Source organism: Chryseolinea sp. H1M3-3, assembly GCF_029360725.1.
Taxonomy (GTDB): Bacteria; Bacteroidota; Bacteroidia; order Cytophagales; family Cyclobacteriaceae; genus Chryseolinea.
This window is the reverse complement of record NZ_JARKMY010000009.1, coordinates 346,029-403,699: the sequence shown is the minus strand read 5'-3', so window position 1 is coordinate 403,699 and position 57,671 is coordinate 346,029. Positions and strand designations below refer to the sequence as shown.

The following is a 57,671-nucleotide window of genomic DNA, read 5'->3' as shown; positions in this document are numbered from 1 at the left end:
CTTTTTCATTTATTAAAAAAGTGGTTCGCGCAGTGCCCATGTATTTTCTGCCATACATAGATTTCTCAACCCATGTACCATACGCATCGTGAAGTTTTCGATCGGGATCAGAAAGCAAGTGAAAAGGAAGTTTTTCTTTCGCGATAAATTTTTGATGCGATTTTTCTGAATCGGTACTCACACCCAGCACCTCATAACCCTGCTTTTGTAATACTTTATAATTATCGCGAAGATTACACGATTCTGCTGTACAACCAGGTGTCATGTCTTTTGGATAAAAATAAAGCACCAGCTTTTTACCTTTAAAATCTTTTAAGCTCACCACATTTCCGTTTTCATCATTGACAGAAAAGTCTGGCGCTTTATCTCCCGGCTGTAGTTTCATGGCTAGGGTATTTTTTGTTTAAAAGTACTTGTGTTTCCGGCATTATCGGTCACTTTTAATTCAAACACTCCTCTCATTGGAATTTTTTTGTTCAAAGTTTCCGACCAGATAACCGCGTTTTTATTGTCATAATGCATTAACACCCATTCTTCATTAAGCGTAGCTTCAAAGCGATCGATACCCGAAAGGTTGTCTTTGATTTTAAATCTGGCCGACGAACTATTTACAAAAACCGGCCTGATTGTAGGGGGAGTAGAGTCCTGTAAGATCATGAAATCTCCAAATTCACGAGTATGAAAATTAATGCGATCGTTCTCCCATTCCCCTCCAAGGTAAGTATAACCTCTACCGGCGACGCGATATACACTTAGGTTACGTTCTCTAGGATATTCTTTTCGTGTCTTAAGTGAGACAAGTATGCTTTTATTTAGTGGCACAGTGCGTGTTCCGATGGTGTATATTTCATTGCCGCCAGGCGTTAATGTGTAATTGGTATGCAGATATAAGGTATCGTATATCGCATCGCCCGGGAACGTAATGTCCATAATGTTGCCGTAAAACTTGTATTCGGTTCCCGACGGAACCGTTGCGTTTATCTTCGGCAAAAATGATTTGTCACAGAGGGTAACTGAATCCGGAATCGTTGATCGCAGATCAATCAGGTACACTGCTTGATTTTGGTTGTAATAATCAGGTTCTATCTCTTTTACAATTCCGTCGCGATGTATTTTAGCTTTGTTGCCAGCAGCACAAGGTTTAGCAGTTATCATCAGAATGTTTTCAACAACATCCGAACTTACTTCTTCCTTAAGATTCTCTAATGTTGGTACTTCCTTTGCCAACTCCTCTGGCTTCAGATGAAAAGAAACGTAGCTGGCATTTCCATTGCTATCATTCATTTTTATTTCGACCGTGGATTGTTTTGCCGGATTGACTTTGATTTTGCCAGATCCAGGTGATTCATTGTAGAACTTTAAACTATTACCATCGTCAATGTAAAGTTTATAGAAGCGAGTGCCTTTATTTCGCATGGTTTTAAAATCCATGAGCGTATAGATCGCCCGTGTTTCAGCAATGTTTACCTTATCAATAGCTTGTTTGAAAATCAACTGACTGTCTACCTTCAGTTCAATGTAATTCACACCTCCAAAAAACTGACTGTTGTAGGCAAGTTTATCCTTAGCAATTATCTCGACGCCAATGTTACCGGTTACGGATATTGGGTTGGCGATGATAAAATCATTACCCACACGTTGTGCATAGAATTCAAACCTTCCGAATCGGTCATTTACCCGGGAGTGGATGTCAAGCGTCCGCAGTGCAATTTTTTCAGCGGCTGGTGGATATTTGTCTACTAATTCTGAAAACCCTGCAACTTTGATTGGATCGAGGGCATTGTTTTCAGCGTCGCGAATATCATAGTGTAAATGGGGCCCACCGGACGATCCGGAATTGCCGGATAGCCCAATCGTGTCACCGCGATTTACGGTAAACTGATGGGGTTTGAAATAAAGATCAATTTCTCCTGATTTCAACCGATATTGCTCTTCAAGAATGTGCTGGGCGATAGCGCCCTTGAATTTATCGAGATGCGCATACAATGTAGTGTTGCCATCGGGGTGGGTGATATAGATTACGTTTCCATAACCTACACCGCTTGAAGTGATTCTCGAAATATATCCACTCTTTGATGCCCGCACGGGCATGCCGATCATATTGTTCGTGCGTATATCGATACCGGAGTGAAAGTGTGTTGTTCGAAGTTCGCCCATGGTCCCCGCGAGCGAACCGGGTTGTCCCGGATAAATCGGATATAGATACGTTTCTTCTGCAGGAAACTTTTCTTCCGGTTTACTGAATTGTGCTTGTGCTAAGCATGGCGTGGCCGTAAAAAATAAAAATAAGAATACGAACTCACCTGACCTCAAATTCCAATAGTTTCTCATGCTCGATACTTCCTGATAACACGTCGCCAACCTTGACCGGACCAACACCTTTTGGCGTTCCCGTAAAAATATAATCACCGGTGCGCAGCGTAAAAAATTTTGATAAGTACGAAATTATATAATCAAAACTAAAAAGCATAAGACTTGTATTGCCTTGTTGTTTGATTTCTCCGTTTACGCTCAAACTAAAGTTGATATTCTTCAAATCTTTAAATTCGTTTATAAGAATAAATTTGTCTGAAACGGGCGCAGAGCCATTAAAACCCTTTGCAATATCCCATGGCAATCCTTTCTCTTTTGCTTTCTGTTGCAAGTCTCGCGCCGTAAAATCGACACCGAAACCGATGGCATCGTAATACTTTCCGGCAAATCTTTCTTCTATGTTCTTTCCTTCTTTGCAGATTCTCAACACAAGCTCACCTTCATAGTGGACGTCCTTCGAAAAAGATGGATAGTAAAATGGCGCATTATTTCGAATCAGGGCAGTATCTGGTTTCGTAAAAATAACAGGCTCATCAGGTTTTTCATTACTCAATTCTTTAATGTGCTCGGCATAGTTTCTTCCGACGGCAAAAATCCTCATAGATGAAAATAAATTTATACTTTAACTTCTTCTCGTAAACAATTGAAAACCAAATATTAATTTTTCCTAAATAATGTAAAATTACAATTTATTCTAAATCTGATTTTCATTTGGTTGCGCCTGTGCTGTTCCGACGGTTGGCGGTTCAGCGTCTTCCGTAAAAGTAGGGCATTTTAAGATCACCGCATGTATTCCGTTATCATCAATTAGTTTAATGATCCCATTGGATTGTTCAACGCCGTCTACCATCGCTGTTTGATTATGGTCTGTGCTCGAAATCACGTCTATGTAATAATGGGTGTTCTTAAACCGGTACTTTACTTTGAATGAGTTCCATTCTGCAGGAATACATGGCTCAAACCAGAGCTCATCGCCTTCACGTTTTAGTCCTAGAAATGATTCGAGAATCAATTGATACATCCAACCAGCAGATCCGGTATACCATGTCCAGCCACCCCGACCTGTATGCGGATGAACGCCATACACATCCGCCGCCATCACATAAGGCTCTGCCTTGTAGACAGATACATCTTCCGCTGTTTTCCCATGGTTAATTGGATTGATCATATTGAGTAGTTCCCACGTATGCTTATGATCTTTTATTTTAGCAAAGGCCATGACCATCCAAATAGCGGCATGGGTGTATTGGCCACCATTCTCTCTGACCCCCGGTACATAACCTTTGATGTATCCCGGATCCATGTCAGCTGTATTGAACGGAGGTTCCAAAAGTTGAATCAGTCCTTTTTCCCGATTGATCAGATACTGCTGCACCGACTTCATCGCCATTTCGGTTTTCTCTTTGTCACCGGCATTGGAAAGTATAGACCAGCTTTGGGCGATTGAATCAATCATGCATTCTTCGTTTTGAGATGAGCCAAGGGGAGTACCATCATCAAAATAGGCGCGGCGATACCACTGTCCATCCCAGGCATGTTTGTCGATATTGTTTTTCAAATCGGCCGATGCTTTTTGAAGTTGCTCAACAAACGAGGCGTCATTGTTTAGTTCAGCGATTGGAATGAAGCGTTGCAGTACATCGTAAAGAAAAAAACCTAACCACACACTTTCTCCTTTTCCATGAATCCCGACCATGTTCATTCCGTCATTCCAGTCACCTGAACCCATCAGCGGCAGTCCATGCTCGCCAAAACGAAGCCCATGCTGAATTGCCCGTTTGCAATGGTCATATAATGAAGCACGCACTTCTGAAATGATCGGCAGGTCGTAGTAAGATTCCTCCATAGCATTCAGAAAGCGTCCGTCAAGAAACGGAGTTGATTCCTCCAGAATTTTAGTGTCACCGGTGTTCGTAACGTATCGGCTAGTGACATACGGTAGCCACATAAAATCATCGGAGCATAACGTGCGGACACCACGGCCTACCGGGGGATGCCACCAGTGCTGTACATCACCTTCTTTAAACTGTCTGGATGCTGCCATCAGAATTTGATCCCTTGTTAACTGTGCATCGGCATGCATCAGTGCCAGCACATCCTGAAGCTGATCGCGGAAGCCAAAGGCACCTCCTGATTGATAGAACCCGCTTCGTCCCCAAAGCCGGCACGATAATACTTGATATACCAGCCAACCATTCGACAGAATATTTAATGACGGATCAGGTGTTTCAATTTGAACAGCGCTTAAGGCATGTTGCCAATAGGCGTGTACCTTCTCGAGGGCTTGGGCAGCGACCTTTACTCCTCTGAATTGTTTTATAGTGCGCTCAGCTTCGAATCGATCTTTTCCGGCTCCCATTCTGAATACAACTTCGCGCGTACCTCCGTCTTCAAGGTCAAACGCGACTTGCAGGGCAGCACAGGGATCAAGTCCCGCGCCCCATTTTCCTGAAAGTTTCGTTCGTTTGAGAGCTTCGGGATTACGCAAAGTTCCATTCCGCCCGATGAATTCCGTTCGATCCGCAGTAAAGCTTGAGCGAAGTTCGTCGACATCAAAGAAAGCCACACGATTAGAAAACTCAGTGTTATAAGCATTCCTGGCAATGAGGGCACCTGTCATGGTATCCATTTCAGTCACGACATGCATGGATTCCTTCCCACGGATACTTCCAAGTACCCACTCCATGTATCCCGTGGCGGAAAGTTTGCGTGCCCTGCCTGACACATTCCTGATTTTTAATACTATAAATTTTACAGGTGCTTCTATGTCTACATAAATGCGTGCCTCCGATTGGATACCATCATTCGCATGTTCGAACCAGCTGTATCCAAATCCATGGTGCGAGCGATAGAGGGATTTACTCCTGTGCGGATAGGGCATGGGTGACCAATACATTCCATTCTCTTCATCACGGATATAAAAGGCTTCGCCACATCCATCCGTAACCGGATCGTTGTGCCAAGGAGTAATTCTGAAACCATGCGCATTTTCTGACCAAGTATAAGATGAACCACTTTCGCTGACAATCGTACCAAAATTTCGGTTAGCGATGACGTTGATCCATGGTAATGGCGTAGTGTGTTCCCGCTTCGTGGTAATGATGTATTCCTTTCCATCTTCGGTAAAGCCACCGGTTCCATTCGCAAAAAGAAGATTCTTAATGGCGGGCAGTTTGCTGGAAATGGGTGCATAGGTCTGAATTCCCGCAAGATAAGGTATCGTTGTCTTCGTGGATATTTTCCGGTTAACCTGGTCCACCAATGAACCGCGGCTATCGGTAATAATTACACGTGCCACGGCCTGAAGCAAAATACGATCCTCCGTCGTTACCTGATCCACCGGCCGAACATAAATTCTTCCTTGTTTTTCTGCGCTACTAATTCCCATACCGGCAGCAATGAGCCCCTGTATCTGTTCTTGCAGCACCTGTCTGTATCCGCTGGGATCTTCGTTTAGGATAACAAGGTCTACAGCCAGTCCTTTCAATTGCCAGTAAGCTTGGGCTTGTACCAGTTGCTTAATAAGGGTAATGTTATTGCTGTCGGAAACCTGGAGGAGCACAATCGGCAGGTCACCTGAAATGGAGTAACTCCACAAGGCAGACTGACCACGCTGATTTTTGATCAGGATGTTAGAACTTGCGCGTAATGCAGGATTCATATAGATCACTGAACTTGCCAATCTCCCGTACAACTCCGCGTCTTCTTCTGTAGCATTGATTTGCCGTAATACGACCTGGCTATGCGTCCATGATAATTCAAATGCACGATCGCGCATGTTTCTATCCTGGTATTTGTCGATCAGATATTTGCTCGTCTCACGTGTCTCGGATATGCCCGTTACAATGTCGATAACGATCGTGTCATCTGCGTCGATTACTAACCGATGCTGTATCGATACGATAGGGTCCAGTACCGACCCCTGTGATCCTGATAAAGGTTCTTTAACGGTAAGTGCTTTCGGTTGCAACAAACTTTGGCCTCTTCCGATAAACTTGTGTCGATCTGTTTCGTATGAAATCATATTCTGATCACCCTCATGCATTTTCATGAGGTGGAACATCCAAGGTGGACGCTCATCTTTTGACCGCGCGCGACGGGTACATAGAATCGCATGTTGGTGCTGGATAATTTCTGTCTGAACAAACAGATTGCTAAAAGCAGGGTGGGAGGCATCTGCTACGGGAACAGCCATCACCGCCTCCGCATAACTCGTTAATTCCAGGTTGACTTTCTTTCTGGACCGGTTCGATATATGTATTCTTCTTATCTCAATATCATCCTCCGGTGATACGATAATTTCAGTATAGGTTTCAATATCATGGTCACGTCTGCGATACTCCACGCGTCCTTGTGAAAATACTGCAGAATATTGGTCAGCCTCCTTTAAGGTCGGCTGATATGTGTTAGACCATAGTTCATTGGTATCCAAGTTTCGGATGTAACAGAAAGATCCCCAGTTGTCAAGCGTGCTGTCTTCGCGCCACCGGGTTACCGCCAATTCTTTCCAGCGGCTATAACCACCTCCCGCATTGGTCATCATCACATGATACCTGCCATTGGATAAGAATTGTACTTCAGGTGTTGGCGTATCCGGCGTATGGATGATACGGATCTGTCCATGGGATGAAATCGGCGTAATGTCTTCCATTTCAGCAGATGCCGTATAGAAGCCAGTGGTCTTTGGAACTTGCTCTTGAAGTAACAACAAGGCTGTTTGAAATTGAGGATCTGCCTCAAATCTTTTTTGCATGGGCTTATCCAATAACAAGTGTGCCAATGCAAGCAGACTCATACCCTGATGGTGGGCCATGAATGTTTGTATCACGACGTGGGACTGACCGCGTGGCAATCGGGCAGGCGTGTAATCAATGGCTTCAAAAAAACCAAACTTACCCTCAAAACCCAATTCGCGCATAGTCTCCAGGTTGGTGCATGCCGCCTGAGGATCCACCATTAAAGCCAGCACTGTTGCATAGGGCGCAATAACCAAATCCATTCCAAGCCCGCGTTTGAATCCGAGTCCCGGTACGCCAAAAGCTTTGTATTGATAGATTAAACTTGAATCGACAATATTATAGCAGGATTCAGAAATTCCCCATGGCACATTTTGTTGTTTTCCGTATTCGATATGCCGTTGTACTGTGCCTTTGCATGTTTCATCGAGCAACGTATTTTCATAAGATGGCATGACTAACGCAGGCATGAGGTATTCGAACATGGACGCACTCCAGGAGAGCAGCACAGGGATATTATCAGCGGTGGTTAGCCGACGGCCCAGGGCAAACCAATTTTCCTGCGGAAGTTTCCCCTGCGCTATGGCGACAAAGGAACTTAAACGAGCTTCAGACGCAAGCAGATCATAATAGCTGGAATCGCGATGGTGATCGTCCACGTTATAACCGATGGCCAGCAAGTGTTGAGCACTGTCATACAAGAAGCTGTATTCCATGTCAGCAAATTCAGTACACTGAATGGCCAGTGATTCAATATGATTAATTCGTTCGCGGGCACGAGAACTTCCAAGTTCGAGGGCGTCTGTAAATGCGTCAAGCCAATCAGCTTCCTCCGGGCTAGCGGAGCTGCGTAAGTTTTCAAGATCTGCCTGCAAGACATTATCAGCTTCTGCCAGTTCGCCTAGCGTGGGTATCTGTCGAAATATGCTTAGTGATTTATATTTATCAGGAATTGGCGCCGAGGATATCCACGGTGCCAGGAGAATTATTTCGTCAAGAACTTTTCTTATTTCTTCGCCGAGGGAAGACAACCAGCGGTAAAGTTCTGACCTGCTATTAATAGCCAGGCTTTCCATTAAATGATTGTGCTGGTCTGCTACGCTTTCTAGAAAACTTTTAACGTTTTTCAAATTGACAAAAGGGGTATTCTTATTCTCCTCGAACGCTTTTTTAAACTGCAGAAGTGTTGAATGCTTCTGAGGATCAGACGTTATGGCAACCCGTAAGGTGTCGTGCAACGCATCCATCAATCGGGGATGTACGATCTTTTTATTTTTGAGACCCAGCAATCCTTGCCTTAAAGTGAGTAGATGACCGGCCAGGTTTCCACTGTCGACAGAAGATATATACCGTGGGTGCAATATGTTTAATGACTGTGTATCGTACCAGTTATAAAAATGGCCAAAGTAGCGATCCATCTTTTCCATTGTTGCGAACGTGTTACCAGTACGTTGGAGCAGTTGTCCCGTGGTTGCATAACCAAAGTCGTAGGCAGCCAAATTTGAGAGGAGGGAAAGCCCAATATTAGTCGGAGAGGTCCGGTGCGCAACGACCTGTATTGGATATTCCTGAAGATTGTCCGGAGGAAGCCAATTATCCGCTGGGCCAACGAGATTTTCAAAAAACGCCCACGTTTTGCGAGCAAGTTCATGCAGATAGTATTGTTGTTCGTCCGTGATTTTAGTTCTCTTTGCTGGCAACGGTAGGCCTAGCCACCATTCAATAGCTGGTGAAACGGCCCACACAATCAATACAGGTATCGCTATAAACAAAACCCCAGGGTTATTGATGACGAGGTATATAAAAATGATACCTGAAACAATGGGCGCTACGGCCATCGACCCGAACGTGTCCAAAAGACTTTTATCCCTGATTTGTATAAGTCCCGAGGGATTCCATTCCAAAAGTCTTTTACGCGAAATTATCATCCTCCATAACGTGCGGCCAATGGCATCAATGCTTATGTATGCTTCGTATGGTAAGCACACCAGTGTAAATAGCGCTTGCAATAAACTTTTGTAAGTAGACTCAAATGCACTTGTCAGATGTTGAGTTCGTTCTACTTCAGGAGGTTTTCGCATAATCGCATTCCAAGCTGAAATAAGTACGGGTGGTACTATCACAATACCGGTCAGGCACAAAAACCAAAATAACGCATTAGGCAATACAGTCCATGACAAAACAATCAAAGCAAAAAGCGCTATGGGTACAAGACTTCGACGCAGGTTGTCGGCGATCTTCCAACGCGCCAGCGCATTAATGGGATTTTTTCTAAACGACTTATTTTTTTCCGGAACAAACGGCAAAAACCAATTGCCAATTTGCCAATCGCCCCGGATCCAACGATGACGCCGCGAAATGTCGATCAGATATTTGGAAGGGTAGTCTTCATAGAACTGGACGTCACTGGCGAACCCACAGCGTGTGTAAGAGCCTTCAAGCAGGTCATGACTAAGAATCCGGTTTTCGGGAAAGCGGTCGCACAATGCTTTTTCGAAGATATCAACATCGTAAATACCTTTTCCTATAAAAGATCCTTCAGCAAAAACATCCTGGTATACATCCGACACTACACGGGTATAAGGATCGATGCCTGTATCATTTTCATTGAGGCGACTGTATCTGGATCTCACCGCATTATGCAGGCTTATCGCTATCCGAGGTTGTATGATGCCATACCCCTCATCCACTCTTTTCTTTTTCTCATTATAGACAGGCTGATTCAATGGGTGAGCCATGATGCCGACTAACGTACTGGCTGAGTCCCGTGGTAATTGCGTGTCACTGTCCAGCGTAATTACATACTTCACTGTGGAATAGACCTGTGCATCACCCACGACAACTGAAAAACGGTCTTCACCTTCGCCTCTCAGTAAACGATTCAAGTCACCCAGTTTGCCGCGTTTACGTTCGTAGCCCATCCACATGTTTTGCTTCGCGTTCCACTGTCGCGGACGGTGAAACAAGAAAAACGTGTCGTTGCTTAGCCTACCATATTTTTGATTAAGCTTTTCAATTCCATTTTGGACGTGCGCAATTAAAGCATCGTCTTCGAACAACGCTTGTTCCTCACTGTCAGTAAAATCTGTTAATAAAGCAAACAACAGGTTACTGTCACGGTTAGCCAGGAATCTCACCTCGAGATCCTCTAATAATTTTTCTGCCTGCCGATGGTCAACAATCATTGAAGGGACAACCACCAGCGTACGAAATGGAGCTGGTATGCCCTTGAAGAAATTCATTTTTGGAAGGTGCTTCGGCTTTATCCAAAGGGTTGCCCACCAATTTACGAGTATCAGTGCGAATTGACTTGAAACGAGGGCAGCGAGTACAGCAACGACCACCAGTAAATTTTCATTTACGCCATCATTGTAAGCTTTATATACAAGCGCACCGCTTATGCCAAGCGTTATCAAAAAAGTTACGACGAAGTATAACGCCGGTGCCGACCGAACCAACGCTTTGTTTATAACTTCCCAGGGTGTTAGCGAAGTGCGAGCAATGTACTCCGTCAACGGTAGTCCTTTGTCTATAAGGTAGTAACCTACGTGTGCTTTACGCTTATTGTTTACTTCTTTGGCAGCACTTTTTTTAGCCAGATTAATGGCGGCACGGGCGACTTCGTATTCGGAAAGGTTACTATTTTTGGCGATTTTTTCTACCGCATGCCTATAACTGTCACGCGTGCGAAAATCCATCAGTGCATACAAGCCGCCAATATCTTCACGCAATGTCTGCTCCACAATACTCATGGATTCTACAAAGTCACGCCAGTCCATTTTCGCAAGGAAGCGGAGACTGTTGATGCTGTTACTCATGGAAAGTTGATCAGCAGCCTGCTTTTGATTTTCGGCTAACACCATGATGTTGATGCTGCTTCCCATCTCCGACAGATGTTGTTCAATCCAGGTTAAAGGTAACGTGAGGTCTAAGCCTTTCCATTGAAGTTTACGGGTTAGTTCTGCAACAAATGCGCTCACCATCGGAGGTTTTGAACGGGCCATGTCCGCGGTGACAAGAATCAACTCCTTTGGATTTTCTTCGACCACCTCCATAATTCGACTGCCCCATTCGTTCGCCAGCGTTGTATCGATACGATCGACCGCAATGCGGGCTGCAACACGACTTAAATTTTCGAGCAATGCCAACCTGATCATAATTGGAATTGCCCACAGTTCACCAATAGTCAGGTAAGTCGTTTTCTGGTAAGCCGAAATAAAATTGCTAAGGCTTTGGATATCGACCCTGCCATCGCTGTGCGAGATAATCTGAATAGCAATGTCGTATACTCGGGGAAATCCGGCGGTAGGACCTTTACTTAAACGTGGAAGAGCCTTGCTGTAGCCTTTCGGCAAGTATCGTTTAGCAATCCGGATTTGTTCTTCTATGAGATAGAAATTATCGAGAAGCCATTCACCTGCCGGTGTTATTGACTTTTTGTTCCTGACGTCATCGTGTAAAAGATTGGTTACTTCAAACAGGATATTTTCATTTTCCGCCAGACGTTTCAAAAGTAGTTCAGGGCCCGGCTCTTTGCTTAACTGATGGCCCTCGGCAAGATGAACTGCGTGCAAAGCCATTTGCTCTGTGTTGAAAAGTTCCGATCGCAGGGGCGGTTTTTCGTTTACTTCTTTACGAGCAAATGTGTCTTTTTGGAAACGTTGCAAAAGGGGAGATAATATTTCATCGATTGTATTTGCCTTACTTTTCATCGTAACTGTTGTGGTTTAATCAAGGCATTCAACTGCCCATGCGGTGATCGTGTACTTGATCAATTTTTAAAGTAACCCTTCCGACTTGCCTGAATCGGTTTCAGGCTCATAGAAACATTTTAGGAAGTTCCTTGAGGAGCATTTGTTTCTCCAGGATTCTAAAGGTTGAGGCGGAGGTTTTGGGAACATTGAGCGCGCTGATTAAATTCAGCTGCGTATGCGGATAAGTAGATAATATAAAATCCGTCTTATCCCACCCATATCCATCCGGCAGGTTATTATCCAGGAAAATAATATCCGGTTTCTGCTCATCCAGCAACTTCATTCCATCGGAAATATTATGCGCGACATACACGTCATAATTTTTTTGAGAGAAAAAACGCTTCATCAACATGCCAAAATCTTGCTCATCATCAATGATTAGAACCTTCCTATTTTTCATACTTGCTTACGATTCCATATTTAGTGTCTCCTGGGAAAAACTACTTGCAATGTTCGTCGTTATTTAGTCACTAGCAACCCAGGATTTGCAGCTTGGCAGATAACTTCTTGTAACCTGTTAACAATTTTGGCAAGGATTTGTATAATTACGTTAAAAATAAATTTATGAAACTCCGGATTCTTTTAATTTTTGTTGTCGCCATTGCCATTTATGCGTGTACGTCCGTGGCAGTGACGGGCCGAAAGCAGTTAAGCCTGGTATCGAATGCAGAAATACTTCCTATTGTGAACCAGCAATATGATTCTGTGATACGTAAAGGGCCGCTCTCCACGAATCGTGAGCAGACTGAGATGGTAAAGCGCGTTGGTGTCAAGATACAGAAAGCGGTCGAAGAATATATGGCTAGCAAGAATTTATCTTCCGAACTTCAAGGATTCAGTTGGGAATTCAACCTCATTGAAGATCCAAAAACAGTGAACGCTTGGTGTATGCCTGGCGGCAAGGTAGCATTTTATACTGGTATAATGCCGATCTGCAAAAACGAGACCGGTGTAGCCGTGGTCATGGGACACGAGGTAGCGCACGCTATCGCGAATCATGGGAGGGAGCGAATGAGTACACAAATTCTGGCACAATACGGGTTAGGAACTTTAAGCGCACTAATGGGTCAAAGTCCGGGTGCAGGAAAAGAACTGCTCATGCAGGCCGTCGGCGCCGGCACTAACATTGGATTGTTGAAGTTTAGTCGCGAGCACGAATCAGAAGCAGATCATATCGGGTTGATCTTCATGACAATGGCAGGTTATGATCCGCATGAGGCACCAAAGTTTTGGGAACGGATGACAGAAGGATCAGGAGGACAAGCGCCCCCGGAGTGGTTATCGACCCACCCCTCGCATTCTACCCGCGTAAAAGATCTGCAAGGCTGGATTCCTGAAGCGCTTACTTATAAGAAGTGAAAGTAGCCAGCTATTGTCGGCTTGCGACTTGTGTGCAGTTGAAGAAAAGCGGTAGGTTTTAAAAATCTGGCGGCAAGAAAAAACGGTGTTGCCTACATGCACGCCGTTATAAATCCTATTTTAAAGTGATGAAATGCATTTTCACTTTTCTCGTGCTATCCCTTTCTATTTCGCTATGGGCACAGCTGGATTCTGCCGTCCAGGATATTCAAGCACATCGGAAAAAACAGGACGAAAAGCTTCGCGATCCTAGGGAGTCTCCGCTAAGCAAAAAGCTGAGAAAAAACTTCAATGGCCTTAACTATTATCCTATTAATCTGGACTACCGAATCACCGCCCGATTTGTAAAAACTGAAAACCCGGTACTTTTTAAAATGAAGACAACAACGGACCGGTTACCTGATTATTAAAAGTATGGTGAAGTTCATTTCACGCTAGACGGTGAAGACCGAATACTAGAAGTTTATCAGAGTCCGGAAATCTCTCAACGGCCAGGGTTTGAAGACTACTTATTCATTCCGTTCACGGACGAAACCAACGGTATAGATACTTACGATATCGGCAGGTACATTGACATGAGAATCCCGCAGTCAAAAGACGTGGTTTTAGATTTTAACAAAAGCTATAATCCTTACTGCAGCTACGGTTCGGCTTATTCTTGCCCGATTCCCCCAAAAGCCAATCACCTTCCTCTAAAAATTGAGGCTGGAGAAAAGAAATTCATGTTAGCGGAAAACAAGTGATGTGTTTAAGGAGAAGGCGACCCTTCACAACGGCCGAAGTACTAAATGCAATCCGGTTTTTTCACGCTATGTCATAACTGCATCCCCCGGAGGATAAAATGAAGACAATGCCTGGGTCGGAACGCGATGTTCTTTACCAAACCAATCTTCAATTTTTATCTTCGCTACATCAATGGTCTTCGCATCTTGTAAATTGAAATCCTCGTATGAACCTTTTGGAACGCCTGAAAAGAACTTTTGAAAAAAAATGTCCATAGCACGCATCCGTTCTTCCTCCTTCGAGAGGACTTCGATAGTTCCATAGATAATAACACTTTGGTACTCACATCCGAAATCAACAGCGCGTTTAGCAGTATATAGTTTTCCGTATTTATAAACTGAAACACAAGCCTTTTTTCCGCTCTTTATTTCCTCACCGGCAAATCCGTGTTTAGAAAAATGAAATATAATTTCATGCTCGGCCTTATTATACACGAAGAATGCTACGTGATTGAATGGATAGCCCTCCTTTTCAATTGCAATTGTACAAGCGACAGTGTCATCCATTAGTTTTTCAAAGAAAGAAAAGTCTCTTTGTTGCCTGTCTTTTCTTCTCACATGTTTTGCGTATTCTTCCACTATTGAAAGGTTTTAAACATTTGACGTCCCGTATTCGATCTAATTACAAATTAAGTAAATCGAACCATCTTAACAGCTACACACGTTAACGGTCTGGTTGAGAAACTGGTTTGGAGTTAATCAACGGTGAAGCACGGTACAGCTCATCAACTATAGTTTAGAAATGATGGTCTGCAAGGTATCTTGCTTCTCTTCCATCTTTTTTAAGAGCGCTAACTGATTGCCTGCACGTACAAAGTTATGATCTTCATACCGTGCGCCATAGTAGATGTCGTTGTTGAGATGATCCGTGAGAAAACGAATTGCTTGCATATAAATGAGAAATAGTCCTGAGTAAAAGAATAAATTTCGTTCTGCCGCGGTCAGTTCTTTTCCCATGGCTGAGACATAGCCTGTGACGATCGCACTAAAAACATCGTCCCGAACTTCTATAAATTCAAAATTTTTAACCTCCTCATTCGCAGGTGAGAGGTATGTGCGCATCATATCACCAACATCGCTAATGAAATACCCAGGCATAATGGTATCGAGGTCAATAACGCACATTCCCTTACCGTAGGCATCAAACAGCACATTACTGATCTTGGTATCGTGGTGCATTACACGTTGTTTAACATCTGCTTTCTTCCGGATCTGCTCATACTGCTCAACAATGTTCGTGTGCTTTTTAATCGTCCGAATAAGTTCGCCGGATTGTTTTATGCGTTGAGGACTTCCATTTTGTAATGCGGCTTCGAATTGCTGGTATCGCAATGTTAAATTATGAAAGTCAGGAATCGTAATATGAAGCTTGGATACATCAAAGCCTGCCAGTAAGCGTGTAAATTTTCCAAACTGGTACGACGCTTCAAACGCTTGCTCCGCTGAGGATACCACCTCAATGGTATGAGAACCCTTTATGAAAGGAAAGAGCCGGAAATAACCAACGTCTTTTACATAAATCAGGTCGTCATTATTGCTATTTGAAATTGGCGATACGAAGAGGTAATCCGGTGACTGTGCTTTCAGGTATTGGTGAAGCATTCGAATATTTGCAGCTAACTCAGTTGGTCTTTTAAATACATGATCATTAATTTGTTGAAGGATGAATTGCTTATCACCGTCAGTTACTTTCCAGGTACGATTAATTAGGCCACTGGTTAATGGCTCAACCATGCTTTCGCCGCGAATATTGAAAGTTTCTAGAATGCTTTTGATCATCTTTAAAGACACAAAAATAATCTGTAATAGACAAATGTTCCCGCATTAGTTGAACAAGTTGTGTAAAACACGATTTAGAATTTCCTCTGATGTTGCAAACTGGATATGCAATTCTTCGAGCGAAAAGCTACTAACGAGAACAGAGAAGTTCAGGATATACCGGACTTCCAAAGATGCCTGGAAAACGCAGAATGAATTTTTAGTGCAGGATGAATAGTGGGCCAATAAAAGGTGTTCGCTGATATTATGCGACCTAATTTGCGCCTGCTATTTATAGCTATAAAGGACCACGTTTTTAATCATACTTTTTGAGAATGCATAGGATAATCCCTTGTCCACAAAAGATTTGCCCGTATCGTTAAACACGAATGATGCTGCATTAGGTACATTAAATCCCCATGTTCCCGAGTATTGTAATTTCCCCGGCAGAATAACAGCGATGTGCCCTATGCCATTCGACGTTGTATAAACCGCGATAACAGCTTTACTGGCATTTGCCTGGTTTTGCGCCTCAGCCAATGCTTGTTGATCATAAGCATAACCTATCTCATGCCACTGACCATTCTCAACTAATGACTTGGAAATTTCATTGATGCGTAAGAAGCGGCTATCTTTTTGAGAGAAGAATGCATTTGTTTTGTAAACCTTTGCGATTGACTCCCCAATAAATCCGCTGCATTGATATTTTTCGCCTGTTGTATTAGTACACTCGATAAATTTTTCGAGAGATTCTTCAAGATCTTTTTTCCAATTCTGATTGATGCCCTGCCCAAAAGCAGCTGAACAAAGAAATAGAATAGCAATAACTAATATAGTACTCTTCATTAAATTCATCGCGACAGAAGGTTTGGTTCTTTTCATATCAAAATTGAAAATTTAGTATCTTAATAACGTCAGGAAAACCCTGATTTTACATAAATCAGGGTTATCTTAAATCCCACAACAGGGCCCAAGGAGTCTTCAGACAAACGACTAATACAGCATCATATCGATTATAGTGAAACCACGTGGTTTTGGTCAGGGAGATACCGGTTGACTGGGGGCTTGCCGCCATGCTGCCTTCCAAAAATTTCATGTTTGTAAGAGACTAGCATGCCTGATTTCGCAGCACTCCAATGGCGGCGACATCCTGATATAATGCAATGAACTTCAGGATTGAACAAAAGCCGGTGTAGGATGTTAATCATTTAAGTAAATCATCTGATGAATATTTCCCATCCAAATTTTTTCTTAATAGCTTTGAGGTCATGTGTCCGTGTTACCATTTAAATATTCGAAAATCTACGGCCTTTTTATGATCAATTTGCGTTCTACGGGTAACGAGCCGTTGCAATGCCTTCTCATTGATGACGATGTAGATGATCAGGAGATATTTTTCATGGCTCTTCAGGAATATAACGCTTCGATCCTTTGTCATTTTGCAGGTGACGGTGTCATAGCACTTGACAAGTTCAGTGATAATTCGTTTCTGCCAAATTGTATATTTATTGACATCAACATGCCCCGCATGAATGGTGTTGAATGCCTGGAGGAAATTAAAAAGATCGAACGGTTGCGCTGTATACCCATCTGTATGATGTCAACTTCTGTTGATCCGAACATGGTGGCCCAAACAAAGGCACTTGGTGCTGCTGATTTCATCGTTAAACCTCCCAGCATTTCGATTTTGACCGAATTGCTAAGGCAGTTTATTGTTTTAAATGTTCCTTTGGCATGAATGACGATAAGGCTGTCCGTTTTTCCTCAAGCCTGGTAATTCTCAATCAAGAAGCTAGAGATTTGATCGCCCGGAAGAATTGGAAAGATTCCCCCTTGGGAGATATTAAAACTTGGTCCGGCCATTTGAATTTCTCAGTTTCCTTGTGTTTAAATGCTACACAGCCAGTAGCCCTATGGTGGAGCAGTGAATTGGTTATTTTTTATAATGAAGCTTTTCGAGATCTTTTCTGCGTCGACCACCCGCGACTATTTGGTTCCAAGGGTGAACAAATTGGATCGAAATTTTGGGATGTCCTTTCACCTTCCCTAAAAAGCGTATTGAAGAACGGGAAGGCTACTGTTGCTCAGCAAATTACCCATGAAAACGCTGGCATTCCGAAGGAGCACAGTTTTGTGTTTCATAATACGCCCGTATTCGAAGATGGAGGCAAGGTCGGTGGTGTATTCACCGCGGTTCTGGAAAACACCAAAGCTATTTTCAGTCAAAAAATGTTACAGAAGATCGAAGAGGATGAGGCGAGATTAAAGATCTTGATTGAACAGAATGAGGAATTAAAGAAGAGCGAAGACCGGTATGTCAGGATGACTGAAGAAATTCTGGACTATGCAATTATTTTACTGGACAAGGATGGGAGTATTCTCAACTGGAATCGGGGAGCAGAAAAAATAAAGGGTTATTCGGAAAGTGAAATCATTGGAAAGAATTTTTCAATTTTTTATTTGGATGAAGACCGTCAAAACGGTTTGCCAGTGGAGTTAATCAGTCGGGCGAAGCAAGAGGGACGTGCAATGCACGAAGGTTGGCGTAAAAGAAAAGATGGATCTAAATTTTGGGGAAGTATTGTCATCACAGCGCTGCACGATGAAAAAAATAATGTAATTGGGTTTACAAAAGTAACACGAGATCTTACTGAACGTAAGATAGCAGAGGATAAAATGCGCCAGCATGCGCTTGAGCTTGAAGTGAAAAATAAGCAGTTGGAACAATTTGCCTACATCGCTTCGCACGACTTACAGGAGCCTTTGCGAAAAATACAGACGTTCGTGCAGGTGTTGGAGATGAAATTAAATGATCCTGAAGCCAGAAAAAAATATTTTGAAAGGATCAACTCATCGGCCAAACGGATGAGCGCTTTAATTCAATCGGTGCTGAATTATAGCAGGATATCACAGCATGGTGAGCTGTTTACAACGATCGATCTAAATGCAATTTTAGAAAATGCTATTTCAGATTATGAATTAGTAATTTCCGAGAAGGATGCAATCATTCAGCGCGATAACCTACCCACGATCAAGGGAATACCACTTCAAATGAGTCAGTTGTTTTCCAATTTGCTCAGCAATTCTCTGAAATTCTCCAAAGGCCAGCCGGTAGTTAAAATTTCTTCAAGCCAAGTAACGGGCAAAGAAATAGTCAGGCTTTTTCCGTCGGTCGATACCGCGCAACCTTATGTTAAAATTGTCTTTGCTGACAATGGTATTGGATTCGACCAACGATATGCCGACAAAATATTTACAATTTTTCAGCGGCTGCACAGCCGGGATGAATACGCCGGCACAGGAATTGGATTAGCACTTTGCAAAAGAATCGTCGATAATCATTTTGGGTATATCGCAGCGAAAGGCGAAGCTGGCAAAGGGTCGACGTTTACAATTTATTTACCTCTTGAATGATGATGGACTAGGGCGCAATCGGTACCGGCGTCCACTCATCAATTAAAGCAGCCCTTTTTATCAACTACAACAAATATTTTCTTGTGTTTTCGCATCCCATTTCGGTTACTTTGCGTTTTAACAAAATTGTTAAACAAAAAAGACAATGGGCGCCGAAGAAGCACAGACCGAGAGATTAATTAAAGAAAAGGCGAAGATTCTCTTCTTTCAGAAAGGCTTCTTAAATGCTACAACGCAGGAGATCGCAGATGAAGCAGGCGTCAATCGCGCATTAATTCATTACTACTTCAGGTCTCGCGAACAATTGCTTGATACACTTTTAGATGAGACGCTTCAGGAAAAAAAAGATCGCGTCAGGAATATTCTGACCTCCGAACTTCCATTTCGGGAAAAAATCGCCTATTACATCGATACCGTTGTAGATTACGGGTTAACGTATCCATACCTCGATAACTTTATTATCAGCGAAACAGCACGGCATCCGGACAAGGTAAAGATGTTTTGTGCGAAAGACAGGTTTAAGTCAAGCGATCTTATTCGGGACGCGCTGAACAAGGAAGTGAAGAAGGGAAAAATCGCGGCCATAGCACCTGAACATTTCATGGTGAATCTTATCTCGCTTTGTAATTACCCGCTACTGGCAAAATCCGTTATACAAACCATTCATGGAATGACCGATGCCGCTTATCGTAAGTTTCTCGTAGAACGAAAGCAGATCATTTTCCGTACCATCTTCAATGAAGAAATGCCCGAGCTCAATCGAAAAGAAGAATCTACGAAACACGCGTTTAAAAATTGATATGTCCTTTTATATAGTAAAATTGAAATTTATTTTTTGGATCAGCTTATTACTTGTAGTCCCTTCATGGGCTCAAAGTCAGCACGCGGCCGATAGCTTACTGCAAGCAGCTACCCTTGATAAAGTAGTTCTCTATGCACTAGATCATCAGCCTGCTGTTCAGCAGGCCATAGTTGATGAAGAAATTGCAAACAAAGTAATTAAGGGTAAACTCGCTGACTGGTATCCTCAAATTAATTTTTCATACAACTATCAGCGATTCTTCGACTTGCAATCATCTGTGATCGACGGCAGGGTGATTCGATTTGGTGTTAACAATTCATCGTCCACTCAGTTCAATGCGACGCAAAACATTTTTAATCGCGATGCTTTGCTGGCAAGCAGTACAGCGTCCAAAGTAAGAATACTTGCAAATCAGAATACCAGCCGCAGTAAAATCGACATTGTAGTGGATGTAACAAAAGCATTTTATGATGTTTTGGCAACAGCTCAACAGGTTAAGGTGAGTGACCAATCCATTACAAGGCTTGAAAAAAGTCTTCAGTCTGCCTACAGCCGCTATACCTCAGGCGTCGCGGATAAAACGGATTACAAACGCGCTACCATTCTTTTGGGAAACGCTAAGGCTGAACGAAAAGCAAATAGTGAGGCATTGATTTATAAAAAACAATTGCTGAAGTCCCTCATGGGTTATCCACTTCAACACGACCTTCCCATTGAATACGATACGGTGCAGATGGAGCAGGAAGCGATGATGGATACGCTTCAACAAATTAACTACACAGAACATATTGAGTATAAAATTTTATTCACGCAGCGTGAACTACAGCAGGCCAATGTTAAATATAGCTATTGGGGATTTTTGCCGTCGCTTAATGCTTTCGGTGCCTACATCCTCAATTTTCAAAACGACAACTTTGGTGAACTCTACAATCAGAAGTATCCTTACTCATATGTAGGCGCTACGTTGACCTTCCCGATTTTTCAAGGCGGAAAGCGAACAGCACGAATCCAGGAAGAGAAATGGCGTCGTACGCGACTGGATTGGAGCCTCATTGACTTGCGAAATAACCTGAATGCGGAGTATGCGCGTGCCCTCGCTTCTTACAAGAGTAACCTCGCTGCATACCAAACGCAAAAAGAAAATGTCGCGCTGGCAGAAGAGGTATATGACGTCATTCAACTCCAGTATCAAAACGGTATACGTGCGTACCTGGATGTAACCATTGCCGAAGCAGATCTTCGAACTACGCGCATAAATTATTTCAATGCATTATATCAGGTACTGGCAAGCAAAATGGATGTGCAACGTGCGCTTGGTCAAATTAACTATTAAGAAAAAAAATACTTTACTCAATATGTCGTCCCATCATCTAGTATACTATAGCTTTATTGCATTACTGTTTTTTGCTACTTCTTGTGGCAATGGAAACCAGCCGCCCGCTGCGCAAGGTCCACCGGCCATACCTGTTGTCGTTCATCAGGTTGAAACTTCCGATGCGATCTATTATGATGAATATCCCGCCACAGTAAGAGCTTTAAACGAGGTGGAACTCCGGGCACAGGTAAACGGATACATCACGGCTATCCATTTTAAGGAGGGTGATAAAGTAAAGAAAGGGCAGAAGTTGTATTCCATCGATCAGCAACAGTCTGAAGCAACTTACCAACAGGCTCTTGCAAATTTGTCTGTTCAAGAAACCAACTTACTCAGGGCTCAAAAAGATGTAGAACGCTATCGGGAGTTAGAGAAGAAGGATGCGATCGCCAAACAGCAAGTAGATTATGCCGAGGCTGAATTTATATCCGCACAAAAAATGGTTGACGCAGCGAAGGCGACAGTTCGTAGCGTTCAAACGAACGTGAGATACAGTACCATTGTTGCTCCTTTTGATGGCACCATCGGTATATCCATGGTGCGACTGGGCGCCGCTGTTACCCCAGGCCAGACGTTATTAAATACCATTTCCTCCGATGACCCGATGGCCGTGGATATTGCTGTCGACCAACGAGAAATCTACAAGTTCACGCAATTATATTCTAAAAAGGCTGTGAAAAACGATTCTACTTTTCGGCTGGCGTTTGGAAATCAGGTTTATCCTGAGTTTGGAACCATCAGTGTGGTTGACCGTGCTGTTGATCCACAAACCGGAACGATCCGGATGCGCGTAAGCTTTCCCAATCCTAATCATGTACTGCGGGCCGGTATGAGTGCTACGTTACGGGTATTGTCAACATCAGCGGAAAAATCCGTGCTCATTCCATTCAAGGCCGTGACGGAACAGCTAGGAGAGTTTTTTGTCTATGTGGTAGACAGCTCCAAAGTCTCTCAACGCAAGGTTATACTTGGCAAACAGATCAATTCACACATCATTGTAAAAGATGGCTTGACGGTGGGGGAGACTATTGTAAAGGAAGGCGTACAGAATTTAAGAGAGGGAGCCGCCGTTGCTGTATCCGTACCTAAAGAAAATAATTAACATAAGCTATTAAAGAAACGCATGATTGCAGATGTTTTTATAAAAAGACCAGTTACCGCTATTGTCATATCCATCGTGATTGTTTTAGTGGGACTGATTGCCATGAGCACCTTACCGATATCGCAATATCCGGATATTACACCGCCGACTGTTGCCATCACTGGTAATTTTATTGGTGCGGATGCCCAGACCGTTGAGCAAACCACAACGACGGCCATTGAAACGCAAGTGAACGGCACACCAGGCATGTCCTACATTTCGAGTAACAGTACCGCCAGTGGCGCCAGTAGTATTACAGTAACGTTTGACATCGGAACGGATATCAACATCGCGACGCTCGATGTTCAAAATCGTGTAAGCGTAGCTGAACCGACGTTACCAGAGATTGTGAGACGTCTTGGATTAACAGTGCGCAAACGTAATCCAAGTATTTTCATGGTACTGGGTTTATATTCACCAAATGGCACCCATGATGCAACCTTTCTTGGAAACTTTGCCAACATCTATCTGAAAGATCAGCTACTTCGGGTGAAAGGCGTTGGAGATATTTTTTCAGTCGGTGATGATTTCGGAATGCGTGTTTGGCTAAATCCTGAGAAGCTCGCCAGTTTGGGAATTTCTCCGGCTGAAGTCAACGCGGCCTTAGCAGAACAAAATATACAAGTTGCCGCTGGATCGATAGGCGGGAATCCTCAACCGAAAGCGCAGGTGTTTGAGTACAATGTGCTTACCAATAGCAGGCTCAACAAGGTTGAAGATTTTGAAAATATTGTTGTACGCACGAATCCGCAGTTGGGCAACATGGTGTACCTAAAAGATATAGCACGTATTGAATTGGCGAAATTCAATTATGGCAACAATCCTTTTGTAATGGGTAAACGGAGTGCATTCATGCTGCTCTATCTGGCTCCGGGAGCGAATGCCTTAGAGACAAATGCCGGCGTCATGAACACATTGGAAGAGCTGAGAAAAAGTTTTCCAAAGGATGTGGATTTTCTAATTCCATTAGAGACTACATCGGTCGTAGAAGTCTCGATTAAGGAAGTGATCTTAACGCTTGTGGAAGCACTGATACTCGTAACCATTGTCGTATTCTTGTTCCTTCAAAACTGGCGAGCCACGTTAATTCCTGTTTTGGCAATACCCGTGTCGTTGATTGGTACGTTCATTTTTTTCATTCCGTTCGGGTTTACAATTAACACACTAACCTTATTTGCATTCGTTCTTTCCATTGGTATAGTGGTAGACGATGCCATCGTGGTTGTTGAAGCGATTCAGCACAACATGGACTATGGAAAACTTTCAGCGAAAGATGCCACGATCAAAGCGATGAAAGAAATATCCGCTCCCGTTATTGCCATCGCGCTAATTCTGGCTGCCGTTTTTGTTCCGGTGGGTTTTGTTCCTGGTATCGTAGGCAAATTGTACCAGCAATTCGCCATTACAATTGCTGTGTCGGTAATTATATCGGCTTTCGTTGCATTATCACTGACACCAGCCTTAAGCATGCTCTTGTTAAAACCTGCTAACGAAAATGGAAAAAAGAATTTTCTAGATCGCTTCCATGAACGATTTAACAGCTGGTTTGACAAAGTAACGAACTCCTATACGCGCGGTGTTAATACCTGGATTCGCAAAACACCTTACGTGTTGGTGATGATGGTATGTTTGTTTGTCGGCCTTTTCTTTTTGTTTAAACAGAAACCAACAGGCTTTATTCCGACAGAAGATGAAAAACGTTTGTTCCTCACCTATGAAATGCCGGAGGGAACATCTACTACACGCAGCATTGAGATGCAGTTAGAATTACAAAAACGGGTGCAGGCGATACCAGCCGTGAGCGTCGTAGGAGGACTAGCGGGATTGAACATTCTGACATTTTCCAATAAGTCAAATGCCGGAACATTGTTCATTACTTTAAAACATTGGGACGATCGCGATTTAGAAAAAGAGAGCGTTGCAATGATTACGGCAGAAATTCAAAAGCGAACAGCGGATATTAAAGAAGCGCGTATTCTTGTTATTGCTCCTCCGGCTATTCCAGGACTTGGTGCTTCGTCGGGCTTCACCTTTGAACTGCAGCAAACAACAAGTACGGATGATATCCGGCAGTTTGAAGGAGTATTGCGAAAATTTATAGCGGCAGTTAACCAACGCCCTGAAATCGCTGTTGCCTATTCGTTCTTTTCAACAAGGACGCCTAGTTACCAGGTTGACATCGACCGGGAGAAAGCAAAAAAGCTGGGGGTTAACATTGCGGAAGCATACAGCACGCTCTCAACGCTACTTGGTAGCAGCTACGTAAATGATTTTAATATTTACGGCAGAAACTTCAGGGTTGTAGCACAAGCCGACACCATGTACAGAAAGGACATTAGTGATATTGGAAAATATCATGTGCGTAACAGCTCGGGTGGAATGGTACCATTGGGTGCATTAATCACAAGTAAAGTGGTTGAAACCCCGGCGCTCGTTTCACATTTTAATCTGTACCGGTCGGCGGAAGTTATTGGATCTGCAAAACCTGGATTCAGCAGTGGACAGGCACTTGAGGCACTACGGGAAGTAGCAGCAGAGGTACTGCCAGCGGGCTATAGTTATGAGTTTGGCGGGATGAGCCGCGAAGAAGAAAAAGCAGGAAATACAACGGGCCTGATATTCATGATTTCCATTGTATTTGTTTTTCTGTTCCTCGCAGCACTTTACGAAAGCTGGTCTGTTCCATTTTCAGTTTTATTTGCGGTGCCCATTGGTGCATTTGGGTCCATCCTTACCCTAACACTGATTCCCAGTTTAAATAATAATATTTACGCTCAAATCGGTCTGATAACGCTGATCGGTTTAGCTGCAAAAAATGCGATTTTGATTGTAGAGTTCGCTAAGGAACGTGTAGACCGCGGGATGGAAATCATTCCTGCCACCTTGGAATCAGTTCAATTGCGCTTGCGCCCGATCATCATGACATCGCTTGCTTTTATCCTTGGTGTAATGCCGCTGGCGTTTTCAGAAGGTGCAGGAGCAGAAGCTCGCAAGACCATCGGCTGGACTGTCGCCGGTGGAATGATTGCAGCAAGTTCGCTGGCCATTTTTGTAGTGCCTGTACTTTTTGTTTTGATAACTAAATTCTCGATGAAATTGTCTGGTCAACCACAGCTTAAGGAATAATAGCATAAAGCCATGGGGCGATTATCGGTCAAATGTGTCTCGCCATGGCTCTTCTGTACATTTAAGCACAATATCAAAGCATCCACCGAAGACCCTAAATGCAACTTTTTTCACATGCTGGCTAACGAATCCAATCGCACTTTAATCATTCTTATTCTGGGGGCATTGTCAACAGTGACTCCTTTTTCAATTGATATGTATCTGCCGGCATTTTCAGAAATCGCAGAAGATTTCGGAACTACACCCGCACGCATTTCACTTTCTGTAACAAGCTATTTCATCGGTATGGCTATTGGACAGATGATGTATGGACCGTTATTGGATCGCTTTGGAAGAAAAAAGCCACTATATGTCGGACTTACGATTTTTATCATTACCTGCATTGGTTGCACACAAGCCCAAAGTATTGAGGCCTTAGTGGCGCTTCGTTTTCTCCAGGCACTAGGCGGTTGTGTTGCCTGGGTTGCAGCTCTGACTATGGCGCGAGATTTCTTTCCTGTTCGTGAAAGTGCCAAAATTTTCTCATTGCTAATTTTAGTAATCGGCCTCTCACCTTTACTTGCACCGACGATAGGAGGGTTCATTGCAACGGCGTGGGGATGGCAAGCTGTGTTTATTGTATTGGCAATAATTGTCTTTCTTATCTTAATAGTGAGTGCTTTTTTTCTACCACCTGCTCAAAGCGCAGATGAAAACGTATCGTTGAAAGCTAAACCCATGCTCCTTACGTTTCTATCCATTTTAAGAAATCCCCAGTTTTATACTTACAGTTTTTCTGGCGCTTTTGCCTTTGCATCGTTGTTTATCTACGTTGCAGGCTCGCCAGTAATCTTTATGGAAATTTTTCAGGTCACACCACAGGTGTATGGAGGCATATTTGCGCTGTTATCGATTGGATTTATCGGAGGCAGTCAATTGAATATTTATATAAACAAAAAGTATTCGAGTGAACGAATATTTAGTGCTGCTTTGTACACACTTGTTTTAACGAGCTTGCTGTTTTTGATTGGAGCGTTAAACAATTGGTATGGATTGGAAGCCACTATCGTTATGTTTTTTATTGCGTTAACCTGCCTGGGCCTAACAAATCCGAATGCTACAGCGCTCGCATTAGCACCGTTTTCAAAAAATGTAGGCAGTGCTTCGGCTTTATTAGGGTTTATTCAGATTGGCGTAGCTGGATTGTCGTCGGCAGGTGTCGGTTTATTTAATTCCACAAGCAGCCTTCCCGTTGCAGCCATTATGGCGTTCACTTCACTGGTTTCATTCTTTATCCTGATTATTGGACGCAAGCGGATTCTGATGGAGGTTCCCGTTCAACAGGCGTCAGCTGAAACGATAATACATTAGTCGGATTATTGTTTTTTTTTCTCGCAAGTAAAACCGCTATAAAGGTTATTGCCAAAGGCGTTTGGCAACCAAAAGAGCAAGCTTAACCTGGCGCGAGCGTTTTTTTTGCTCATTGTTTTAGAATGCCGAGATATTCAACCCACGGACCTACAGCTGTTTTGTATTGCTTAGCCATTACACGACTAATCTGAGCAATGTGATTAAGGTCATGTACAACCCATGTCGAAAGCAACTGGGACAGGGTAACTTCCCCGAAAGCCGGATGGATTCCTGTCAATGCAAATTTTGGTTCAGTGACTTTTTTTGACCGAAGTTGATCAATGTTTTTCTTTCGCAAGTCCTTAAATTCTTCTAAAAGCTGAGGTAACGATTGTCCCTTACTTTCTTCAAACTGTGCGAACCTGTCGAATGGCTGAAAGTCTTTATCTGCGTTTTCCGAGAGAATAATTTCTGCCCTTGGCATCCAGTCAGTTTTCTCTCCGTGAATGAGATGGCCGATGATATCGTAAACGCTCCAGGTCCCGTCGCCTTCGTTTTTTGTAGTCCAATCATCCGAAAGATTTGAAAGCATCAGATACAGAACCTCCGGAGTCCTCTCTAAAATTTGAATAGATTTTTCTAAGCTGAAGTTCACTGTGATTTTTTTTTTGATGGTAATCTTTATGACCTGGCGTTTGATCAGTGTTCAACGTATTTACGTCAGACAAGGTTATTACATAAACAGTATCACCTTAACTTGGCCAGCGCCCTGACGGGAAATGTTCCTACACCTTTAAACTTCGGAGGAACGGCGCTAAACGTAAAACCATCCGCGGGTAGCAATGAAAGGTTGCAAAGGTGTTCCACAATTAAAATGTCTGCTCCTAAGAGTGTTGTATGTACGGGTCTGGATTTGCCGTTCGTATCGTCTATATTGTGACTGTCGATACCTACCAATTTCACATGACAATCGCGTAAATATTCAGCTGCGTCTTGCGTTAGAGAAGGATGATTTTCATAATATTTTTCTGTATTCCAAAATGCATCCCATCCGGTGTGAATTAGCACAGCGCGATTTCTCACTTCATAACCCTTTACATGTTCTTTGGTAACTTTTAACGTATCCGTATAGGGAACGCTAATAACCGTAGCTTCAAGATCGGTGAAATTTTCCAAAGCAATTTCTGAAAGGTCTTTACCATGTTCGAAGCGATGAAATGGAGAATCAATGTATGTACCTGTGTTGGTGACCATTTCTATTTTTCCTATTTGAAATTCGGTCCCGGGCGCATAGAATTTTTTCGAATCTTCACGGCTTAGGTAATCGCAAACAATCGGCGCTGGTAATCCTTTGTAGGTAATCAAACCATGTTCAATGGTATGACTCAAATCAATTAACATCTGATTTCCAGAGGTAGCATTGATTGATTTCCGTTTATGCTTTTCCCCAAAAACCTGCTTGTTTAAAATTCGGGTTTCACCTACCATTAATAAACGGAGATCCTTTACAAGGTAGTCAGCCAGTTCCTTATCCGAAATGTCATTTCCAGAAATATCAAGACGAAAATCTTCTCCTTTTATGCTACCACCATTCGTAAAATAGATTTCAAAATTAAATTTTACTCTTTTGTCCATGACGTAATGGGGCGCTTTGAAGCAAATATAGATAATGATCGTGCCAGAGAATGATAAAAATTTAATCTATTTTTTTTCTAACTGCTTCTTCACCTGATACTTTACTACTTTGGTAATTAGCGTTAAGGGTATCGGCTGATCCAATGGAATTTTTAAGGTGCTTTTGTTCCCATCATAAGCCGACAATTCTTTTTTGAATCTCTCATCACCTCGAGGTACGGGATAAATCCCAATGTGATTTTTATAAGCTGCGAAATGGATCAGGTTCCCGTTAAGCGTGAAGGTAGGCATCGCATATTTAATAGTCTCTTCAGCTTTGGGCGCCGCTTTTTTAATCGTAGCACGTATTTCCTTTAACTTATTCTGAACATCTTTAGGAAACGTGGAGATGTATTGATCGATGTTTTCAGCAACTGTATCTTTCATAGTTTGCAATATTACTAGAGGTGGAATACGAAAGTCAATCTAGTCATTTGGGTTTAAAGCTGACGGGGGTGAAGGCGGCATTTTGAAGGGGATTTACGATGTATTTTTCGTGCGAAACTTGGTCCACAGGTTACTTCGGTTTAATGGGAATCCATATTTCTTCCTCGGAGGATGGGTCTTCGTTTTTATATTTTTCACCTAATAATTCGAAATGTGGCCTGTTGTCTAACACATAATCAGATTGCGGCAACCAATTGGCATGAATGTATTGGAATGTCTTTGGCCCGCTGCTGGCCGCCCCTCGATGTAAAAAGATTGCGTAGAGTCCCGACTTGAGTATAAAAGTTTCCATTCCCTCAGGTACGAAATTAAAATCCGATACTTCAACGGCCGCCCATTTCTCAAACAGGTTGTCAGGATTAAAATGCTCGAAATAAGTCGTATCAGGAAATTGCTGCAAAGAATATAACTGAATACCAATCACATTTAGAATTTCTTTGCGCTGCGTCATAAAGCTTCGCCAAAGTTCTCCGGTTTTATTGTTGGCTAATGACATAGTCATCCGTTTTCCGATCAGTTTTTTTACGGGAAGTATTTCGATTCTTGGTACCATTTGAATGTTAGTTTCGGCTAAAAGAAGAAAGTTCTGCTAAAATTAGAATTCATCAAAAGATATCCGATTGTTCCTGAAATTTTGTTTGGCATATCCCGCGAGCATTGTCGAGGTCAGCCGGACGGGTATTACGGGATTCTATTGAATTCTTCGAAGTTTATTCCCTCCAATTATTTCGGGGAAAATTGGTAGCTTTAATAGACATTCTATTCAAAAATGAAATGAGTATTCAGGAATTTGCAACGCTCGCCCTATCCTTTCCAGGCACGGAAGAAAATCCTCATTTTGACCGGAGGGCGTTTAAGGTTGTCGGCAAAAGAATCTTTGCAACGTTACACGAAGCGAGTCAAACGGCAAACCTGAAGTTAACGCCGGTTGATCAATCTGTCTTTTGCTTATATGATAAAAGTTCTATTTACCCTACCCCCAATAAATGGGGGGTTCAAGGTTGGACCACCTTTGAGGTTAAGAAAATTCCCAAAGAATTTATGTTGGACGCCTTAAGCACTGCGTACAACGGCGCAGCATTAAAGAATAAAAAGAAGTGATTTCACCACCCTATGTCTTAGCGCAATCGATCGCGGCATATAATTATCAAAAATTTGTTGATTGAAAATATTTAATAAGTCCCCATTAAAGGTTTTTTCATTTTATGAATTAACTTCGGGCATATTTGCTCTACCCATGCGTTACCATCTCAGTTGGTTGACCGAAAAGTTTGATAATGGAGAATCCCTGGACTATATTTTCTTTTGGGGACACACGAACAAAGGCCTAAAACCCGTTGGCGAGTTTATGTTGAGCCAATGGTACTATTCGCCTTTTTCCGTAAATGAAATTGTTTATAAAACTGCGGGGCATTGGATGATGGCCCGAAAGGCTTATTTATTTGGCGATCGCGATGCTTTTAAGAAAATTATCCAAGCGGATAGGCCGGAGGATGTAAGAGCACTTTGCCAAAAGATTAAGGGCTTTGATGAATTGAAGTGGAGCGAGTGGAAATATGAGATCGTCAAGGAAGGCAATTTTCACAAGTTTCATCAAAACAAAAAGCTACGCGCATATTTGTTGAACACGCGGGAATCAATATTAGTGGAAGCGAACCCGGTCGATGAGATTTGGGGCATCGGTCTGGCGAATGACTCCAAGTTTGCAAAAAATCCTTATACTTGGAACGGACTAAATCTCCTGGGCTTTGCCTTAATGGAAGTCAGGGATTATTTGAAACAGTTTGATGATTTTGGCGTACAGCTAAAAGCAGAAAAGGTTCAACATACAGTGTAGAATTTCGAGTGACTTTTTCCTAAGAAAAAGAACGACTACACTAATTCGAACGTTGTATAGTCAAATCACATTTATATTATTTTGAATGTCAAGAGGCAGGATAAACAGTGCCTCGGTAAACATTTATTATTATGACCTGTTCCATTGAAGACGAGGTTATAAAAAGTTTGATTTATAAGTATAATTTTTAACGCAGTAAAGACTACTATGGCAGTGATCAAAAAGTTGAAGCTTCTTCCAAAGGAAAAATATGTTTTACTTCCCATTAAGAAATCTCCGAAGGGAAATGCTTATGCGTTAACAAATTATGGCCGCGTAATAAGTTATACCACCAAACCGGAGGAGGGACATTTTTTAAAACATGGGTCTATATCCAACTATCCAGGTATCGCCGTACGCTCTAAGGACAAGAACTATACTTTTCTTATCCATCGCCTCGTAGCAAAACATTTTGTGAAGCAACCAAGTTCAAAACATAAATTCGTTATTCATCTCAACTACATCAAGGATGACAACTTTTATAAGAATCTGAAATGGGTAACGCACGAAGAAAAATTTAAACACGCTACACTTAACCCGAACCGGAAGCGCATTGGAAATCAAAAGCTCAAAGAAAGCCAGGTGCGCATGATAAAAAAGAGATTGAAGGCCGGCAAATCAACGCTGAAAACAATTGCAAGCCAATTCGGCATTACCGATATGCAGGTACATCGAATCAAAACAGGTGAGAACTGGTCTCACGTGGAAATTTAGCAAGGCCGGAGCTGCGAACCAAGGTTGCAACTCCTAGTTCGCAGCTTCGTACTTTATGCTTTAAAGTGCTTTAATCTTAACGTTTCTGAAATATACGGGGGCTCCATGGTCTTGTAAAGCGATCGATCCCTTTTTGAATTTATTCCATCCCGGATATTCCACCCATTTACTCTTCTTGTAACGTTCCATAAAATCGGCATCACCATCTTCGAACTCGACAACTTTCTCACCGTTCAGCCAATGTTCAACATGACCTTTATTGTAGACGATTCTCGCTGAATTCCATTCGCCGACAGGGTTTATTTTCTTATCCACCGGTGCCGCATGCATATCATAATTGCTTCCAGCCAACTGTTCAGGCTTCAATGGATCCTTCCATCCTTTATCATCCATGATCTGATATTCAGGTCCTGTATCAAATTCATGTTTGTACTCCGGCTTTTCTACAACATGATAATGAATCCCACTGTTGCCACCGGGTGATACCTTCCATTCGAGTGTCAAATCGAAATTATCATATTGTTTTATAGTGATCAGAGATCCACCGTTATTGGCGGTCCCTTCCGTGAGTCCTGTGCCGTCGCATTTTATCGTTCCGTTCTCAACTGTCCAGAGCGGGCCTATAGAGTCCTGGTTGTATCGCTTCCATCCATTCAGCGTGTTTCCATCGAAAAGAAGTTCCCAGCCTTCAGATTTTTCTTGCTCAGTCAGTGCGTTTAAACCTGTTGTTTCCTCAGTCGAAGCTGCTGTACTATCTGCCGACGGTACGTCTTGCGTTGATTTCTTTTCACATGCGAGCGGTAACAGCGCAGCGAGCCCTATCACCACCGTAAAACGTAAATTATTTTTCCGATGCATAAGTTGGTTGTTAGTGTCAAAAGATAATCATTAAAATATATTCCACTTCAGAAAATATTACTTTTTGAAGTGGTGAATGTCTTGTCGATAATGTGTTGTGTGCTGACTGATATAAAGGCCCCCATGCTTCCAAGCCGTAGGAGGCTTTCACAAACTTAATTTGCGTTTAAATAAACATCGTCAATTTGCTTCCTCAGATTTTGAATCGCCGCTTGTCCCTGTGTTGCAACATTTTCCCAACGGCATTCAATTACGATTTTGTCATGATAGCCTACTTTCTTAAGTGCAGCAAAGTAGGGCCTGAAATCATCTCCCTGAACTCCCGGTGGCGTGCGTCCCTCTTTTTCTGCAACCTCACAATAAACAACAAAGCCTTTCGCCTTCTCAATGGACGCAGGCCCTTCTCCATCTTTCAACATATGATAAATATCAACGCATAACCTCATGTTTTTGTGATCCACTTTTTTGACAACATCAGCTGCTTCCGCCACAGTGTTAATAAAATTGGTTTCCGTACTGTTTAGATTCTCTAGCGCTAGCATAATATTATAACGTTCCGCTAGTGCGGCAATTTTTTTTGCTACTCCGATGAATTGTTCTTTCGCCCTTGCAGGATCAAATCCTTCGGGTACTCGCCTCGATCCACCGCTTCCCCAGATAATTCTGTTTACACCAGCTTTCTTACAACGTTGAAAAACAACCTCTACGTATTGCAGGATAGCTGCTTCGTTAACATCAGGACCAACGACTTTCAATTCCCCGGGAATGAAAATATTTAACGCATACATGGGTATGCTCATGTCCTTAATTCTTTGAACGTTGTTTTGAAACTGTTCTTCGCTCACGCTCTTTGGGGATACCATTCGTCCGACGGACTCTACTAAATAACGATAGCCAAACGCATGAAGCAGACTATCATGCTCAATACTTTGGACGATGCCAATTTCCGGGCTATTGATTTTCTTTTGGCTTTTCGCTGCACTTAGTGCAGCAACGACTAATACACAGGTGTAAAGGATTCGATTCATAAATTTAAATGTACACATAAAGCGAGTATTTAAATACAGCCAACGGCCGCCCAATAAATTTGAATTAACCTATACGAAAGGCTTATATGTGTGTCTGTTTTCCCATGTTGCGTGGAATATTATTCTCAGCTAATAATATTTTATTTGTTAAAACAAACATTTTCGAACAAGCCTGCTTGGAATAGAAATTGACAATGCCTCATCGGATCGATCCAAGTCTATAAATTATCAAAAGTCTAACAGAAGACTTTGTTTGAAGTGCTTACAGGTACTATCCAGCAACAGGATAGCTTATCAATGTAGTGTTGATACACAGAGCAATAGTGCGTTGAATGTAAATGTGTTTACGGCTTAAATCCGTGTATTCAATTCAATTTATGTTTTACTATGAATTTAAAATTTAGGTTTTACAGTATTTTATGCATCAGTGCTTTATTGGTAATCGGTATCTCCTGTGATGATGATAACGATGGTACCGACATGACAGGCGACAATGCCATCACGCTCGATCTGGTAACAGATGGATTGTCTTCTCCATTGGTGGTGGTAACACCGCCTGATAACTCTGACAGATTATTCATTGTCGATCAGGGTGGTCAAATTTATATTGTTAAAGACGATGAACGATTACAACAACCGTTTTTGGACATATCGGACAAGATTGTACCTCGGGAAAGTCCTCAGGACGAGCGGGGGCTATTAGGATTAGCTTTTCACCCCGAGTTTGAGAATAACGGTCGTTTCTTTGTTTTCTATAGTGGACCGTTAAGCGCTAACGGACCGGCTGGATGGGATCACACCAATTATGTGGCCGAGTATTCCGTCATGCCTGGTTCCGATGAAGCCAATGAACCATCTGAGCGGATAATATTGTCAATGGATCATCCGCAGGCAAATCATAACGGAGGAATGATTGCTTTTGGACCTGATGGATATTTATACATTTCTGTAGGAGATGGGGGTGGTGCCAACGACACGGATGAGGGGCATGTTGCTGGAGGCAATGGCCAGGATATTACCGACAACTTATTAGGTTCAATTTTACGTATTGATGTCGACAACACGGAAGATTATGGTATACCGGCCGACAATCCTTTTGTAAATGTTGACGGGTTCGATGAAATATTTGCGTTCGGTTTAAGAAATCCCTATAGATTTTGTTTCGATCCCGAGGGCCGTGTTATCGTGGCAGATGCGGGACAAGAATTATACGAAGAAATCAATGTAATTGAAAAAGGTGGCAACTACGGATGGAATATTAAAGAAGGAGCACATTGCTTTGATCATAATAACCCGGATACGTCTCCCAGTTCTTGCGCAAATGAAGATGCCAATGGAAATCAACTGAGGGACCCTGTTATCGAATTTAAGAATTCAAGGAGCTTCAGCGATGGCCTTGGAAATGTATCCATCGGAGGCTTTGTGTATCAGGGAGATGATGATTCAGATCTAAATGGAAAATATATCTTCGGAGTACTCACGCAAAATCCAAACGGTATGGATGGCGCCGTGTTTGCTGCCGACCGTAATGGAACCACATGGAATTATGAAAAGTTGAGCATCACCAATAAGGCCAACAATGAGCTTGACGAATATATCCTCGGGTTTGGTCAGGACAATTCCGGCGAGGTCTATGTGCTTACCAAGGCAGGCGCTGAGAATTCAGGCAAGGTTTATAAGATTAATGAATAGTGTCTAAGTGTTGAAGTTCGAAGTACCAGCCTAACTTCAACCCTTCGGACTTCAACACTTCAACACTTTCATTATCTTAGCGGCCAACTTAACCAAATCATGTCGGTAAATTTAAACGAGGTACGTTGGGGTATTATTGGAGCGGGTGATGTATGCGAGGTAAAAAGCGGTCCCGCATTGAGCAAGATCAAACATTCTAAATTGGTTGCAGTCATGCGGCGAAACGCTGCTAAGGCACAAGATTTTGCAACCCGTCATGGGGTTCCAAAGTGGTATGATGACGCAGAAAAATTAATCCATGATCCGGAGATAAATGCCATTTACATCGCGACGCCTCCCGGCTCGCATGAAACATATACGTTAATGGCTGCAAAGGCAGGCAAACCTGTGTATGTAGAGAAGCCCATGGCTCGAACGCATAAGGAATGCATTTCGATGGTTGAAGCTTGTCAGCGGGCAAACGTACCGTTGTTCACAGCTTATTACAGGAGAAGCCTTCCTAATTTTCTAAAGATACAATCCCTGATTAGAGATGGCGTTATTGGCGATGTTCGTTATGTAAATATATTGCTTAACAAAACTCTTCAACCTGATATCGTTTGGGCCAGTGGTAATGATGACAATTGGAGAATCGTACCGGAAGTTTCCGGAGGAGGTTATTTTTTTGACCTCGCGTCACACCAACTCGATATGATGGATTTTCTTTTTGGTCCGATAAAAGATGCCAGGGGAATTGCTAGAAATCAAGCTGGTTTATACCAGGCAGAAGATATCGTGATGGGGAATTTTCAGTTTGAAAGTGGTATCATCGGGCAGGGTACGTGGTGTTTTACTACCTCAAAGGTTTCCGATAAAGAAGTCACCACGATTGTAGGAAGCAAAGGACAGATCTCTTTTCCATTTTTTAGTGATCATTCTGTTACCCTTGAAGTTGAAGGCAAAGAAAAGGAAGTTATGAAATTTGATATTCCTGTTAACATTCAACAGCCGTTAATTCAAACTATTGTGGATGAATTGCGGGGAACCGGGCAGTGTCCCAGCACGGGTGTATCTGGCGCCCGGACGAACGCGGTAATGGAAATGCTGAGCCAGCGGTAACGCCGCATTCTGAAGTAAAAATCTATTGCAGGCCTGAAGGGCCGTGATCACTGACGCAGGTCTTCAGGCCTGCGCTAAAATCAACAAACGACATCAAGCCCTGAGGGGGCGAAATAGACCGTTGTAGAAAATCAAATGTTTATATGCCCTGATCCCTCATCACAATACCTTACCGTCTTTTTGGGCCACACCAACGAAGCAAAATAGTAGGGGCAACCGTCGGGTATTTTTGTTCCGAAATCCTATATCAACATGTTGACCAAAATTTGACTGGACGTTGACACGTAAATAATTTAAATCAAATTTTTCTTGTTCATCGAAATGCTGATAAAATCGCCTAACTTATAATGAATGAGAAACAATTTTGATTTAGCCGTGTATTATCATCACAGACTGTCAAAGGTTGATAGCAAAAGTTGTGGGAAATCATGAGAGCTGTATTCGTCTTACTGATAGTATTGCTGCCGGTTCTTCTGTACGGGCAGTCTTACATGGATATTGGGAAACGGTTGAAACTGTTGGAGGAGCAGACAGATTTTAAATACGACACCGCCGGATTTTCTTTACTGCCCAAGTTCGATTTCCGTTGCGACAGAAAAAATAAAGCTGGGTCTGAATATTTTCATGTGACAGACATCAACTCTGATGATTTGCCGGATCTAATTTTTTCCGGGCCATGTTCACCCCATCATCAAACCGGCATATTTCTGAACACAGGAAAATCACTCAAAAAGGTATTCGATTACCCTGGTAAAATAGTTTCTGTCGAAAAAAATTCATCGATAACCACAATAAACATTTTGAAAGAAGCGGCTGATTGTGATTTCTATTCTCAATTTATCCAGGTTGTTATCAATCATCAGTCACAGGTAACAAAGCATACCATTGTTTTCGGAGCGAAAACAAAGATTGCTGTTGGTAATAAATTTAAGGAAGACAAAGTCATGGGTACACTGCGTACCACGCCGCATATAAATGATGTGGTAAAGCGTGATCTGTGTAATAACTCCATCAAAGGAAACCAGTTAACCCGCATTCATGAGTTTAAAGACATCATTCAAATAAATCGATCGGGGCCGTGGTGGCTTGTTCTTTATCCGGAGAATAATGAACGATCTTGGGTCGGATGGATAAGACTGGAATAATCCATTGACTTTTGAATTGATTTAATTAATGTTTGGACCCACTTCGAAAGATCAGGGAACCAGGCGCAAATCTTTGCTAAGGCTTTAATAAAGGTCAGACATTCCATCGTATATGCGTCTCATAGGCATATTGTATCTCGCCCCACAATCCTTTACTTTGTATTAAATATTTGACTAATGGATTTTTCCTTCCTTTTTGCTTACATCATTTGGAATGTTGATAGCGATATCTTCACAATTCCCTTTTTGAACCATCCTGTTAAATGGTACGGAGTTTCATGGGCGCTGGGATTATTAATCGGTCAACAGCTTATGTATTACATCTACCGAAAGGAAGGAAAATTCTCCAAGGATGTAGATACGTTAACCTTATATATCCTTCTTGCGGCATTTCTCGGCGCTCGGTTAGGGCATTTCATTTTCTATGACCCCTCCATGTTTATCACTGATCCACTTTTTATTCTATTGCCTCCATATGCTGGGTTGGCAAGTCATGGTGCTGCTATTGGAACTTTGATAGCACTGTATTTTTTCGCGCGAAAAACGAATGTAAAATATTTGTGGATAGTCGATAGGCTGGTAATCGTTTCCGCCTTAGCCGGATGCTTTATTCGGTTGGGAAATCTGATGAATTCCGAAGTGATTGGATTACCAACGGAGTTACCCTGGGGCTTTATCTTTACCAGCATTGACAATACGCCAAGGCACCCAGCCCAATTGTATGAGGCAATCTATTGCTTTTTTCTATTTGTGTTTTTGTTTTGGTACTGGTATCAGAACCGAAGCAGCATAAACAACGGTACGCTTACTGGCTGGTTCCTGATCATTTTATTTACACTCCGGTTTATTGATGAGTTCTTCAAAATAGACCAGGAAGCGTTTGAAGCAGATCTATTATTAAACATGGGTCAAATCCTGAGTATTCCATTTGTTATTGCGGGCATATTTATTCTTTTATGGAGCAGATACAAAAACCAACCGCATGCTGATATGGAAACCGCTACTTTAAAGGAAAGCCCTGAGCCGGAGAGCATTTGATCCGTGATATACTGCAATGACAACAATATTTTGCTCCAAAAAATTAGAGGGGTTTTTAAATAATTCTGATCCATATTTAGAACCCGATTATGGAAACAAGTTTGGTAACTGGAACGCCCACACATTTTTAATCGAGCGGAAAAGATTTATCCTTTTTACCAACGACAGAACTACCTATTCGATTGTCTTTATCGATATCCGTAAGGCCGATCTGAAGGATTTCGACCATTTGTTTAGAGAATCATTGATCCGTCAGCTCGACAACGATGTAAGAATCAATGAGCGCCAGGAAATTGAACTTAGAAATTCACTAACAGACATTCGTCTTACCAGGACAAATAATAACAAACGGGTTCTCGGCACCATGAATGAATTCGTTCACATTATAAAATATTTCGTTGCAAACGAAGGGGGCCCTGCACACATCTCTGCCATGGAGCTAGGATATCGTATAAACAACCAACTGGTCAAAGCACCACTCGAAGTGACATCGGAAAAATATTCTGTTCCTAAGGAGCTGATGTTACAGTTATTGCAAAAAAATACGAGCTTATAAAAAAGTGAACAATGCTGTAAGCTTCAATGAGAAAATTCCACATTGAAGCTTACAACTTTCTTAACTATTCATTTGCAATGAACGGTGCCTTCCTTACAAATCGGTCATCATGCAGTTGTTGAATCATAAATTGCGCAATATCACCGGCGGTAATTTTTGTACCGAGACAATCATCCAAACTAACTTTTATATCCCCTTTCCCTTCTGAGAATTCGATCATCGGCACTCTTACCAACGTCCAGTCTAGGCGCTCATCCCTGCTCAACAGCCTATAGGTCTCTTGGCGGTTTTCGTGGATGGCAGGAAAGTGTGTTTTCATGTATTCAGTTGCCGCCAATGTCTGAGGTCCTTTCTTGTCAAACGGTGTATCGATGTTGATTCCGGCAACAAGTATGTATCGACGGATATTAATCTCGTGCATTACCTTATTGATATTTGAAGTGGCTTGTAACGACACAAGTGGCTCATCCGCCCGTTGGCCAATGGTGCTTAGTACCGCAGTACAACCCTTAAGCAACTGCCGGATTGCTTCTATATCTAACGCATCGCCTTCGACTATCTCAATCAATGATTCATGATTAACAAAGTTGGATGGTTTTCTAAGAAGAACATTAAGTGAGTAACCTTGTTGAAGTAATTGGGTGACAAGAAATTTACCGGTTCTGCCACCGCCGCCAAGTACGGCTATTGTTGAGTTCTGATTCATATATTTCCTTATAAAATTTAAATAGAAAAAAGCATGCTTCTTGCAGGAAGCACGGCATGTCACAGGATGTAACTGTGTACTGGGTCCGAGTTTTTATAAGGATTTTTTGATGGTTAAATATAATTAACGGAGTGGATGCCTTGCAAATCTTTTATTCATTCCGTGAGGCACGAAATAAAGATTTCCTATTTTTGGACGTTATGAACAAAAATTTCAATCAGAAAGAGCGTGACCTGGTAAAGCTTGCCGGCTTTTTCAAGAAAGAAAGTATTCGTTTAATGAACGAAGGAAAGTTGGGCGAAGAGCATAAAGGTGTTCAGGATGCCGTTGACCGATTCCTCGAGCACCTGGAGAATCATGTAAATACACGTGCATTTATTTTGGAGCAACGCGATTACCTGAATAAGTTGGTAAAGGATAATGCACAATGTCCCAAGTGTCATACCAGTGACAAACTTAAAGTCGTGGGAACAGAAAAAAATGACAAAGGTTGGAAAAGTAATCGTTACCGATGCCGAAAGTGCAACATTGAATTCACCTGGAATATGCCTAACAACCCCTGGCATATGATCGAATACATTCAGCAGATATTAGGAGACATGCAAGCGAAAGCTGAAAACGGATCAGCGGAAGAAAAAAGCCAGTCCATCCAGGCAATCGCTAGCATGCAAGGTAATCTTGATAAGTTAAAACCAGTAATTGACGCTCATGAAAAAGATTATCAGGCTCTACAGGCGCGTGAACAAGAGATGGAGCGACTGTTACACGAATTTAAAAACTCGCTGATGATTGAAAAAATCAAAATGGACACCTGGGAAAACAGGCAAAACCAGAAACATAACTAGATGGGGTTCCTATCCGTTTTCAACATCTCAAAGCAAGGCCTGGGTAACTTTAAGCTGGAAGATATTACGTTCACGCAAAGCAAAAATCAAAAAATTGCTATCGCAGGAGAAACTGGATCGGGTAAAAGTACCCTCCTAAAAATTATTGCAGCACTTGAACAACCTGATGCAGGTGAAGTGATTTTTAAAGGAGAAATTGTAAAAGGTCCTGAGGATAATTTGATCCCTGGCCACTCCTCAATTGCTTATCTGACACAAGATTTTCTGCTACCAAAATTTTTGCGTGTTGAGCAAGTGTTATCGTACGCGAATCACCTTAGCAACGATGAAGCAAAAGCTTTATTTGAAGTATGTGAGATAGCGCATCTTTTAGAACGGAAAACGGATGAATTGTCGGGAGGGGAGAAGCAACGCATTGCACTGGCGAAATTGTTGATTACGTCGCCCGATTTGCTGTTGTTAGATGAACCATTTTCAAACCTGGATATGGTTCACAGAAATACATTGAAGAAGGTATTGAAGCGTATTTACAAAAGTCTTGATATAACGTGTATACTGGTTTCTCACGAACCGATGGACGTGCTCTCCTGGGCAGACAAAATCATTGTGATGAAGGATGGTAAAATCCTTCAAAAAGGTTCTCCTAAAAAGATATATCGACGGCCTTTGAATGAATACGTTGCAGGACTATTCGGTAATTACAATTTGATAGAGAAATCTCAAGCACACTTGTTCTACAAAATGTGGGGAAAAGAACCAAAGGAAAAAAAACTTGTTGTCCGCCCGGAACATTTTAAAATCACGAAGAAGAAATCTGATGCCTTAGAAGGCAGGGTGATCCACATCACCTTTTTTGGAAGCCATTATGAAATCGCGATATCGGTAGGTGATATTTTGATAACAGTAACAACTCGAAAAAATAACGTTAAAAAAGGAGAAGCAGTATACGTACACTGCTCTCCTGAAAATGTTCGATTTATTAAATAAGATATACCGTTCCCGTCAAACCGTAACAACGATTTTCCCTCTCGTTTTATGCGTCTCCACCTGGATGTGGGCGTCCGGAAGTTGATCAAATGGATAAACTTTCGTGACGTGTGATCGGAGCGCGCCTTGCTGCAATAAGTCGGCGAGTGACTTCATATCATTGCCATTCGATTCCACGGTCATTCTATACGCCTGCGCTTTTTTATGGGCAATCAAGGCTTTCAATTCATCATCAAAGAAAGTAATAAGACTGACCAGTCTGCCGCCGGTTTTTAGCGCGGAAAAAGAACGTTTCAAGTTTTCCTTGTCCAGCGAATCCAGAATAACATCTGCATCCCTTACGATCTCCTCAAATTTTTCTTTTTTATAGTCGATAAACTGATCGGCTCCCAACGAAAGAATGAAGTCCTTGTTTTCGGAAGATCCTACGCCAATGACAAACGCGCCAACATGCTTGGCGATTTGCACGGCATAATGCCCAACCCCGCCTGAGGCTCCATGAATAAGTACCTTGTCGTCTTTTTTAATTTGCGCATGCGTGACCAATGCTTGCCATGCGGTAAGGGCAGCAAGCGTAGCAGCACCTGCCGCTTCGAATGAAATGTTACCGGGTTTCAACGCAACTTGCGCCGCATCAACAGCCACATATTCCGCGTATGCTTTTCCATGACCTTTAAAGTTGATCAGGCCAAATACTTCGTCCCCGGTTTTTAGTCCATTAACTTCTGATCCAACCGTTTCGATTATACCAGCGATATCCCAGCCCAAAATTACTTCTTCACCCTTGCCCGGATTTACAAAAATCGAAAGTCCTTGCTCACTGCTTCTCACAAAGGCGTCAACAGGGTTAATTCCAATAGCTTTTACCTTTACAAGCACCTGGTTATTTTTTATTTGTGGTGTTGGAATTTCTTTTTGGACGAGGTTCTCTACGCCCCCAATCTGTTTCAATGTGTATGCTTTCATAGATTAAAAATTTATGGCGTAAAATTGCCACCTCCATGCGATAGTATTCTTGTAAAAATTCAGGTTAATGCTGTACTTTACGGGGTATGCATACCGAACAGCTCTTCCAACCTTTTGAGATCACCATTAAGAAATCAAACGAATGCCCTGTAGAACAGCACCGCCATACCTTTTTTGAGCTGATCTACATCATGCAGGGAAAGGGAAGCCACAAAATCAGCGGCAACAAATTTGATTATTCGGCTGAGCACCTTTTTTTGATCATGCCTGAAGTGCCGCATCATTTTGAAGTAAATGAAACGACGACATTTCTTTTAATCAGATTCAATAATATTTTTCTTAAGGCACAAAGAGCAAAAGAAGTGCATAGCGATCTTGGGGACTGGATTCAAAAATTGGAGTATATTTTTCAGAACAATCACTCGCCGATCGGATGTGTCATCAGGAATAAAAGCGATAAGCCTTTGGTAAGAACGTTAGCCGAATCAATCATTCATGAATACGTAAACCAAAGTCATTGGCATAAAGAACTGGTGCAGCAGCTAGTCAACACCGTTATAACCATTGTGGCACGAAATATTTCAATGTACTTGCCGGAATTGAAAAAGGTTCAGGATAAATTATCACAACAAATGATCTTTTATATTCACCAGCATATTTATCATCCGGATCATTTGAAAGCGGAAACCATCGCTTCTCATTTCAATGTTTCGCCTAATTATGTGAGTGAATATTTTAAAAAGCATACCGGAGAAAGCCTGCAGCAATATATTATTAATTATAAATTAAAACTGGCGCAGATCCGTTTACAATACAGCGACATGCGGATCAATGAAATCGCCTTTGAACTAGGCTTTACCGATGAAAGTCACCTGACAAAAATGTTTCGAAAATATCATGGACAAACACCCACTGTCTTTAGAAAGGCTAAGACACTCGCGCCGGTGTAACGCGTGACACCGTCAAATTAAAAAATACAATATGAAAAGATGGCCCATTCCCGTTGTTGTGATATGCAGTATTATTTCTTTCGCTGCAGGAACGCTATGGCAAGTACGGAATTCAAAACCTGATCTTGAAAGTCATATCAGCGGTGTTGGAATTTCTTCCGGAAAAACAATTGCAACCTCCGCACGAGCATGCCGAGGAGGAGTTTCAGCATGTGATTTCAGGAAGTGGTACGTGGACGTTGAATGGAAAAGAATCGCCGATTAAGAAAGGAGATCTTATGTATGCCAAACCATGGGATATGCATGGAATCTCTAATACTTCCTCTGATACGTTGAAGTTTTTTGTAATGAAATGGGTGAATAAAGGAGTGGTGAAGCCTGTAAAAAAATAATGGCCGACGATTGGAATTTTCACCACAGAGAAATGAGTATTAAATCATTTCTCTGTGGTGATCATAAGTTAATTTAAGAAATGAATTACAGAGATTTCTTCGAAGCGATGAATTTCCCAGGGACGATATTGATACGCGAAACGGTTAATAATTTCATTCATCGTAAATACTTCGTAGATGGAATACGGGTTAGCACCCGCCATACGATAGCGTTTTGTTTTTTTCATAAGAGTTGATTCGCATTAAAAACCATTTTTCAATTTTTCTAAAAATTCCAGTGTCAGTGCACTGAGTAGCGGTTAAAAAAGTTTATTAATAACCGAATATACAGCTACATACTTTGATATAGAAAGTTATCATCTTTGATAGACACCTTCGTACCAAAAGTTGATGTAATGTAGGCGGGTCTATCAGTCGTTTCCAGCACGCTTCCAAAGATGCCAGAGCATGTGTGCTTCACCATTTACGAGACAACCGGTTGTTTTTGTCGAACAGATTCCTTTAACCGAGTCGAATGAATGCCTCTAACCTAATCCATAAACCGATATGCAATAATAGCGTGTGTAAGATTTTCAGGAGACCGGTAAGTGGCAAACGACTGTTTGCTGAATGCTAACCGAACGCAAATAGGCTGTTAATAATTTTGAAGTGTCCGTTACTGGGAATATCGGCAAATTAAACAACAAGGCACCGCCATCGAGGAATGTAAATTCTAGCAAAGGCGATAGCGCTATGTAAACAACTGATGCAGAAAATATTCAAGCCATGGTTAAGGAACTCCAATGGTCACTCCCATAGTCCACGGATCATCGTCGACGGGTGGGTAAGCACATGACAGTTTCCTATTACCCCTTATTTATGTTTGACGAATTAGACTTTATAATCGCGCCATTCAGCCAAACGAAATGATCACCGTTCGATCTACCATATTACTTTCTTCTCTAGCTATCTTCCTCCAGTGTTGTTCCCCAAAAACCGACGTAGAAAAGATTGATAGATTCGCACTGGTATCCCGTCATAATGTAGTGCTTCATCAATCCGATACGCTTGGATCACTCTCTGTTGGAAATGGAGAATTTGCTTTTACGGTAGATGTAAGTGGTCTTCAATCTTTTCCTGAAGACTATGAAGGTGGTATTTCTTTAGGGACACAATCACAATGGGGCTGGCACAGTGTTCCATCAAGAAACTTATACAATGTCAAAGATGTGGCGGAGGAATTTTCGTCGTGCGATGGTGCAATGATCCCTTATGCAGTTCAACACTCGAGTGGAAAAGCACGAGAAATCACCGATGTGCTCCGCGCAAATCCGCACAGGCTTCACCTTGGACTGATCGGCTTAAGCCTGTTAAAAGAAAATGGGAAGGAAGCACAACTGAATGAACTACAAAATATTCACCAGAAACTTGACCTCTGGACCGGCGAAATAGAAAGTTCCTATGAAGTGGAAGGCATTCCTGTAAAAGTGACTTTGTATGCCCATCAGGAAACCGATGCGATCGCTGCACGTATAGAGTCACCGTTAATTTCGAAAGACCGTTTAAGAATTAAAGTTACATTCCCTTATGGAAAAGAATGTCACGTATGCCCCGGATACGATTGGGACAATGTGGAAAAACATACATCTGACCTGATATTATCGGAAAGCAATCGCGCTGCCATCAAGAGAACATTGGATTCAACAACGTACTTTGCCCATCTCAACTGGAGCGAAGGGCAAATCGCCCAGGATCAACATACGTTTATTTTGAATCCTTCCGACGGAAGTCAACATTTCGAATTTTCAGTTTCGTTTCGAATGGATGATGTGAGGAAGAATTTGGATTTCAAATCAACCCAGGAAAGCAGTGTAAAACAATGGGAAAGTTTCTGGACTTCAGGAGGCGCCATCGATTTTTCAGCTTGTACGGACCCAAGAGCCAAGGAGTTGGAAAGGCGCATAATACTGTCGCAATATCTTACGAAAATTCAGTGTGCAGGTTCGTTGCCTCCGCAAGAAACCGGACTGACAATGAACAGTTGGTACGGCAAGTTTCACCTGGAGATGCATTGGTGGCATGCCGCTCATTTTGCCTTGTGGAATCGTGCGGCATGGATGGAAAAGTCAATGCCCTGGTACACCACGGTAACGCCAGAGGCAAAAGCAACTGCACAATGGCAGGGTTATGACGGGGCCCGGTGGCAAAAGATGACAGATCCTCACGGAGATGAAAGCCCATCTGATATTGGCGCATTTATCATTTGGCAGCAGCCACATCCTATATATTTAGCCGAGTTATTATATCGAAATGATTCCAGCAAGAAGACGTTGGAGAAGTACAAAGATCTTGTTTTTAATACTGCAGATTTTATGGCCTCCTTTGTGAAATTGCGCGATGGGAAGTACCGTCTATGCCATCCGTTGATTCCGGCACAGGAAATTTTTAAACCGATGGAAACAGATGATCCCGCTTATGAATTACAGTATTGGTACTACGGTTTGTCAATCGCAAGGGAGTGGCGAAAACGCCTGGGATTGCCGGCAGTGGAAAAATGGAACGACATTCTTGATAATCTTAGTCCCCTGCCTGTAAAGGATAATTTGTACTTACCCAATGCCACCACACCTGAAGCATATACCGACGATCAATATCGGAGAGACCATCCTGCGGTCGTGGGCGCATATGGTTTTTTACCCTGGAATGAACGAATCGACACGGCCATCATGAGCAACACATTTGATAACATCATGAATCGCTGGCAATGGGAAAGTACTTGGGGCTGGGATTATCCATTGTTAGCCATGACTGCCGCGCGACTTGATAAACCTGGACAAGCTATCGACGCTCTATTAATGAATGGACAGAAAAACACATATCTGGTAAATGGTCACAACTATCAGGATATGCGCCTTCGACTTTATCTGCCTGGTAATGGAGGGCTGTTGGCTGCAGTGGCCATGATGGCCGCAGGGTGGGATGGAAGTGACGGGAATAACCCGGGGTTTCCAAAAGACGGAAATTGGAACGTGCGTTGGGAAGGACTGCGAAAAATGCCTTAGGCTTCAGTCGGCAAGATATATCCTCGCCGGTATTCAAAATTTTTCCAGAGAACTTATCTGTAAAATTTTACCCTTTGTGTAAAAAAACTATATATTGCGCAATCGATTGCGCATTTTGACAAAATATTAACCCTTATCAAAATCTTATCCCAATGAAAATGACAAAAAGTGTTACACGAAGAAACTTCATTGCTGCTACGGGAGCATTGGCTGGTACGATGATGCTGGATCCGTTAAGTTCAGTTGCCGGTATACCGCTACATGCAGAAAAGAAAATGAGAATTGCCATTGTCGGAACAGGGGTACGTGCAAGAGGTATGTGGTCGAAGAGTGTACAGGAAGCATATAAAGATAAAGTGGAGTTTGTTGGGTTGTGCGATATTAATCCCGGCAGAGTTGAATATTTTAAAAAATGGACTGGCTTTACTTGTCCCACATTTACGGATTTTGAAAAGATGATGAAGGAAGTGAAACCGGATTCACTCATTGTAACAACAGTTGATGCTACCCATCACGAATTTATTATCCGGGGAATGGAGCTTGGCGCTGACATCATCACAGAAAAACCGATGACAACAGACGAGCAAAAATGTGAAGCCATTTTAGCAGCGGAGAAGAAGACAGGAAAGAAAGTTACCGTTACATTCAATTATCGCTATTCTCCTCATCGTGCACGGGTTTACGAATTACTGCGCAGTGGTACTATTGGTGATATTACTTCTGTTGATTTTCATTGGTATCTCGATACAAGTCATGGCGCTGATTACTTCAGACGCTGGCACCGCTTAAAAGAAAAAGGTGGAACATTATGGGTTCATAAAGCAACACATCATTTTGATTTGCTCAACTGGTGGCTGGAGTCCGATCCCGAAGAAGTGTATGCATCGGGCGCATTGAATTTTTATGGAAAGAATAATAGCTTCCGTCATACCAATTGCCGTCCATGCCCGCATAAAGACAAGTGTAAATTCTATTACGATATTACAAAAGACAAAGGGAACATGGAGTTGTATGTGGATCATGAAAAGCATGACGGATACTTAAGAGATGGTTGTGTCTTTAAGGAGGATATCAATATCTATGATAAGATGGCGGCTACAATCAAGTATGCAAATGGCGTACACGTAGCCTATTCGTTAACAACTTATTCTCCTTATGAAGGCTATCGAATTGCATTTAATGGAACAAAGGGCCGCATTGATGTTTGGATTGAAGAAAGCAACCCGGTAGAAGATAAGCCATACGATGAAATTATGGTAACGAAGAATTTTGGGCCTCGCGAATTCATCCGTATTCCGCAAGGAAGTGGGCACGGTGGTGGTGACAAACTTTTGAAGGACAAGATTTTTGCAGGTGTTAAAGAGGATCCGTTAAACCAATCGGCCAATGTCCGAGATGGTGCGTTGTCAATTCTGATTGGAATCGCGGCGCGTAAAAGCTGTGAGACAGGACAGGTTGTTAAGATTGCGGATCTTACCAGTATTAAACCTGGCGTTAAGAGACAATCGGCCTCAATCTAAAGGGTTCGCATCTGCGAATAAATTTGGTAGGCGCCCAAAGGAATTTGGTTGATGGTAGCGGATTGCACAAAGCAGTGCTGATCTAGTTTATGACGTAGTCTTTTACCATGCCATCGGAGCATCACCGGGCTATTCGAGTGAGTTTTTTTTCTTCAATAAATTAAGACTCATAGACAATCCTGCATTTATTGAAATCATCTGGTAGTGGAGGGCATGGCCACTTGCGTTAATAACAGGTGCAATTTGAGCGATTCCCCTAAAGGTCTTCCATCCAATGTTTACATGTACTCCTGGCTCAATAAAAAAGAGATGGGCTTGTTGCCGTGCGCTAAAATATTCGATTCCGGAATCAAAGTCGGGTTTCGTTGGGTTGGTAGGAAATCCTGACACAGTTTGTGTCTTGATATTGTGATAATAAACTTTGTTAAACTTAGTAAAGGCAGCTACCGTGATTTTAAATTTTTTAGCATTATTAAAAAGTTTGTAACTAAGGTTTGGTTGTATAAAAATATTACTTCGATCAGCTTGCATCTCGAATAGATAGTCCAGGTCGCGATTCTTGGCACCATGATGATCATTTCTAAAGGTCATGTCTCCAAATCCTCCGCCAACCAAAACTTCATAAAGAAATTTATTCTTATTTCCGAAGTAACTCAATCCAAGATTGATCTCGCGTGAATCGCCACTTCGGTCATCGGTACCCTCAGTGCCGATAAAAGGATTGACAGCTCCTACTGTCTTATATCGCATGTAGCCGGTTGTAAACACAGAGAAATTGTTGCTAAAAGCATAGCCAATTTGGGCCCCGCTTAGGTAGACATTGGCAGTCAGGTTCCCTTTTTTTTCATTTGACGGCAGATACCGTGGGCTGGCAACATATTGATACCCCGAACAGCCAGGGAGCAAAAGGAAAAATACCCACCACGCCAGCGGTCGCGATTGTAATAACATATGTTTAAGGAAATACATAACTGTTAACGCAAAAACTAGTTCTGCTAACGATCCGTTGTTCAGACTTTATACCCTTTTGCAAATATAAGGTAACTGATGCAAGCAAAAAACCATGAACTACCCAACGATAGGTGTATACGATAATGCGCTAAATAATGACACAGCAAAAATGCACTTATTTTCCGCCGATAATGTGCCACGAAATTGCACGAGCAATTTTTCAACTTCACCGTCTGCCTTGTGGATCATCGAACATTTCACCGCACGTCCTCATTCATCTCTTTTGCATACGCTTTTGTTTCATCGCGCTTCTGCGACGCTAAAGCTACAAACTGCATTCCCTGCAAAATATGATTTAAGTAAGTAGGATCTTCATAATCCTTTTTGTCGTGACCCAGCGTCGTGATCCAAATTGTACCGCCATCAAAGGTGTGGTACCAGGAAGCAGGGTAGTAACGCGCGAATGAACCAGCGTTTGCTTTCATTTTCTCTTCTTCATCCTTTCGGAGTGAAGTTAAATCGTGAGCAAGGGTAACCTTGATGCCAGGGTACATTTCTTTCATGAAATAACATTCATCTTCTTTGCTCCATGTTGAAGGAACATTTTTAACCGATGCATGCGAAGGATCTATTACTTTAATCGAAAGCGGTTGAAATTTCGGGTGCCATGCAAAGGATCCGCCAAGCATCATTTTAAACCACGTCCAGTTTCTTTCCGTGCCCAGCACAGAATGCAGGCCAACAAATCCACCGCCGGCCTCGATATATTTTCGAAATGCCAGGCGCTGATCATTGGTATCGAAAACGTCATTATTTGTGTTAGCAAATAACAGAAACGTATACTGTTTTAAATTATCTTCTGTAAAAACAGCGGCATCGTTACTGGCCACCACAGAAAAGCCTTTCTCCTTTCCTAGCTTCTCAATTGCTTTAACTGCACTTTCAATATTGTCGTGAACATATCCTTTTCCATTTTTCGTATAGACAAGAACCTTAACATTCTTCCATTTTATGTCGCCGTTTTTTTGTGCGTGAGCAAAGACTCCTACACAGAGCATCAGCAGGAATGCGATAAAGAATGGAAATTTTTTCATGATGTGATTGATAAAAATTATTTCGGCATACTGGGTCTTACTTCTATTTTGCTTGGGAGCGTTCTGGGATTCATCTGCAATAAGTCAACTACGATCTGGCCAATATCTTCCGGTTGAATTTTCCAGGACTCATCACCTTTTGAATTCGAACTGAATTCTGTCGCTACCGAACCCGGCATGATGGTCGCCACTTTTATTCCATAACTGCGGAGATCGAGCATTGCCGCTTGTGTAAATCCGACCAGGCCAAATTTGCTGGCATTGTAGGCAGATGCGCCCGCAAAGAAATTAGTCCCCGCCAAGCTGGCCATGGTAATAATATAACCTTTCGATTTTTTTAACGCCGGAATACACGCTTTTATGCTGTAGAACACACCGGTTAAGTTGGTATCAATAGTTTCGTTCCATTGTTCAATCGTCAATGTTTCAATGTTACCAAAATGACCCAGCCCTGCATTGGCGACCAATACATCGAGCGATCCCCATTTTTTCACGACGGCATCAACCGTTTTTTGTTGTGCCCCAGCATTTCGAACATCAGCTTCTATTCCGATTGATTCACCGTTTCCTATTTTGTTAAGCTTTTCAGCAGCTTCCTGCGCAGCTTTCTGTGATCTGCTGGTAATGGCAACTTTTGCACCTTCTTTGACCAGTGCTTCCGCAACACCATAGCCAATACCTTTACTTCCTCCGGTGATGAGAATAACTTTATTTTTTATTTGTTCCATAGACGGGTTTTATTAGCTGATGCAATATATAGTGATAAATGTTAAAAGTTAATGGCGTTGTTTACCGCACGTATTAACTTTTAACTGTTCACGATTAACCTTACTTTTGAGCACTTAAAAAATCATGACACACTTACTTAAATCTCATACAGGACGACTTCGAATTATTGCATTTCTAGAAGGCTGCTCGTTGCTCTTGCTAGTGTTTATCGCTATGCCTGTGAAATACTTGTTGAAAGTTCCAGAGGCAACGCAAGCCATTGGACTTATCCATGGAATTTTATTTGTCCTGTTTATTTTTGCAACGCTCTTCATCAGCATCTTACAAAAATGGAACATCGGCAGAGTGCTTATGGTTATGGCATCCTCAGTTCTTCCCTTTGGCACGTTTTATATCGACAAGAAAATTTTGAGCAAACTACCCGAGTAAATCAGGGATCTTGATTTTCCTAGTTTTTCTACATTTAATTCGTAACCTCTTGTGGTTTCGAATCCCTATTAATCCAATGCTACCCCGTGGACTTCTAGTCTATCATCCTTCTAGGGCCAGTGTAGCCTTTGTAATCCTTGCGTCAGAATCGTGCTTTTACGAAGCCGATCGAACGAATATGCATGCGTGACGCAAGCTTGAACGAAGCTCGACGCATGCTGGACTAATGTAAAGCTGATGGGCAGCAGTCAAAAGAAAACTCCCTCGCAACATGTGCGCCGCCATTCCATGTTCTGAACCTTTTAAACCCCGAACAAACGACTACGTAATCCAATGCAGGGTCTTCGGTTCAACCGGATTTTTAAAAGGCGTTTTGCTTTGCTGGGAAAGGTCCCACTGCCGTTTCAATTCATGATACCAGCGGGCTTGTGCATCAGGCTCGCCCAATAGCATCAGCGTGGGTTTTGATTTTAAGCCTTCCCCAAGTTTTTTGAAAACGCCCAGATCCTGGTGAATAAACTGCTTTCCTAATTGCCGCAGTGGCCACCAGATGAACTTGACAAAATCCAGGGAAGTATAAAAGATGTGATTAAGTTCGGTTTCATGATCATTGATCGGCGTCAGGCATGTGATGGAAATGATCTCATTCTTTCCCACCTGAATATGCTCTGTGCGTATGCCAGGTAATTGAAAATTAATTTCCGTAGAAGTTTCACCTTTCAATATCGAATAGCCTTTGGAATTGGAAGAAGGCTTATGCCGCTTCATGATAAATCCCAGATCGATGGGTTCGAATTTTTTCTCTTTCAGCTTTAATTTTTTTGCCGAGCGCCAATACCAGGATTGATGAACAAAGGTAACGTGCGCTGGATCTATTAAACCGATTACAGAATGGTCAATATCAGCAGGCATAATTACCTTCTCTACAAAAAGGAATTTTTTGCTAGCCGGTGCGAGCAGGTTTGGAATATGTTCATCCGCACCCTGTAGTTGTGTTTTATTCTGAGGAATGTAAACCCAGACGGTTCCGCTAATTTCTTTGCACGGATACTTAAAGACTTTGATTTTTTTTGTGTCGAATGTTTCATCAGCAAGCGCGGGAATTCCAGTACATACACCGGTATGATCGAATTTCCATCCGTGGTAGCAACACTGTAAAGTTTTGCCGTCATACCAACCTTGCGACAAAGGAACCCCGCGATGCGGACAGTTATCTTTCAAAGCGAAGGGTACATCATTTTCGTCTCTTCCGAAAACAATTCTTTCACCCAACACTTCTTTTGCGATCAACTTACCTTGTTTTAAAAAGGAGCCATGCATCGCAAAATACCAGAGGTTTTTAAGAAAAAGTGATTCTGTCATGTGCAGAAAATTGGGTGAAAAAGGTAAGTAAACAACTAATGGCGTAGTTTCCAAAAACCACCTGTAAGAATCTGTATTGAAAAAAAATTCCCCCTGTTATCTTTGTCGCAATCGTTTCCGATTATTTTTATTGTTTTATTTTTCAATCTTTAGGCCTTAATTGAAATCCAAAAATCATTAACTAATGAAAAGAAAACTACGCATGGGGATGGTAGGCGGCGGGCTTACCTCTTTTATTGGTCCTGTTCATCGTAAGGCAGCTGGCATCGACGGAGAAATTGAATTGGTATGTGGCGCCTTTAGTATCATACCTGGTGAATCGAAAGAAACCGGTGAAGCTTTGTACCTGAACCCGAACCGGGTATATGAAAGCTACCAGGAGATGTTTGAAAAGGAAAAAAATTTGCCCCCTGATCAGCGTATTGATTTCGTTTCAGTCGTAACACCAAACCATGTTCACTTCGGTCCCTCGCAGATGGCGCTCGAAAGTGGTTTCCATGTGCTGGTAGAAAAACCCATTGCCTTTTCGCTTGCAGAAGCAAAAACCTTAGAAAAAACTGTCGGCAAAACCGGACTTTTATTAGGACTAACACATACCTATACGGGTTATCCGCTGGTAAAAGAAGCGCGTAAAATGGTTGCCGATGGTGCCTTTGGAAAAATCAGAAAAATATATGTCGAATACCCACAGGGTTGGCTTTCAACATTGCTGGAGAAAACCGGCAATATGCAAGCATCCTGGAGAACCGATCCTAAACAGTCGGGTATGGGTGGTGCTATTGGTGATATTGGAACGCATGCAGCAAACCTTGCTGAGTACATTACCGGTCTGCAAATTACTGAGGTATGCGCGATGTTAAACACCGTAGTAAAAGGTCGTCACCTGGACGATGATAGTTCTATGTTATTACGCTTTAACAATGGTGCTTCTGGCGTGTTAATGGCGACACAGGTAGCAGCAGGTGAAGAGAATAATTTAAACATCCGTATTTATGGAGAGAAAGGCGGTCTGGAATGGAAACAGGAAGAACCAAATACAATGATTTTGAAATGGCTTGATCGGCCTAAAGAAATTATCCGTGCAGGACAAAAGTATTTGTCTGATGATGCCAAGGCGTTTACAAGAACTCCTGCTGGGCATCCAGAAGGCTACCTGGAAGCTTTTGCCAATATCTATCGTTCATTTACAAGAGCAGTACGTGACTTCAAGCCTGGCAAAAAGCTGAACATTGCAAAGTATGATTTTCCTGATGTAGCAGATGGTGTGCGCGGAATGAACTTTGTTCAGACCGTTGTAAAATCAGCGAACTCCACCCGGAAATGGACTACCCTAAAGTAGGCGAAAAAATCAATGTTTAATCTTATAAAGTATCTGTTGAGTTAAATGAAAAATCTTAAGGGGCCCGGAATATTTTTGGCGCAGTTCATGGGGGATCAGCCTCCATTTGATAATCTTAAAACTATTTGTAAGTGGGTAGCTTCGCTTGGATATGTTGGTGTACAGATTCCCGCATGGGATAGCCGTTGCATCGATCTGAAACAGGCTGCTGAGAGCAAAGATTATTGTGATGAATTCAAAGGTACCGTCGAATCCTGTGGTTTGCAGGTAACGGAATTGTCAACTCACTTGCAAGGACAGCTTGTCGCTGTACATCCTGCGTTCGGCGATATGTTCGATGGGTTTGCACCTAAGGCAGTTCGTGGAAACAATAAAGAGCGTACAGCCTGGGCGGTAGATCAAATGAAATACGCAGCAAAGGCAAGTAAAAATTTGGGCTTGAATGCCTGCGCGACTTTTTCCGGAGCACTGATGTGGCATACAGTTTATCCCTGGCCACAACGTCCTGCCGGGCTGGTCGATGATGGTTTCAAAGAGCTTGCAAAACGATGGCTCCCAATATTAAATTCCTTTGATAAAGCAGGCGTCGACCTCTGCTACGAAATACATCCGGGAGAAGATCTTCACGATGGTATCACCTTCGAGATGTTTTGGGAAGCAACAGGTAAACACACACGCTGCAACTTATTGTACGACCCAAGCCATTTTGTATTGCAACAATTGGATTATCTGCAGTACATTGACTTCTATCACACCTTTATTAAGATGTTCCATGTGAAGGATGCTGAATTTAATCCTACCGGGAAAAGCGGCGTGTATGGTGGCTATCAAAGCTGGATTAACCGTCCGGGCAGATTTAGATCACTAGGCGACGGTCAGGTGGATTTCAAAACAATCTTTTCTAAGCTCGCACAATATGACTACGATGGTTGGGCAGTACTGGAATGGGAATGCGCAATGAAACATCCGGAGCAGGGTGCTGCTGAAGGCTCTAAATTTATTAAGGATCACATGATCCGGGTAACTGAGAAGGCATTCGATGATTTTGCAGCAACCGGAAAGGATACAAAGTTCAATAAAAAAGTGTTGGGCATTTAAGAAACCTACAAATGGGGTAGATTGTTATCGATTTCCCTCATTTGTTTTTTTAAATCAAAATTTGGAGCAAGTGAAATAAAAAGTCGTAATTTAAAACCTTCATTTTTTAATCAAATCTATGAAATGTCTTCCGCGAATCGTCTTACAAAAAGCATGCGCACAGACAATTCGTTAGTAACCGATGCAGGATCGTTAACTGCTTTTTACAAACAAAGTCAAATCAAGTAAACATTAAATTAAAACCAGATGAAAAGAATATTTTTTAGTATCGTTATGATTGGCGCTGTCACCTTTGGACTTACTTCCTGTGGCGGTGGAAAAAAAGAAGAAGCGAAAGAAGAAAACACTGAAGAGGCATATGATGATTATGAAACCGCAGATGAAGATAAACCAGCTGACGATGCTGCCGCTGCTCCAGAACAAAGCAATGCTTCTCCGGAGGATCTGATTTCGCAAGGACAGGCTCTTGTTGATGCAAGTGATTGCAAAACATGTCACCATCCAACCAATAAACTTGTAGGACCAGCCCACGCAGAAGTGGCAAAAAAATACGAATTCACAAAGGCCAACGTGAGTTTACTGGCCGGAAAAATTATTAATGGCGGAAGCGGTGTTTGGGGTGAAATTCCAATGTCTCCACATGCTGATCTACCCAAGGCTGATGCTGAAAAAATGGCGATGTACGTCCTTTCTTTAGACGGCGAAAAACCTAAAGATTAATCATATTTAAACTAAACCAACGTAGAGGCTATGAGATATTTCTACCATGCGATTTTTGTGGTACTCCTATTCACTTGTACTTCAGTGACCAGTTCAGCACAAAATACACTTACGGCGAAGGAAAAAAAGGAGGGATGGCAGTTGCTGTTCGATGGCAAGTCAACATCGGGCTGGAGAAACTACAGGAGTGATAAAATTAACACACGGTGGAAAGTCTCTAACGGAGAGCTCTACCTTGACAAAACCGTCAAAGAAACTGGCGACATTATCACGGAAAAGGAATACCAGGATTATGAACTGGCAATGGATTGGAAAATAGGTGCGTGTGGAAATAGCGGCATCATCTTCAATGTGGTTGAAGATGATCAATATCAAAACACTTACCACACCGGACCTGAGATGCAAGTGCTTGACAACACCTGCCATCCCGACGCAAAGATCATTAAACATCGTGCCGGTGATCTGTATGATCTGATTTCTTGTTCCAAAGAAACTGTGAAGCCAGCAGGCGAGTGGAATTCAGTTCGCATCGTTTCAAAAAATGCTAAAATGGAATTTTGGCTCAATGGCACTAAGGTGGTCGAGTTTACCATGCACACCCCGGAGTGGGACGCGATGGTCGCAAAAAGCAAATTCAGCACCATGCCTGGCTTCGGCAAGTCTTTAGAAGGTCATATTGCATTACAGGATCACGGGGATCCCGTGTGGTTTCGGAATATCAAAATCCGTGAACTAAAATAAGGTCTCAAAAATTTTTTCGAGGCTTGAAAACCTAAAACTGTAATTCAATGAAATCTTACTTAGCGATTTTCGTAATGTTTTGCCTTTTGCTTTCCTGTGGGGAAAAGCAAAAGGCAAAAGTCCTTGTATTCTCAAAAACAAAAGGATACCGTCATGAGGCGATTGGCGTGGGCAAACTCACCCTGATTGAACTTGGAAAGCAAAATGACTTCGAAGTTGATACAACGGAGAATGCAGCTTTTTTTAATGAAGATTCCCTCAAACGTTACCGGGCCGTTATATTTCTGAATACCACCATGGACGTACTGGATCCTGTGCAGCAGGCCGACTTCAAGCGTTTTATCCAGGCAGGTGGTGGGTTCATGGGTGTTCATGCCGCAGCCGATACTGAGTATGAGTGGCCCTGGTACGGAGATCTTTTAGGCGCTTATTTCAAAAGCCATCCTAAAACGCAAGAAGCAAAATTCGTAAAAGCCAAAGAAGATGACCTGGTAAAGAATCAGCCGAAAGAGTGGGTTCGTACGGACGAGTTGTATAATTACAAAAGGATTTCCAAGGACATTAACGTACTGTATACGCTCGATGAGACTTCATACGAAGGCGGAGAAAACGGAGATTACCATCCTATCGCTTGGTATCATGAATTTGACGGAGGCCGTTCTTTTTACACAGGCATGGGACACACGCCTGAAAGTTATGCTGATCCACTTTTCAGAGATCACTTATTGCAAGGCATAAAGTATGCTATCGGTTCTAATAAACCAGATTACTCAAAAGCTAAAACAG

The 57,671-nt window shown here is 42.3% G+C and carries 50 protein-coding genes (2 of these 50 cut by a window edge); 29 read left to right on the top strand and 21 right to left on the bottom strand.

Annotated elements, in window-relative coordinates; translation table 11 throughout:
* From bcp to P2W71_RS16300, 5 genes are all read right to left on the bottom strand, one after another.
* Positions 1 to 385 carry the 5' portion of a thioredoxin-dependent thiol peroxidase gene (gene bcp, locus P2W71_RS16320; protein ID WP_276372352.1) on the bottom strand. The gene continues 65 nt to the left of window position 1, outside the view, so the window shows 385 of its 450 coding nt (coding positions 1-385); it begins with the start codon at positions 383 to 385; its stop codon lies beyond the left edge, outside the window.
* A gap of 2 nt (positions 386 to 387) precedes the next feature.
* Positions 388 to 2,331, bottom strand: a complete 1,944-nt coding sequence (locus P2W71_RS16315; RefSeq protein ID WP_276372351.1) for a M23 family metallopeptidase — start codon at positions 2,329 to 2,331, stop codon at positions 388 to 390.
* Positions 2,300 to 2,914 carry a fumarylacetoacetate hydrolase family protein gene (locus P2W71_RS16310; protein WP_276372350.1) on the bottom strand — a complete coding sequence of 205 codons (615 nt, stop codon included), beginning with the start codon at positions 2,912 to 2,914 and terminating at the stop codon, positions 2,300 to 2,302. Before P2W71_RS16310 ends, P2W71_RS16315 begins: the two co-directional genes overlap by 32 nt.
* A 93-nt stretch (positions 2,915 to 3,007) precedes the next feature.
* A complete protein-coding gene (locus P2W71_RS16305; RefSeq protein ID WP_276372349.1) occupies positions 3,008 to 11,761 on the bottom strand; it encodes a glycoside hydrolase family 94 protein in 8,754 nt (2,917 codons plus the stop codon).
* Between the two features lie 106 nt (positions 11,762 to 11,867).
* On the bottom strand, positions 11,868 to 12,203 hold the full coding sequence (locus P2W71_RS16300; protein WP_276372347.1) for a response regulator: 336 nt from the start codon (positions 12,201 to 12,203) through the stop codon (positions 11,868 to 11,870).
* 164 nt (positions 12,204 to 12,367) lie between these two features.
* Here P2W71_RS16300 and P2W71_RS16295 point away from each other — a divergent pair, with 164 nt between their 5' ends.
* Positions 12,368 to 13,162: a M48 family metallopeptidase gene (locus P2W71_RS16295; protein WP_276372346.1), complete on the top strand. Its 795-nt coding sequence runs from the start codon at positions 12,368 to 12,370 to the stop codon at positions 13,160 to 13,162.
* Positions 13,163 to 13,290: 128 nt separating this feature from the next.
* Positions 13,291 to 13,572, top strand: coding sequence for a hypothetical protein (locus P2W71_RS16290; protein ID WP_276372345.1), 282 nt, complete (start codon positions 13,291 to 13,293; stop codon positions 13,570 to 13,572).
* Positions 13,573 to 13,971: 399 nt separating this feature from the next.
* Here the strand turns inward: P2W71_RS16290 and P2W71_RS16285 are convergent, their stop codons facing one another.
* The 3 genes from P2W71_RS16285 to P2W71_RS16275 form a co-directional block, all read right to left on the bottom strand.
* Entirely contained in the window at positions 13,972 to 14,523 is a 552-nt protein-coding gene (locus tag P2W71_RS16285; protein WP_276372344.1) for a pyridoxamine 5'-phosphate oxidase family protein, read from the bottom strand.
* A 150-nt stretch (positions 14,524 to 14,673) separates the two neighbouring features.
* Positions 14,674 to 15,723, bottom strand: a complete 1,050-nt coding sequence (locus tag P2W71_RS16280) for an aminoglycoside phosphotransferase family protein (protein WP_276372342.1) — start codon at positions 15,721 to 15,723, stop codon at positions 14,674 to 14,676.
* A gap of 267 nt (positions 15,724 to 15,990) precedes the next feature.
* Complete coding sequence (locus tag P2W71_RS16275) at positions 15,991 to 16,584, bottom strand: hypothetical protein (protein WP_276372341.1); 594 nt, start codon at positions 16,582 to 16,584, stop codon at positions 15,991 to 15,993.
* Positions 16,585 to 17,017: 433 nt separating this feature from the next.
* Here P2W71_RS16275 and P2W71_RS16270 point away from each other — a divergent pair, with 433 nt between their 5' ends.
* The 7 genes from P2W71_RS16270 to P2W71_RS16240 all read left to right on the top strand — a co-directional run bounded on the left by P2W71_RS16270 (position 17,018) and on the right by P2W71_RS16240 (position 26,910).
* On the top strand, positions 17,018 to 17,440 hold the full coding sequence (locus P2W71_RS16270) for a response regulator (protein WP_276372340.1): 423 nt from the start codon (positions 17,018 to 17,020) through the stop codon (positions 17,438 to 17,440).
* Positions 17,437 to 19,116, top strand: coding sequence for a PAS domain S-box protein (locus P2W71_RS16265; protein WP_276372339.1), 1,680 nt, complete (start codon positions 17,437 to 17,439; stop codon positions 19,114 to 19,116). The genes P2W71_RS16270 and P2W71_RS16265 overlap by 4 nt, the downstream gene beginning before the upstream one ends.
* A gap of 145 nt (positions 19,117 to 19,261) precedes the next feature.
* On the top strand, positions 19,262 to 19,915 hold the full coding sequence (locus P2W71_RS16260) for a TetR/AcrR family transcriptional regulator (RefSeq protein ID WP_276372338.1): 654 nt from the start codon (positions 19,262 to 19,264) through the stop codon (positions 19,913 to 19,915).
* Position 19,916: 1 nt separating this feature from the next.
* A complete protein-coding gene (locus tag P2W71_RS16255) occupies positions 19,917 to 21,251 on the top strand; it encodes a TolC family protein (protein ID WP_276372336.1) in 1,335 nt (444 codons plus the stop codon).
* A 22-nt stretch (positions 21,252 to 21,273) separates the two neighbouring features.
* Positions 21,274 to 22,395, top strand: coding sequence for an efflux RND transporter periplasmic adaptor subunit (locus P2W71_RS16250; RefSeq protein WP_276372335.1), 1,122 nt, complete (start codon positions 21,274 to 21,276; stop codon positions 22,393 to 22,395).
* Between the two features lie 21 nt (positions 22,396 to 22,416).
* A complete protein-coding gene (locus P2W71_RS16245) occupies positions 22,417 to 25,560 on the top strand; it encodes an efflux RND transporter permease subunit (protein ID WP_276372334.1) in 3,144 nt (1,047 codons plus the stop codon).
* Between the two features lie 114 nt (positions 25,561 to 25,674).
* Positions 25,675 to 26,910 carry a multidrug effflux MFS transporter gene (locus P2W71_RS16240; protein ID WP_276372333.1) on the top strand — a complete coding sequence of 412 codons (1,236 nt, stop codon included), beginning with the start codon at positions 25,675 to 25,677 and terminating at the stop codon, positions 26,908 to 26,910.
* Between the two features lie 109 nt (positions 26,911 to 27,019).
* Here P2W71_RS16240 and P2W71_RS16235 read toward each other — a convergent pair whose 3' ends face one another.
* The 4 genes from P2W71_RS16235 to P2W71_RS16220 all read right to left on the bottom strand — a co-directional run bounded on the left by P2W71_RS16235 (position 27,020) and on the right by P2W71_RS16220 (position 29,563).
* On the bottom strand, positions 27,020 to 27,544 hold the full coding sequence (locus P2W71_RS16235; protein ID WP_276372332.1) for a DinB family protein: 525 nt from the start codon (positions 27,542 to 27,544) through the stop codon (positions 27,020 to 27,022).
* A 92-nt stretch (positions 27,545 to 27,636) separates the two neighbouring features.
* Positions 27,637 to 28,524: a cyclase family protein gene (locus P2W71_RS16230; RefSeq protein WP_276372331.1), complete on the bottom strand. Its 888-nt coding sequence runs from the start codon at positions 28,522 to 28,524 to the stop codon at positions 27,637 to 27,639.
* A gap of 66 nt (positions 28,525 to 28,590) precedes the next feature.
* The gene (locus P2W71_RS16225) at positions 28,591 to 28,950 is read right to left on the bottom strand and encodes a DUF1801 domain-containing protein (RefSeq protein WP_276372330.1); all 360 of its coding nucleotides are present in this window, start codon (positions 28,948 to 28,950) and stop codon (positions 28,591 to 28,593) included.
* A 130-nt stretch (positions 28,951 to 29,080) separates the two neighbouring features.
* Positions 29,081 to 29,563 carry a GyrI-like domain-containing protein gene (locus P2W71_RS16220; RefSeq protein ID WP_276372329.1) on the bottom strand — a complete coding sequence of 161 codons (483 nt, stop codon included), beginning with the start codon at positions 29,561 to 29,563 and terminating at the stop codon, positions 29,081 to 29,083.
* A 221-nt stretch (positions 29,564 to 29,784) separates the two neighbouring features.
* Between P2W71_RS16220 and P2W71_RS16215 the strand changes: the two genes are divergently transcribed.
* The 3 genes from P2W71_RS16215 (at position 29,785) to P2W71_RS16205 (ending at position 31,600) form a co-directional block, all read left to right on the top strand.
* A complete protein-coding gene (locus P2W71_RS16215; RefSeq protein ID WP_276372328.1) occupies positions 29,785 to 30,111 on the top strand; it encodes an MmcQ/YjbR family DNA-binding protein in 327 nt (108 codons plus the stop codon).
* A 61-nt stretch (positions 30,112 to 30,172) separates the two neighbouring features.
* Positions 30,173 to 30,847: an NADAR family protein gene (locus tag P2W71_RS16210; protein ID WP_276372327.1), complete on the top strand. Its 675-nt coding sequence runs from the start codon at positions 30,173 to 30,175 to the stop codon at positions 30,845 to 30,847.
* A gap of 207 nt (positions 30,848 to 31,054) precedes the next feature.
* Positions 31,055 to 31,600 (top strand): hypothetical protein, encoded by a 546-nt coding sequence (locus tag P2W71_RS16205; protein ID WP_276372326.1) that lies wholly within the window; start codon positions 31,055 to 31,057, stop codon positions 31,598 to 31,600.
* A gap of 60 nt (positions 31,601 to 31,660) precedes the next feature.
* Here the strand turns inward: P2W71_RS16205 and P2W71_RS16200 are convergent, their stop codons facing one another.
* Both P2W71_RS16200 and P2W71_RS16195 read right to left on the bottom strand, forming a co-directional pair.
* The gene (locus P2W71_RS16200) at positions 31,661 to 32,458 is read right to left on the bottom strand and encodes a DUF1080 domain-containing protein (protein ID WP_276372325.1); all 798 of its coding nucleotides are present in this window, start codon (positions 32,456 to 32,458) and stop codon (positions 31,661 to 31,663) included.
* A gap of 155 nt (positions 32,459 to 32,613) precedes the next feature.
* Entirely contained in the window at positions 32,614 to 33,486 is an 873-nt protein-coding gene (locus P2W71_RS16195; RefSeq protein WP_276372324.1) for a sugar phosphate isomerase/epimerase family protein, read from the bottom strand.
* A gap of 387 nt (positions 33,487 to 33,873) precedes the next feature.
* Between P2W71_RS16195 and P2W71_RS16190 the strand changes: the two genes are divergently transcribed.
* The 5 genes from P2W71_RS16190 to P2W71_RS16170 all read left to right on the top strand — a co-directional run bounded on the left by P2W71_RS16190 (position 33,874) and on the right by P2W71_RS16170 (position 39,015).
* Positions 33,874 to 35,178, top strand: coding sequence for a PQQ-dependent sugar dehydrogenase (locus P2W71_RS16190; RefSeq protein ID WP_276372323.1), 1,305 nt, complete (start codon positions 33,874 to 33,876; stop codon positions 35,176 to 35,178).
* A gap of 99 nt (positions 35,179 to 35,277) precedes the next feature.
* Positions 35,278 to 36,276: a Gfo/Idh/MocA family oxidoreductase gene (locus P2W71_RS16185; RefSeq protein ID WP_276372322.1), complete on the top strand. Its 999-nt coding sequence runs from the start codon at positions 35,278 to 35,280 to the stop codon at positions 36,274 to 36,276.
* Positions 36,277 to 36,704: 428 nt separating this feature from the next.
* Entirely contained in the window at positions 36,705 to 37,421 is a 717-nt protein-coding gene (locus tag P2W71_RS16180; protein WP_276372321.1) for a hypothetical protein, read from the top strand.
* A 177-nt stretch (positions 37,422 to 37,598) separates the two neighbouring features.
* A complete protein-coding gene (gene lgt, locus P2W71_RS16175) occupies positions 37,599 to 38,459 on the top strand; it encodes a prolipoprotein diacylglyceryl transferase (RefSeq protein ID WP_276372320.1) in 861 nt (286 codons plus the stop codon).
* A gap of 16 nt (positions 38,460 to 38,475) precedes the next feature.
* Positions 38,476 to 39,015: a hypothetical protein gene (locus tag P2W71_RS16170; RefSeq protein ID WP_276372319.1), complete on the top strand. Its 540-nt coding sequence runs from the start codon at positions 38,476 to 38,478 to the stop codon at positions 39,013 to 39,015.
* Positions 39,016 to 39,079: 64 nt separating this feature from the next.
* On the opposite strand, the gene P2W71_RS16165 is transcribed toward P2W71_RS16170, so the two are convergent.
* A complete protein-coding gene (locus tag P2W71_RS16165; RefSeq protein WP_276372318.1) occupies positions 39,080 to 39,721 on the bottom strand; it encodes an NAD(P)H-binding protein in 642 nt (213 codons plus the stop codon).
* Positions 39,722 to 39,921: 200 nt separating this feature from the next.
* Here P2W71_RS16165 and P2W71_RS16160 point away from each other — a divergent pair, with 200 nt between their 5' ends.
* The gene (locus P2W71_RS16160; RefSeq protein ID WP_276372317.1) at positions 39,922 to 40,566 is read left to right on the top strand and encodes a hypothetical protein; all 645 of its coding nucleotides are present in this window, start codon (positions 39,922 to 39,924) and stop codon (positions 40,564 to 40,566) included.
* Entirely contained in the window at positions 40,567 to 41,553 is a 987-nt protein-coding gene (locus P2W71_RS16155) for an ABC transporter ATP-binding protein (RefSeq protein WP_276372316.1), read from the top strand. It abuts the gene before it with no gap.
* Between the two features lie 15 nt (positions 41,554 to 41,568).
* Here the strand turns inward: P2W71_RS16155 and P2W71_RS16150 are convergent, their stop codons facing one another.
* Positions 41,569 to 42,519 carry an NADP-dependent oxidoreductase gene (locus P2W71_RS16150; protein WP_276372315.1) on the bottom strand — a complete coding sequence of 317 codons (951 nt, stop codon included), beginning with the start codon at positions 42,517 to 42,519 and terminating at the stop codon, positions 41,569 to 41,571.
* A gap of 86 nt (positions 42,520 to 42,605) precedes the next feature.
* Between P2W71_RS16150 and P2W71_RS16145 the strand changes: the two genes are divergently transcribed.
* Both P2W71_RS16145 and P2W71_RS16140 read left to right on the top strand, forming a co-directional pair.
* The gene (locus P2W71_RS16145) at positions 42,606 to 43,469 is read left to right on the top strand and encodes an AraC family transcriptional regulator (protein ID WP_276372314.1); all 864 of its coding nucleotides are present in this window, start codon (positions 42,606 to 42,608) and stop codon (positions 43,467 to 43,469) included.
* A 125-nt stretch (positions 43,470 to 43,594) separates the two neighbouring features.
* Positions 43,595 to 43,861 carry a cupin domain-containing protein gene (locus P2W71_RS16140; RefSeq protein WP_276372313.1) on the top strand — a complete coding sequence of 89 codons (267 nt, stop codon included), beginning with the start codon at positions 43,595 to 43,597 and terminating at the stop codon, positions 43,859 to 43,861.
* Between the two features lie 68 nt (positions 43,862 to 43,929).
* Here the strand turns inward: P2W71_RS16140 and P2W71_RS16135 are convergent, their stop codons facing one another.
* A complete protein-coding gene (locus tag P2W71_RS16135) occupies positions 43,930 to 44,088 on the bottom strand; it encodes a hypothetical protein (RefSeq protein WP_276372312.1) in 159 nt (52 codons plus the stop codon).
* A gap of 678 nt (positions 44,089 to 44,766) precedes the next feature.
* On the opposite strand from P2W71_RS16135, the gene P2W71_RS16130 reads away from it, so the two are divergent.
* Positions 44,767 to 46,902: a hypothetical protein gene (locus tag P2W71_RS16130; RefSeq protein ID WP_276372311.1), complete on the top strand. Its 2,136-nt coding sequence runs from the start codon at positions 44,767 to 44,769 to the stop codon at positions 46,900 to 46,902.
* Between the two features lie 152 nt (positions 46,903 to 47,054).
* Positions 47,055 to 48,422: a Gfo/Idh/MocA family oxidoreductase gene (locus tag P2W71_RS16125; protein WP_276372310.1), complete on the top strand. Its 1,368-nt coding sequence runs from the start codon at positions 47,055 to 47,057 to the stop codon at positions 48,420 to 48,422.
* A gap of 129 nt (positions 48,423 to 48,551) precedes the next feature.
* On the opposite strand, the gene P2W71_RS16120 is transcribed toward P2W71_RS16125, so the two are convergent.
* From P2W71_RS16120 to P2W71_RS16110, 3 genes are all read right to left on the bottom strand, one after another.
* Positions 48,552 to 49,373 carry a hypothetical protein gene (locus tag P2W71_RS16120; RefSeq protein WP_276372309.1) on the bottom strand — a complete coding sequence of 274 codons (822 nt, stop codon included), beginning with the start codon at positions 49,371 to 49,373 and terminating at the stop codon, positions 48,552 to 48,554.
* A gap of 257 nt (positions 49,374 to 49,630) precedes the next feature.
* Positions 49,631 to 50,467 carry a ThuA domain-containing protein gene (locus P2W71_RS16115; RefSeq protein WP_276372308.1) on the bottom strand — a complete coding sequence of 279 codons (837 nt, stop codon included), beginning with the start codon at positions 50,465 to 50,467 and terminating at the stop codon, positions 49,631 to 49,633.
* Positions 50,468 to 50,484: 17 nt separating this feature from the next.
* The gene (locus P2W71_RS16110) at positions 50,485 to 51,195 is read right to left on the bottom strand and encodes an SDR family oxidoreductase (RefSeq protein WP_276372307.1); all 711 of its coding nucleotides are present in this window, start codon (positions 51,193 to 51,195) and stop codon (positions 50,485 to 50,487) included.
* 124 nt (positions 51,196 to 51,319) lie between these two features.
* On the opposite strand from P2W71_RS16110, the gene P2W71_RS16105 reads away from it, so the two are divergent.
* Entirely contained in the window at positions 51,320 to 51,625 is a 306-nt protein-coding gene (locus P2W71_RS16105; RefSeq protein ID WP_276372306.1) for a DUF3817 domain-containing protein, read from the top strand.
* 321 nt (positions 51,626 to 51,946) lie between these two features.
* Here the strand turns inward: P2W71_RS16105 and P2W71_RS16100 are convergent, their stop codons facing one another.
* On the bottom strand, positions 51,947 to 52,987 hold the full coding sequence (locus P2W71_RS16100; RefSeq protein WP_276372305.1) for an aromatic ring-hydroxylating dioxygenase subunit alpha: 1,041 nt from the start codon (positions 52,985 to 52,987) through the stop codon (positions 51,947 to 51,949).
* A gap of 184 nt (positions 52,988 to 53,171) precedes the next feature.
* Here P2W71_RS16100 and P2W71_RS16095 point away from each other — a divergent pair, with 184 nt between their 5' ends.
* The 5 genes from P2W71_RS16095 to P2W71_RS16075 all read left to right on the top strand — a co-directional run.
* Positions 53,172 to 54,326 carry a Gfo/Idh/MocA family oxidoreductase gene (locus P2W71_RS16095; protein ID WP_276372304.1) on the top strand — a complete coding sequence of 385 codons (1,155 nt, stop codon included), beginning with the start codon at positions 53,172 to 53,174 and terminating at the stop codon, positions 54,324 to 54,326.
* Between the two features lie 45 nt (positions 54,327 to 54,371).
* Entirely contained in the window at positions 54,372 to 55,424 is a 1,053-nt protein-coding gene (locus P2W71_RS16090; protein ID WP_276372303.1) for a sugar phosphate isomerase/epimerase, read from the top strand.
* A gap of 246 nt (positions 55,425 to 55,670) precedes the next feature.
* Entirely contained in the window at positions 55,671 to 56,144 is a 474-nt protein-coding gene (locus P2W71_RS16085; protein ID WP_276372302.1) for a c-type cytochrome, read from the top strand.
* Between the two features lie 30 nt (positions 56,145 to 56,174).
* A complete protein-coding gene (locus P2W71_RS16080) occupies positions 56,175 to 56,885 on the top strand; it encodes a DUF1080 domain-containing protein (RefSeq protein WP_276372301.1) in 711 nt (236 codons plus the stop codon).
* A 47-nt stretch (positions 56,886 to 56,932) separates the two neighbouring features.
* A protein-coding gene (locus tag P2W71_RS16075; protein ID WP_276372300.1) for a ThuA domain-containing protein crosses the window boundary here: on the top strand, positions 56,933 to 57,671 show its 5' portion. 2,576 nt of this gene lie beyond the right edge of the window; the window shows 739 of its 3,315 coding nt (coding positions 1-739); its start codon is at positions 56,933 to 56,935; the stop codon falls past the right edge of the window.

Bases quoted from the DNA above. Each gene is read 5' to 3' on its own strand.
- P2W71_RS16270 (WP_276372340.1), top strand. From the start codon at position 17,018: ATGATCAATTTGCGTTCTACGGGTAACGAGCCGTTGCAATGCCTTCTC.
- P2W71_RS16215 (WP_276372328.1), top strand. From the start codon at position 29,785: ATGAGTATTCAGGAATTTGCAACGCTCGCCCTATCCTTTCCAGGCACG.
- P2W71_RS16220 (WP_276372329.1), bottom strand. From the start codon at position 29,563: ATGGTACCAAGAATCGAAATACTTCCCGTAAAAAAACTGATCGGAAAA.
- P2W71_RS16150 (WP_276372315.1), bottom strand. From the start codon at position 42,519: ATGAAAGCATACACATTGAAACAGATTGGGGGCGTAGAGAACCTCGTC.
- P2W71_RS16310 (WP_276372350.1), bottom strand. From the start codon at position 2,914: ATGAGGATTTTTGCCGTCGGAAGAAACTATGCCGAGCACATTAAAGAA.
- P2W71_RS16135 (WP_276372312.1), bottom strand. From the start codon at position 44,088: ATGAAAAAAACAAAACGCTATCGTATGGCGGGTGCTAACCCGTATTCC.
- P2W71_RS16280 (WP_276372342.1), bottom strand. From the start codon at position 15,723: ATGATCAAAAGCATTCTAGAAACTTTCAATATTCGCGGCGAAAGCATG.
- P2W71_RS16090 (WP_276372303.1), top strand. From the start codon at position 54,372: ATGAAAAATCTTAAGGGGCCCGGAATATTTTTGGCGCAGTTCATGGGG.
- P2W71_RS16225 (WP_276372330.1), bottom strand. From the start codon at position 28,950: ATGAAAGATACAGTTGCTGAAAACATCGATCAATACATCTCCACGTTT.
- P2W71_RS16170 (WP_276372319.1), top strand. From the start codon at position 38,476: ATGACAACAATATTTTGCTCCAAAAAATTAGAGGGGTTTTTAAATAAT.
- P2W71_RS16230 (WP_276372331.1), bottom strand. From the start codon at position 28,524: ATGGACAAAAGAGTAAAATTTAATTTTGAAATCTATTTTACGAATGGT.
- P2W71_RS16260 (WP_276372338.1), top strand. From the start codon at position 19,262: ATGGGCGCCGAAGAAGCACAGACCGAGAGATTAATTAAAGAAAAGGCG.
- P2W71_RS16080 (WP_276372301.1), top strand. From the start codon at position 56,175: ATGAGATATTTCTACCATGCGATTTTTGTGGTACTCCTATTCACTTGT.
- P2W71_RS16290 (WP_276372345.1), top strand. From the start codon at position 13,291: ATGAAATGCATTTTCACTTTTCTCGTGCTATCCCTTTCTATTTCGCTA.
- P2W71_RS16130 (WP_276372311.1), top strand. From the start codon at position 44,767: ATGATCACCGTTCGATCTACCATATTACTTTCTTCTCTAGCTATCTTC.
- P2W71_RS16305 (WP_276372349.1), bottom strand. From the start codon at position 11,761: ATGAAAAGTAAGGCAAATACAATCGATGAAATATTATCTCCCCTTTTG.
- P2W71_RS16315 (WP_276372351.1), bottom strand. From the start codon at position 2,331: ATGAGAAACTATTGGAATTTGAGGTCAGGTGAGTTCGTATTCTTATTT.
- P2W71_RS16155 (WP_276372316.1), top strand. From the start codon at position 40,567: ATGGGGTTCCTATCCGTTTTCAACATCTCAAAGCAAGGCCTGGGTAAC.
- P2W71_RS16180 (WP_276372321.1), top strand. From the start codon at position 36,705: ATGAGAGCTGTATTCGTCTTACTGATAGTATTGCTGCCGGTTCTTCTG.
- P2W71_RS16200 (WP_276372325.1), bottom strand. From the start codon at position 32,458: ATGCATCGGAAAAATAATTTACGTTTTACGGTGGTGATAGGGCTCGCT.
- P2W71_RS16125 (WP_276372310.1), top strand. From the start codon at position 47,055: ATGAAAATGACAAAAAGTGTTACACGAAGAAACTTCATTGCTGCTACG.
- P2W71_RS16295 (WP_276372346.1), top strand. From the start codon at position 12,368: ATGAAACTCCGGATTCTTTTAATTTTTGTTGTCGCCATTGCCATTTAT.
- P2W71_RS16100 (WP_276372305.1), bottom strand. From the start codon at position 52,987: ATGACAGAATCACTTTTTCTTAAAAACCTCTGGTATTTTGCGATGCAT.
- P2W71_RS16110 (WP_276372307.1), bottom strand. From the start codon at position 51,195: ATGGAACAAATAAAAAATAAAGTTATTCTCATCACCGGAGGAAGTAAA.
- P2W71_RS16300 (WP_276372347.1), bottom strand. From the start codon at position 12,203: ATGAAAAATAGGAAGGTTCTAATCATTGATGATGAGCAAGATTTTGGC.
- P2W71_RS16085 (WP_276372302.1), top strand. From the start codon at position 55,671: ATGAAAAGAATATTTTTTAGTATCGTTATGATTGGCGCTGTCACCTTT.
- P2W71_RS16240 (WP_276372333.1), top strand. From the start codon at position 25,675: ATGCTGGCTAACGAATCCAATCGCACTTTAATCATTCTTATTCTGGGG.
- P2W71_RS16145 (WP_276372314.1), top strand. From the start codon at position 42,606: ATGCATACCGAACAGCTCTTCCAACCTTTTGAGATCACCATTAAGAAA.
- P2W71_RS16190 (WP_276372323.1), top strand. From the start codon at position 33,874: ATGAATTTAAAATTTAGGTTTTACAGTATTTTATGCATCAGTGCTTTA.
- P2W71_RS16160 (WP_276372317.1), top strand. From the start codon at position 39,922: ATGAACAAAAATTTCAATCAGAAAGAGCGTGACCTGGTAAAGCTTGCC.
- P2W71_RS16195 (WP_276372324.1), bottom strand. From the start codon at position 33,486: ATGAATCGAATCCTTTACACCTGTGTATTAGTCGTTGCTGCACTAAGT.
- P2W71_RS16205 (WP_276372326.1), top strand. From the start codon at position 31,055: ATGGCAGTGATCAAAAAGTTGAAGCTTCTTCCAAAGGAAAAATATGTT.
- P2W71_RS16275 (WP_276372341.1), bottom strand. From the start codon at position 16,584: ATGAAAAGAACCAAACCTTCTGTCGCGATGAATTTAATGAAGAGTACT.
- P2W71_RS16120 (WP_276372309.1), bottom strand. From the start codon at position 49,373: ATGTTATTACAATCGCGACCGCTGGCGTGGTGGGTATTTTTCCTTTTG.
- P2W71_RS16165 (WP_276372318.1), bottom strand. From the start codon at position 39,721: ATGAATCAGAACTCAACAATAGCCGTACTTGGCGGCGGTGGCAGAACC.
- P2W71_RS16095 (WP_276372304.1), top strand. From the start codon at position 53,172: ATGAAAAGAAAACTACGCATGGGGATGGTAGGCGGCGGGCTTACCTCT.
- P2W71_RS16255 (WP_276372336.1), top strand. From the start codon at position 19,917: ATGTCCTTTTATATAGTAAAATTGAAATTTATTTTTTGGATCAGCTTA.
- P2W71_RS16185 (WP_276372322.1), top strand. From the start codon at position 35,278: ATGTCGGTAAATTTAAACGAGGTACGTTGGGGTATTATTGGAGCGGGT.
- P2W71_RS16245 (WP_276372334.1), top strand. From the start codon at position 22,417: ATGATTGCAGATGTTTTTATAAAAAGACCAGTTACCGCTATTGTCATA.
- P2W71_RS16265 (WP_276372339.1), top strand. From the start codon at position 17,437: ATGAATGACGATAAGGCTGTCCGTTTTTCCTCAAGCCTGGTAATTCTC.
- P2W71_RS16250 (WP_276372335.1), top strand. From the start codon at position 21,274: ATGTCGTCCCATCATCTAGTATACTATAGCTTTATTGCATTACTGTTT.
- P2W71_RS16115 (WP_276372308.1), bottom strand. From the start codon at position 50,467: ATGAAAAAATTTCCATTCTTTATCGCATTCCTGCTGATGCTCTGTGTA.
- lgt (WP_276372320.1), top strand. From the start codon at position 37,599: ATGGATTTTTCCTTCCTTTTTGCTTACATCATTTGGAATGTTGATAGC.
- P2W71_RS16105 (WP_276372306.1), top strand. From the start codon at position 51,320: ATGACACACTTACTTAAATCTCATACAGGACGACTTCGAATTATTGCA.